This window comes from Ottowia beijingensis, from assembly GCF_013423955.1.
GTDB classification, from domain to species: domain Bacteria; phylum Pseudomonadota; class Gammaproteobacteria; order Burkholderiales; family Burkholderiaceae_C; genus Ottowia; species Ottowia beijingensis.
Genome location: NZ_JACCKX010000001.1, coordinates 452,600 through 510,270 on the forward strand (window position 1 = coordinate 452,600; position 57,671 = coordinate 510,270).

A 57,671-nucleotide genomic window follows, 5' to 3' on the forward strand; every position below is an offset into this window, starting at 1 on the left:
TGCCGTGGTACAGCTTCTTCACCTGGGGCTACAAGGCGCCGCGCGAATGGTGGCGCGCTTTCCGGGAAGACAGCAAGGACTACGTGGCCGCCACGCCGCTGGTGGACTTGAGCAAGCCTGCCTTCCGCCTCGGCATGGCCGAGATCCGCATCGCCAGCCAGGCGCACGCGCTGGCGGTGGATGTGAAGGCCGACAAGGAGAGCTACCCGGTGCGTGGCAAGGCGCAGGTCACCATCGCCGTCAAGCGCCCCGACGGCCAGCCCGCCGCCAATGCCGAGGTGGCGCTGGCCGCCGTCGACCAGGCGCTGCTGGAGCTGATGCCCAACGGCAGCTGGAAGCTGCTGGACGCCATGCTGCAGCGCCGCGCCTGGGGCGTGGAAACGTCGACCGCGCAGATGGAGATCGTCGGCCGCCGCCACTACGGCCGCAAGGCCGTGCCCACCGGCGGCGACGGCGGCCGTGGCAGCCCCACGCGCGAGCTGCTCGACACGCTGCTGCTGTGGAATCCGCGCGTGCAGCTGGATGCGCAGGGCCAGGCCAGGATCGAGGTGCCGCTGAACGACGCGCTCACCACCTTCCAGATCGTGGGCGTGGCCGACATGGGCACGGGCCTGTTCGGCACCGGGCAGACGGCCATCCGCGCCACGCAGGATTTGCAGATCATCAGCGGCCTGCCGCCGCTGGTGCGCGAGGGCGACCAGTTCCGCGCCATGCTCACGCTGCGCAACACCACCCAGAAGCCGATGAAGGTGGCACTGACGCCGCGCGCCACCCTGCTGGAACTGAAGCCCCAGACGCTCGACATTCCCGCCGGCGAGGCGCGCGAGGCGCACTGGGACGTCACTGCCCCGCCGCAGCTGGCGCACACCCGCGCCGAGGCGCTGATGTGGGAGATCGAGGCGCATGACACCGCCAGCGGCGCGCGCGATGCGCTGAAGGTGAGCCAGCGCATCATCCCGGCCGTGCCGCTGAAGGTGCAGCAGGCCACGCTGGTGCAGCTGGACCAGCCCTACACGCTGGCCGTGGCGCCCCGGCCGATGCCCTGCCCGCCTCGGGCGACAAGCGCGGCGGCCTGCAGATTGCGCTGCAGCCCCGGCTGGCCGAGGGCCTGCCCGGCGTGCGCGACTGGTTCGCGCGCTACCCCTACAGCTGCCTGGAGCAGACGGTGAGCAAGTCCATCGGCCTGCGCGACGAGCAGCTGTGGCAACAGACCGTGGCGCGCCTGCCGGCCTATCTGGACAGCGACGGCCTGGCCTACTACTTCCCGCCGCAGGGCGCCGACGCCGCGCGCGGCAGCGACAGCCTGACGGCCTGGCTGCTGGCCGCCACGCACGAGGCCGGCCAGCTGCGCAAGGCCTTCACCCTGCCCGATGCCATGCGCGCGCAGATGATTGCCGGCCTGACGGCCTTTGTCGAAGGCCGCATCGAGCGCCGCCACTGGTCGCCGCGCGAAGACCTGGACGTGCGCAAGCTCGCCGCCATCGAGGCGCTGTCGCGCCACGGCGCAGCCCGGCCAGCCATGCTGAGCAGCCTGACCATCGCCCCCAACCAGTGGCCGACCAGCGCGGTGATCGACTGGATCAACGTGCTGAAACGGCTGCAGGGCATACCCAATCAGCGCGAGCAGCTATCACAAGCAGAGCAAATCCTGCGCGCACGGCTGTCCGCGCAGGGCACGCGCCTGGCCTTCAGCACCGAGGCCGACGACCACTGGTGGTGGCTGATGGCCGGCGGCGACGTGAACGCCGCACGCCTGCTGCTGACGGTGATGAACGACCCGGCCTGGAAGGACGACCTGGGCCGCCTGGTGGCCGGCTTCATCGGCCGCCAGCAGCACGGCGCCTGGGCCACCACCACCGCCAACCTGTGGGGCGGGCTGGCGCTGGAGCAGTTCTCGAAGGCGCACGAAAGCACGCCCGTGGCCGGCTTCACCCTGGCCCGGCTGGGCGCGGCCAGCAACGCGGTGGACTGGGCCAAGGTCACGCGCCTGAAGGCCAGCGACCCGCAGGGCGCCACGCACGCCGCCAGCGCCTTCGGTGCGCCGGCCGCACCGGGCATGCTGACCAACAACACGCTGCTGCTGCCCTGGGGTGCCGGCCCGGCGACGCTGAGCGTGACCCACGAAGGCAGCGGCAAGCCCTGGCTGACGGTGCAGTCGCTGGCCGCCGTCGAGCTGAAGGCGCCCTTCGCCGCCGGCTACCAGATCAAAAAGACCATCACCCCCGTCGAGCAGGCCGACAGGAAGCTGCCCGCCGGCCAGTACAGCCGCGGCGACATCCTGCGCGTGACGCTCGACATCACCGCCGCCAGCGACATGACCTGGGTGGCCGTGACCGATCCCGTGCCCACCGGCGCCACCATCCTCGGCAGCGGCCTGGGGCGCGATTCGGCCATCGCCACGTTGGGCGAGAAGCTGGGCCGCACCACCCTGCCGATCTTCGAGGAGCGCAGCTTCGAGGCCTTCCGCGCCTATTACGAACACCTGCCCAAGGGCACGGTCAAGGTCGAATACACGCTGCGGCTGAACAACGCCGGCAGCTTCCAACTGCCGCCGAGCCGGGTGGAGGCGCTGTACGCGCCGGAGATGTTTGGCGAGGCACCGAATGCGCGGGTGACCGTGCGCTGATGCCGGCCGCCTGCGCCACGGGCTTCATACTCCCCACCATGCAAGCCTGTAGCGCCCGACAGACAAGCGCTGGAGACCTATACTCCCATGATTTACTGAAAGCGTGCACTGACGGCAGCGCCCGCTGCGATGACGAAACGACCTCGCTGCGCTTCGATGACGGCGGCTGCACCGCCATGACGCCAGCCAGGTGCGAGGCATTCCGCACATCACTGACGTCATTTCGTCATTTCGTCATCACGCCGCGCAGCGGCGAAGTCATGGCGTCATCCGTCAGAAGCCAACGCTTGGCACGCGAAACGGTATCAACGGTGGCGCGCCCGCGCCTCCAGCAGCAGCGCGGTCTGCCGCGCCAGCAGCTCCAGCGTGCGCAGCTGCACCGGCGACAGCTCGCGCGGTTCGTAATCGGCCACGCTCACCGTGCCCACCGCCACCCCTTGCGATGTGATCAGCGGCGCGCCGGCGTAGAACCGCAGGCCCGGCAGCGCCGCGAACACCGGGTAGCCCGCAAAGCGCGCGTCGCTGCCCACCTCGTCCAGCACCGTGACCTCCGGGCCCTGGTCGATCACCAGCCGGCACGGCGAGCGCGCCGCGGGCGTGGTCTCGACATTGAAGCCGGCGCAGGCCTTGAACCACAGGGTGTCGCCGTCCAGCAGCGCAATGGCCGCCAGCGGCACCTGGCAGATGCGCGTGGCGGTGTCGACCACGTACTGGTAGGCGGCATCGCCGCGCGCCTGCAGCGCGGCCAGGCGGCGCAGCTCGGAGGCGCGCAGGCTGGCCACCTCGTCGCGCAGCGGCGGCGCGGGCATGGGCGCGGTGGGCGCCCACACCAGCGGCTCGGCCAGGGTGTCGAAGCCGGTTTCGGCCTCGGCGGCGGTCTCGCCAACCCGTGGCGCGCCCGGTGCCACCACCTGTTTTCTGCTGAACCAGCGCCACATCGTGTTCGCCCGCCCTGTCTGTAACCGTTTGTTTTGTGGATTATTGCCCAGAAGTCCGCGCGGCGTCAGCCCCGGGTTGCGGCGGTGCGGTGCGCGCTGCCACCGGCGGGCCCACGGCCGCTGTCACAATGCGGGGCATGGTGTGGAAGGGCTTGCGCTGGCTGTGCGGCACGCTGCTGCTGGCGGCGGCCGCGCAGGCGCAAGCCATCCCCGGCTTCGACGCGGTGCGGGCCGACTTCCACCCGTCCGAGACCGTGCTGCTCGACCGCGCCGGCCAGCCCATCCACCGCCTGCGCACCGATGCCCGCGTGCGCCGCGGCCAGTGGGTGGCGCTGCAGGGCATCTCGCCCGCGCTGCGCCAGGCGCTGGTGCTGTCAGAGGACAAGCGCTTTTACGAACACAGCGGCGTCGACTGGCGCGCCGTCAGCAGCGCCGCCTGGGCCAACCTGTGGAACCAGCGCACGCGCGGCGCCAGCACGCTGACCATGCAGCTGGCCGGCCTGCTGGACGACGACCTGGCGCTGGGCACCGGCGGGCGCACCCTGCGCCAGAAGATCGGCCAGGCGGTGATGGCCACGCGGCTCGAGGCCGGTTGGCAGAAAAGCCAGATCCTCGAGGCCTACCTGAACCTGGTGCCCTTCCGCGGCGAGCTGGTGGGCATCGACGCGCTGTCGCGCACCCTGTTCGCCAAGGCGCCGCACGGCCTGCAGGACACCGAGGCCGCCATTGCCGCCGCCCTGGTGCGCGCGCCCAACGCCCGCCCCGCGCTGGTGGCGCAGCGCGCCTGCGGCGTGCTGAAGGCCATGCGCGGCCCCGGGCTGCCACCGACTGCGTGGCGCTCGACATGCAGACCGCCGTGGCGCTGGCGCGCCGCGCCTTCGCCGCCAGCGAGGGCATCGCGCCCCACGTGGCGCGCCGGATGGCCGCGGCGCAGGGGGCGACGCGCCCGCCACCCTGCCCAGCACGCTGGACGCCGGCCTGCAGCGCCTGGCGCAGCAGACGCTGCAGCAGCACATCCGCGAGCTGCACGGCCGCAACGTCGAGGACGGTGCCGTCGTCGTGCTCGACAACGCCAGCGGCGAGGTGCTGGCCTGGGTCGGCTCCACGGGCGAGTTGAGCCGCGCCGCCGAGGTCGACGGCGTGACCGCGCCGCGCCAGCCCGGCAGCACGCTCAAGCCCTTCCTGTACGCGCAGGCCATCGCCGAGCGGCGCCTGACGGCCGCCTCGCTGCTGCACGATTCGCCCGCGCACCTGCAGACGGCCAGCGGCCTGTACATCCCGCAGAACTACGACCGCCAGTTCAAGGGCTGGGTGTCGGCGCGCACCGCGCTGGCCGCCTCGCTCAACGTGCCGGCGGTGCGCACGCTGGTCATGGTCTCGCCCGAGCCGTTCGCGCGCCAGCTGGGCGCGCTGGGCATCGTGCTGAAGGAAGGCGGCGGCTACTACGGCTACAGCCTGGCGCTGGGCAGCGCCGAGGTGAACCTGCTGCAGTTGACCAACGCCTACCGCGCGCTGGCGAACCGGGGACAGTGGTGCGAGGCGCGTCTTCAACCCCGGCCCTGCTCCCTCGCCCCTCTGGGGAGAGGGCTGGGGTGAGGGGCGGGGCGGTGGCCAGGAAGCCGCGCCACCCTCTCCCGCCAGCGGGAGAGGGCGTGAAAGCGGCTGCCGCCCTGCCCTCGACCCCGCCGCCGCCTTCATCGTCACCGACATACTGGCCGACCCCAACGCCCGCGCCCGCACCTTCGGCACCGATTCCATCCTGTCCACCCGCTTCTGGACGGCGGTGAAGACCGGCACCAGCAAGGACATGCGCGACAACTGGGCCGTGGGTTTTTCCGAGCGCTACACCATTGGCGTGTGGCTCGGCAACGCCAGCGGCGCCGCGATGTGGGACGTCAGCGGCACCAGCGGCGCCGCGCCGGTGTGGGCCGCGCTGATGCGCCACCTGCACGCGCGCACCCCATCGCGCCCGCCCGCGCCGCCGCCCGGCGTGCTGCGCCAGCGCGTGCGATTTGGCGACCAGCTTGAAGCAGCGCGCGACGAGTGGTTCCTGCCCGGCACCCAGCACGCCCTGTTCGCTATCGATTCAGAAGCTGCCAGCGCCCGCCCAGCAAGCGCTGGCGGCCAAAAGGCTTGAAATCCGAAGATGATCCCGCCGTGCCCCCGCATCACCGCCCCGCAGGACGGCATCATCCTCGCCCTCGACCCCGACATCCCGCCCGCCCGCCAGCGCCTGACCCTGCTGGCCGACGCCGGCGACGCCGCGCCGGCCAGCCTGCGCTGGTGGATCGGCGCGCGCGAAGTCGGCCGCGGCCCGCAGTCCCAGTGGCTGCCCTGGCCCGGCCGCCACGTGGTGCAGCTGCGCGACGCCGCCGGCCGCGTGCAGGACGAGCGCCGCATCGAGGTGCGCGGCGCGGCGGTGCGCCAAGGCACCGCCCGGTCGGTGCGCTGAAGCCCAGGTTGTCGTCGCGGGCCGGCCCGGCCACCGAACACGGCGCGCGCGCCATGCGATCACCCCTTGGCGTGATCGCGGCGCGCGGCAGCACGCCGAAGGCACGGGGCTCGCACCACAGTTCCATTCCGCTGCCCTCCAGCCCTTGAGCGTTTGCCCGAATCGCCCAGATTTCATCTGGATTTGATGAAGTTATGTTATTTCATTACATTCTTGGGTTCCGAGTTTTGAACACCATTCCCAGGAGCCTCCCCATGGACCGATTCGCCTTTCATCGCCGCGCCCTGCACCCCATTGCGCTGACCGCCCTGCTGGCCCTGGCGGCCTGCGGCGGCGGCGATGACGGCGGCGGTGGCCACACCCCGAGCGCATCGATTCCGCCGGTCTTCTGGCACTGACCGAAGCGGGCCAGCCCACGGTGCGCCTGCTCGACCTGGACAAGGCGGCGGTGACGCACAGCCTGAAAGTGGCCAACGCGCCCTCTGACATCGTCGCCAGCCCGGGCGGGCGCTATGCGCTGGCCGTGCAGCGTCTGCAGGACCAGGCCCAGGTCATCGATGGCGGCCTGTGGCAGGAAGACCACGGCGACCACCTGCACGATTACCGCGCAGAGCCCCGGCTGCTGACGGGCGCCTTGAGCGGCCCGCGCCCCACGCATTACGAGGTCAAGGACGGCACGGCCGCCCTGTTCATGGATGGCGTGGCCGACGCTCAGCGCCCGGCCGCCGTGCAGGTGCTGACCGAGGCCAGCCTGGCCAGGGTCGTGCCCGACAGCAGCTTCACCCTGCCCGCCGCCGTGCACGGCACGGCCGAACCGCGCGGCAGCGGCTTCATGCTGGTCAGCGCGCGCACCGACGACGCACCGGGCACGCTGCCCAACGCGGTCGATCTGTACCAGCGCGGCGCCGGTGGCTGGACGATGACCCAGCGCTTCGACGTACCGTGCCCCGATCTGCACGGCAGCTACTCCAACGCCAGCTACAGCGCGTTCGGCTGCTCGGACGGCGTGCTCGTCATCCAGCAGAACGGCAGCGCCTTCACGGCCAGCAAGATCGCCAACCCGCCGGCGCTGCCGGCTGGCGTGCGCATCGGCACCATAGCCGGCCACCCGAAAGAGGTGCGCTTCATCGGGCTGGCCGCGCCGGGCCATGTGTTCGAGATCGACCCCGCGCGCAGCGCCATCACGCCCATCACCTGGGCGGAAGGCCGCACGCGGCGCGCGCACGCGTTCGACCGCACCGGCCGCCACTTCGTGCTGCTCGACGACACCGGCGTCACCCACTGGCTCGACGCGCAGGCGCAGTGGCGCGTTGCCAAGACCTTGCCGGTGGTCGCCCAGATGCCGACCGCGGCACCCTTCCCGACGCTTCTCAGCAGCCGCGCGCGCGATACGCTGTTCGTCACCGACGTCACCGACGTCACCGACGTCGCCGCCAAGCAGATCGCCGTGATCGACAGCCAGAACATCGCCGTCACGCAGCGCATCGGTCTCGACTTCAGCCCCAACGGCCAGGCCTGGCTGGGCATTGCCGCACCATGAACCACGCTCCCCGCTTCGCCCTGCGCGCCGCCGCCACGCTGGCGGCCTTGACCGCCCTCGGCCCGCTGCCTGTCCATGCCCAGACGGCGGAGGCACCCGCCCGCCGCGTCCGCGCCGCCGCCCGCGAAGACCGCGGACGCTGCGGCCATACCCGCGGCCACAACCTCCTCCAGTTGGTTCGCACCTTCGCTCGGCGTCGTGCTCGACGTCGGCTACGGCAGCCAGGAACTGGCCCTGGGCGACCGCGACAAGGGCCTGCACCTGGGTGGCGCCGAGCTGACGCTGTCCTCGCCGCTCGGCCCGTGGCTCGAAGGCCGCATCACCGCCGCCGCGCACAGCCGCGACAAGAAGGTCGAGAAGCACTTCGAGGAAGTCTGGGTCGGCACCACCGCGCTGCCGGCCGGCCTGCAGCTGCGCGGCGGGCGCTTCATGTCGCAAGTGGGCTACCTGAACGAGCAGCACCCGCACGCCGACGACTTCGCCACGCGGCCGCTGCTGTACCGCGGTTTTCTGGGCGGGCACTACTTCGACGACGGCCTGCGCCTGAACTGGACGGCGCCGACCGATTTCTACTGGCGCACCGGCATCGAGGTCTTCAGCGGCAAGCAGCTCACGCGCGAAGTCGAGCGCAAGCCGCGACCCGGCGTGTGGACGCTGTCGACCAAGGTCGGCGGCGACGTCGGGCGCGAGCGCAGCTGGCAGCTGGGCCTGTCGTACCTGGGCAACCGGCGCGCGGCCTACGCGCACCATGACGACGATCACGGGGACGGCATGGCGCCCGGCCACGACCACAGCCACGAGGGCCATGCGCACGGCGCGCAGTTCGCCGGCAAGCACCTGTGGATGATTGATGGCGTGTGGAAATGGGCGCCCGATGGCAACAACCGCGCGCGGCAGCTGCGCCTGGCGTTCGAATTCGCGCGCCAGACCGGGCTGGGCGAGCACGCCGCGCGTGGCGCCCGCAACACGGCGGGTTATCTGGCCGCGGTGTACCGCTTCCACCCCGAGTGGGAAGCCGGCGTGCGCACCGACTGGCTGAGCGCCAACCTGCCGCATGGCGACCACTTTCACGCCGGCCGCCTGCGCGAGCACAGCCTGATGGTGGCCTGGAAGCCCTCGCATCAGCAGGCGCTGCGCCTGCAATACAGCCACCAGAACGGCGCGCGCGGCTTCGAGGCCAAGAAGGCCGTGTACCTGCAATACGTGATCAGTTTTGGAGCCCATGGTGCACATTCGTTCTGAACTTCGCCGCCGCGCGGTGACTTCAAAAAAATAGCTGCCTGCGACCGGCACACGTTATTTTCAGATACTTTCTGCTTGAAAATGGCGTGCACACTGCGCAAGCAGCTATTCAATTGGAAGCGCCTGGCTTTGACCGCATGCGCGGCGCTGCTGCCTTTCGCCGCGTCCGCCCAAGGCCAGGGCCTGCACGTGTTCGCCTGCGAACCCGAATGGGCGGCGCTGGTCAAGGCGCTGGCGCCGCAGGCGCAGGTGACCAGCGCCACCCACGCGCGGCAAGACCCGCACCACATCGAAGCGCGGCCGGCGCTGATCGCCGCGCTGCGGCGCGCGCAGCTGGCGGTGTGCACCGGCGCTTCGCTCGAAGTGGGCTGGCTGCCGATGCTGCAGCAGCGCGCCGGCAATGGCGCGGTGCGCGATGGCGCGCCCGGCATGTTCTACGCTGCCGACCAGGTCGAGCTGATCGACAAGCGCGCCAGCGTGGGCTTCAACGAGGGCGACGTGCACCCCGAGGGCAACCCGCACTTCCAGCTCGACCCCGCGCGCATGGCCGGCGTGGCCCAGGCGCTGGCCCTGCGGCTGGCCCAGATCGACCCACCGCAGGCCGCCGCCTACGCCAGCCGCCATGCCGCCTGGCAAGCCGACTGGCAGCAGAAGACCGCCCAATGGCAGCAGCGCGCCGCGCCCTGAAGGGCCAGCGCGTGGTCTGCCAGCACGCCACCTTTGCCTACCTGTGGCAGTGGCTGGGCATTCAGCAGGTGGCCGACATGGAACCCAAGCCCGGCGTGCCGCCCACGCCTTCGCACCTGCAGGCGGTGTTGACCCGCGTGCAGGCCGCACCGCCGGTGGCCGTAGTCCACACGCTGTACCAGGACCAGCAGCCGGCGCAATGGCTGGTGCGTCAGCTGGGCGAAGGCAAGACCACGCTGCTGGCGCTGCCCAGCACCGTGACCGACGACGGCGCCAGCGCCACGCTGGACGGCTGGATGGACTCGCTGATCGCCGCGCTGCTCAAGACCACGAACCCGCGATGAACGAGCTGGCCCTGCTGCTGCCGCCGCTGGCCGCCGGCCTGCTGGCGCTGGCCAGCCACGTGCCATTGGGCCGTCAGGTGCTGCGGCGCGGCATCGTGTTCATCGACCTGGCCATCGCGCAGGTGGCGGGCCTGGGCGTGCTGGCCGGCCAGCATCTGCTGCACGACGCGCCGGGTGCGCTGCTGCCCGTGGCTGCCGCCGTGGCCGCGCTGCTGGGCGCGGCGCTGGTGGCGTGGCTCGGCCGTGCCTGGCCCGAGCGGCAAGAGGCGCTGATCGGCCTGCTCTACGTCGGCGCGGCGTCGCTGGCGGTGCTGCTGGTCAGCGCCGACCCGCACGGCGCGCAGAAGCTGCACGGCCTGCTGTCGGGCGATGTGCTGTGGGCCAGCTGGCCGCGGCTGCTGCCGCTGGCGCTGGCCACCGCGGTCTTCTTGCTGGCGCTGGCGTGGCGGCCGGCGCTGCTGGCCAGCGGCTGGGCCTTTACGGCAGCTTTGCGCTGCTGGTCAGCCTGAGCCTGCCGCTGCTGGGGCTGTATCTGGTGTTCACCACGCTGATCGTGCCCGCGCTGGTGGCGCAGCGCTGGCCGCGCACGCCCGCACGGGCCGCCTTCGCCGTCGGGCTGGCGGGCTATGTGCTGGGGCTGCTGCTGTCGTGGCACGGCGACTGGCCGAGCGGCCCGGCGGTGGTGCTGGCGCTGATCGGCTGCGGCGCGGCAGCCATCGTCGCGGGCGGACGGGCAACACCGACGAGCGGCCGATAATGAGGCATGTGTCCCGCCGATTCAGCGCCTGCCTCTCCCGCCCGTCGAGCCAAGGCCGCCGTGGAGCAGCGGCTGGCCTCCGCCACCGAGCATTGCGCGGCACGCGGCGCGCAGCTCACGCCCCAGCGCGCCGAAGTGCTGGAGTTGCTGCTGCGCCGCGGCGGCCAGGCCAAGGCCTACGATCTGCAAGGCGACATGCAGGCGCGCCACGGCCGCATCGCGCCCACCACCGTCTACCGCGCGCTTGACTTTCTGCAAGAGCACCATCTGGTGCACAAGGTCGATGCCACCAACACCTTCGTGGTGTGCGACCACGCAGAACACGACCACCCCACCCTGCTGCTGATCTGCACCCGCTGCGGACGCGTCGAGGAGGTGCACGACGCCGACGCCCTGAAGCCGCTGCTGGCCATGGTCACGCAGCGTGACTTCGCGACCCAGGCCGTGGAAGTCAAGTGCATTTGCGCTGCGTGCGCGCCCACCGCAGCCTCGATGGATTGATGCTGCATCGCCCAACCGGATTTGAAAGATGAACCCTTCCTCCCACGACTTCGACCTCTTCGTCATCGGCGGCGGCTCGGGCGGCGTGCGCGCGGCGCGCATGGCGGCCACGCGCGGCGTGCGCGTGGGCATGGCCGAAAGCGGGCGCATGGGCGGCACCTGCGTCAACGTCGGCTGCATCCCCAAGAAGCTCTACAGCTACGGCGCGCACTATGCCGAGGCGTTCGAGGAGGCGCGCGGCTACGGCTGGCAGATGGCGCACGCGCCGGCCCTCGACTGGCAGGTGCTGAAGACCAACCGCGCCAAGGAGATCACGCGCCTGAACGGCATCTACGAAGGCCTGATGGTGAACGCCGGCGTGCAACGCCTGCAGGGGCACGGCCGCATCGTCGATGCGCACACCGTCGAGGTGACGGGCGACGACGGCCAGGCCACGCGCCACACGGCGCGCCACATCCTCATCGCCACCGGCGGCACGCCCTTCGTGCCCGCCATCGAAGGGCGCGAGCTGGCCGTCACCTCCGACGACATGTTCGACCTGCCCGTGTTCCCGCAGCGTCTGGTGGTGGTGGGCGGCGGCTACATCGGCTGCGAGATGGCCAGCATCTTCCACGGCCTGGGCGCGCAGACCACGCTGCTGTACCGCGGCGAGCAGATCCTGCGCGGCTTCGACGACGAGGTGCGTGCCTTTGCGGCCGACGAGCTGCGCAAGGCCGGCGTGGACGTGCGCGTGGGCTGTGACGTGGCGCGCATCGAGGCCGGCACTGGCGACACCCGCCGCGTGGTGCTGGCCAACGGCAGCGTGCTCGACGCCGACGTGGTGCTGTACGCCACTGGCCGCCGCCCCAACGCGGATGGCCTGGGCCTGTCCGACGTGGGCGTGCAGCAGGCCGACAACGGCAGCATCGTGGTGGACGAGCACTTCGCCACCAGCGTGCCCGGCATCTTCGCGCTGGGCGACGTGACCGGTGGCATGGAGCTGACGCCGGTGGCGCTGGCCGAGGCCATGGCGCTGGTCGACCACCTGTTCGGCACCGCGCCCGGCAAAGTCGCGCGCACCATGGATTACGACAACATCCCCACCGCCGTGTTCACGCACCCGCCCATCGGCACCGTGGGCCTTACCGAGGCGCAGGCGCGCGAGCGGTTCAGCGACATCCAGGTGTTCCGCAGCGACTTCAAGCCGCTCAAGCACGCTGTCGGGCCGCGGCGAGCGCACCCTGGTCAAGCTGATCGTCGATACGGCCAGCGACCGCGTGGTGGGCCTGCACATGGTGGGCGCCGACGCGGGCGAGATCGTGCAGGGCTTTGCCGTGGCGCTGAAGTGCGGCGCCACCAAGGCGCAGTTCGACGCCACCATCGGCATCCACCCCACCAGCGCGGAAGAGTTCGTGACGCTGCGCGAGGTCAGCCGCAAGTGAGTGGTTGCACGGGCCGCAGTATTGAATTGATAGCTGCCGGCGCTTGCCCTGCATTGTTTTCAAGCATAAATAGCTTGAAACCCTTTATGGACAAGCGCTGACAGCTATTGTTTTTGCTTGATCAGCAACAAGTCTCAGCCAGTGTCGTGGGAGCGGGCTTGCCCGCGATCAGGCGTGGGTTGCGACGAGGCGCCGCATCGCGGGCAAGCCCGCTCCCACACAGCGGATGCAGTCCGCGCGTCATCTGGGACTTCTTGGCGATCACGTGTTTTCGAGATGCCCGGTCAGGCCCCGGACGACTGCCCTGCACCCGCGCGTGCCCGATCCTGCGCCAGGCGTTGCCGCGCACGCCAGCCGCGCCAGCCGGCAAAGCCCAGCGCCAGCACCACCAGTGCGCCCAGCACCAGCCCTGCACCTCGTGCGCATCCTGCAGCAGGGCCTGCGCCGCGGCGCCGAACATCCAGCCCGCGCCGGCGGCCAGAAAGCCCCACAACGCGGCGCCGATCAGGTTGAACAGCAGAAAGCGCGGCCACGGCATGCTCGACATGCCCACCAGAATCGGCCCGGCCCAGCGCATGCCGTACATGAAGCGCATGCCGATCACCACCAGCATGCCCCAGCGCGCCAGCAGCCGGTTGAAGCGGCGCCGGTAGCGCAGCACCTTCGGCCAGCGCGCCAGCACCTGCTTGCCACGCCAGCGCCCCAGGCTGAACAGCAGGATGTCGCTGAACGCGCCCATGAAGGCTCCACCGCCATCACGGCCGGCAAATCCAGATGGCCCAGGCGCGCCGCAAAGCCGGCCAGGATGAGCAGGGTTTCCCCTCCACCAGGCCGCCGAGCACCACTGCCCAGTAGCCGTACTGCGTCACGAATTGCCAGAGACTGTCCATAAACCGCGCGAAATGCCTGCGGGCTGCATTCTGCCGGCTGTCGGCTACGATTCTCATCTCGAGGAGTTACAAACGATGACCGACCTGAGCAAGATCACCTGCATTGAAGACCTGCGCGTGCTGGCCAAGCGCCGCGTGCCGCGCATGTTCTACGACTACGCCGACAGCGGCAGCTGGACCGAGAGCACCTACCGCGCCAACCAGAGCGACTTCCAGAGCATCCTGTTCAAGCAGCGCGTCGCCATCAACATGGAAGGCCGCAGCACCGCCACCACCATGATCGGCGAGCCGGTGACGATGCCCGTGGCGCTGGCACCCACCGGCCTGACCGGCATGCAGCACGCCGACGGCGAGATTGCCGCCGCCCGCGCGGCCCGCCAGTTCGGCGTGCCCTTCACCCTCTCGACCATGAGCATCTGCTCCATCGAGGACGTGGCCGAGCACGCGGGCAAAGGCTTCTGGTTCCAGCTCTACGTGATGCGCGACCGCGACTTCATCGAGCGCCTGATCGACCGCGCCAAGGCCGCCGGCTGCGGCGCGCTGGTCATCACGCTGGATCTGCAGATCCTGGGACAGCGGCACAAGGACATCAAGAACGGCCTCTCCACCCCGCCCAAACCGACCATCGCCAACCTCATCAACCTGGCCACCAAGCCGCGTTGGGTAGCCGGCATGCTGGCCACGCCGCGCCGCAAGTTCGGCAACATCCACGGCCACGTGAAAGGCGTTACCGACATGAGCAACCTCGGCGCCTGGACGGCCGACCAGTTCGACCCGCGCCTGAACTGGGGCGACGTGGAATGGATCAAGCGGCGCTGGGGCGGCAAGATCATCATCAAGGGCATCATGGAGCCGGAGGACGCGCGCCTGGCCGTGGACAGCGGCGCCGATGCGCTCATCGTCAGCAACCACGGCGGCCGCCAGCTCGACGGCGCGCCGTCGGCCATCGCCGCCCTGCCGGCCATCGTCGATGCCGTGGGCAAGCAGATCGAAGTGCACATGGACAGCGGCATCCGCAGCGGCCAGGACGTGCTCAAGGCCTGGGCGCTGGGCGCACGCGGCACCTACATCGGCCGCGCCTTTCTGTGGGGTCTGGGCGCCGCGGGCGAAGCCGGCGTGACCAAGGCGCTGCAGATCATCCACAAGGAACTCGACACCACCATGGCCTTCTGCGGGCATACGCAGATCGGGAATGTGGACAAGGGGATTTTTCGGGCGGGGACGTATCCGGTGGGGTGACGCTGCCCAACCACTCATCACAGCCGATCGCCCTCAGCAACGACTGAGGCTATTTATCAACTTGGGAAGTTACATGAACCGGATTTTTTATCGCGCTCTCAGCGATCATCTTGACAGGCTGCTCCAGCTACCCATCGTTCCGGGATAAAAATCGATCGAATATTATTCAAATCGAAAGAGGCATGACTCGCCCACAAGTCATGCAGATTATGGGAACCAATTCTGTCAGCGGAATTGATGGCACCATTACCAACCCTTATAAAGAGAACTTATTCGTGATCACAATGGAATAGAGTACGAGGTTTTCTATTACTACACTGAAAAAGTTGGAAATAAGAGCCGGGAACAAGGAATGACCCCTGTCATCCTGAGAGACGGCAGAGTAGTCGGCATTGGCTGGCGATATCTTGGGTCGCCAGAATCTCATTCCAAAGAAGGTGAAACAACCATATCCATACCAAGAGTCAGCGGAAACCCGAGAAAACAACCAACCATCGTACCGAATGCCTACGGCCCTGGAGTCCACATGAATCAATATGGACAAGCAGTCACCTTAACGCCGGAAAGCGGTGGAGTTCAGGAGAACATCTCGAAATTAACCCGAATGCCTACGGACCTGGTATTCACATGGACCAATATGGCCGCCCTGTAAGAGAGAAAAGATGGCCCTAATTCCAATATCCACTGGGAAATTGGGGTCAGATTAACATTTCCATGTCCATCGACCGGCATCCACTCGAGGGGAAATTGAGGTCGGATGCACGACTGTCCGGCAATATTCTCAAATAGAGGGAAAATCGGGGTCAGAGAATAATCTTTGAACGGCGGACAGGAGCGTCTTCATCCCCCAGCTTGCCCAAGGGTAAATCGGGGTCAGAGAACAATTTTTGAACGGCGGACAGGAGCATCTTCAACCCCGGCTTGCCCAAGGGCCTACAAGCCCTGACTAGCCTAGCCATCGCGCCATCCCAGTCGTCTTTTTCTGGGTAGCACCTTGCCACCCTCCCCACCACGGACAAATCATTCATGCTTATTCGCCAACCCGCCCTTGCAGCACTGGCCCTTCTTGCCAGCCTGGCGGTACACGCCCATGTGCCCTTCCTCAAGCCCAGCCAGTTCAACATCGAGAACCCCCGGCTGCAGGTGGAATCGGCGTTCACGGAGTTTCCGTTCCAGGCCGATTTCGCGATGGATTCGCCCAACTTCTCGATCACCCAGCCCGATGGCACCGTCACGCCACTGAAGGCAAGCGCCCGCACCAAGGCCGCCGTGTACCTGGAGCCGGTAATCGGCGCGGCCGGCACCTACCGGGTGAGCACTGGCGTGCGCGTCGGCCCCAGGTACAAAGCGGTGGAGACGGCCGCCGGCAAGCTCTATTTCGCAGGCGACATGCAGCGCGTGAGCGGCGCGCCCACGTCCATGCAGTACTACAGCAGCGCCGATGTGTACCTGGCCAAGGGCGAACCCGCCTACGCGCCTCGCCCGAGCGAGCGCGGGGTCGAGATCATTCCCCTGTCGTCACCCAACCGCCTGGCCGTGGGCGCGCCCTTGCAACTGAAGGTGCTGCAAGACGGCAAGCCCGCCGCGCAGGCCCGCGTCGTGGTGGCGTATGACAACGAGCACTACAAGAAGCACCGCGTCGAGGACTTGTACGACGTGGAGAACGTGCGCACCAGCAGCCTGCGGACGAACGACGGCGGCCAGTTCTCCGTCACGCCGACGCAGGGCGGGCTGATGTACCTCTTCGTGACCCTGCACAGAAAGGTGCAGCCCGATCTGTGGGAGAGCCACAACGCCGGGCTGACGCTGGAGGTTGCGCCACCCGCGCCATGACGCGCTAGACCCAGCGCCGCACCCGCGCCGCGTAGCGGGCGTAGGCTTCGCCGAAGCGCTGGCGCAGCACGCGTTCCTCGGGCTTGATCTGCAGGGTGTCGAGCAGCACCACGAACAGCGGCAGGCCCAGCAGCGCGGCGGCGTTGCCCAGCCAGACGGCCCAGCCGACCAGCACCAGCCCCATGCCCAGGTACATGGGGTTGCGCGTGATGCGATAGATGCCGCCGGTGACCAGGGCGCTGGCCTTGTGGGGCGACAAAGGGTTGACGGTGGTGCGGGCGCGGTGGAACTGCCAGGCGCCGGCCAGCGCGATCAGGCCGCCGGCCAGCGCGATGCCGAGCGCGGCGCCCAGGCCGAAGGGCCAGGCGCCCTGCGGCCACAGCTGCGCGACGGGAAAGGCGCGGGCCAGCGCCCACATGAGCACGCCGATGGCCAGGTCGATGACCGGGGCGGGATCTTGTGCTCGTACCAGCGGGACATGGCGGGGATGGGTGCGGGTCAGCTCAGATGCTTCTGCATTGATAGCTGCTGGCGCTTGCTGGACAAGCGCTGGCGGTCTTTTTCATGCTGATTGGCGACCCGTTCCAGACTCCTTCCCCCGCTGGGGAAGGCCGGGATGGGGGCCTGGCTCGTTCGCCCGACAGGCTGTGGGGTGTGCATACGGGGCTGGCCCCGCCCTGCCCTCCCCCAGAGGGGAGGGAGCGAAATCAAAGTGCCACGCTCCCACAGGACACGGCACGCGCCTACTTGCGCATCAGCACCTTGAGCGCGTTCTGCAGGCGGCGCGCGGTGGCGTCGTCGTGGGCGGTGGCCAGCACCTTGCCGGCGTCCTGCGCCCAGGTTTCGGCGGGGGCGGGGTCGTTGCGGCGCGTGAGCAGTTGCAGTTGCAGCGCACGGCGGGCGTCGAGGTGCTCGGCGGGGGTGGGCACTTCGGCGGCCATTTCCAGGCGCAGCAGGGGCTCGGCGGCGCTGCCTTGCGGGGCGGACTGCAGGGCCTGAGCCCAGGCGCTGCGGGTGCCGCCAGTGACGCCGCGGCCCAGCTCCTGCGCGCTGGGCAACTGATCCGGCTGGCGCTGCTGCCAGGCACTGAGCAGTTGGGTGACGGTTTCGCCGTGCGCCTGCGCGGCCAGTTTCTTGAGCTGGGCCTGCGCGGCTTCGACGGCGTCGCGCTGGGCGCGGAAGGCGGCGTCGCCCAGGCGCGGGCCGCGGTCTTCGCGCGGCGGGCGGCCTTCGAAGCGGCCACCGCCGTCGCGGCGGTCACCGCGATCACCGAAGCGGCCGCCACGGTCGCCACCGGGGCCACCGCGGGCGTCGCGGCCACCGGGGCGGCCATCGCGGCGGTCGCCGAACTTGCCGCCACGGCCGGCGGGCGCGGCCTCGGCACGCCTGGCGCCAGGGCGGTCGTCGCCGCGCATGGCGATGAGGGGCTTGGCGGGCTTGGGCGCGGGGGCCGGTGCGGCGGCTTCGGGTGCGGCGCCCTCGCCTTCGGCCGGCGGCGCATCGGCAGCCGCTTCCGCAGGCGCAGGCGCTTCACTTTCAGAAGCTGCCGGCGCCCCATCGGCGGGCGCTGCAGCCACTTTTTCTTCAGAAGCGGCTGCAGGGGCTGCAGCCAGCTGGCCGCGCGTGGCGGCTTCGAGCTGGGCCATGGCGGCACGAATCTTCTGCGCATCGCCGCTGGCGTTGGCGGCTTCCAGCGCCTTGGCGGCCTCAAGCACGGCGCGGTCGTGCGCGCTCATGGCGGCCTGCTGGCGCTCGCGCTCGGCGCCCTTGCGGTTGAAGGCCTCGTCGATGGGCTTGCGGAAGGCGTCCCACAGGCGCTGCTCGTGCTTGCGGTCCAGCGGCACGGCCTGCGCCTCGGCCTGCCAGCGCTGCTGCAGGGCCTTGACGGCGTCGATGCGCAGTTGCGGCGCGGCGCCCAGCTGCTCGGCCTCGGCGATCAGGGCCTGGCGGCGCGCGGTGCTTTGCTTTGCGCGGCTTCCAGCGGCTGCGCGGCGGCATGGATGGCGGCCTTCCACTGCGGCTGCAGTTCGGCGAACTGCTTTTCAGACAGGTGGCCGGCGTTGCGCCAGCGGTCGCTGAACTGGTGGATCTGGCGGTTGAAGGCTTTCCAGTCGGCGCCCTCGCCGGCGCTGGCATGGGCTTCGCCCCAGGCCTTGACCTCTTCGATCAGCGCGCTGCGCTGGGCCTTGTGCTCGGCGGCTTCGGCGCGCACCTTGGTGAGCCACTCGTCCACGAACTTGTGGGCGGCGTTGCAGGCGCGGTCGAAGCGCTTCCACAGCGCGTGGTTGGGCGCGCCGCCCTGGTCGGCGGTTTTCCACTCGTCGCGCAGCTTGCGGATGGCGTCCTGCAGCTTGCGGCCGCCCATGGCGGGCACCAGCTCGTAGCCTTCTTCCAGCGCGGCGGTTTCAGTGCCTTTTGGCCTTCAGCGCCCGCCTGGTCTGCGCTGGCAGCTTCGGTTTCAGGAGCAGCCGGTGCTTCGGCGGCATCGACGGCCGCAGTCTCTGCGGGCTGGGACGGCTCGACCGCGGCCTCGGTACCGGCGGGCGCAGCGTCGGTCGATGGGGCATCGTTCTGGCCCTCAACGCCGGCCGGCTCTGCGCGGGCAGCTTCGGTTTCAGGAGCAACGGGCGCAACTTCAACCGCCTCGGCAGGTTCCGCCGCTTCGGCCTGGCGCGGCGCCGCGGCGCCCTTGATCTTGCGCTTGACCAGCAGCGCCTCGGCCTTGGCGACGAGTTGCTCGCGCAGCTTGTCGGCGCTCCAGCGCTGCCAGCCTTCCAGCTCGCCGGCGCTGACCAGCGCGGCGTGCACGCGCGCCTCCAGCGCGTCGTCGATCAGGCGGCCGTGGGTCTTGAGCGAGGCGCGCAGCGCGTTGGTGGCGCTGTGCATGTTCTTGGTGTGGCCGGCGGTGACGGCCTGCTCCAGCAGCATCACGCCGGCTTCGACGGCCTTCTGCGCGGCGGCGCGCTGCTCGGGGTCGACCTTGGGCTTGGCCGGCTTGTCGGCCGCCGGGGCGGCGGCGGGGGCTTCGCCACGGGCGGCGCGGATCTCGTCGGCCCACACGGGCACGGGCGGCAGCGGCGCGGCAGCGTCGGCGGCGGCGGCCACGGTTTGCGCCAGCGCGGCGCCGAAGGCGTCCCACACGGCCGTGAGCTGGCTTTGCGCGGCTTCGAGCTGCGGCGGGTAGCGCACGTCCACGCTCAGCCACTGCGGGTCGGCCAGCAGCAGGCGGGCCTGGGCGCGCCATTGCTCGACATCGGCCTGCAGGCCCGGCTGCTGCGCCTGCGCGTCCTGCCAGGGCTTGGTGGACAGCAGCTCGATGCGCTGCGCCAGCAGGGCGGCGGCCTCGCGCTGCACCATCACGCGCTGCTGCACGTCTTCCACCTTCTTGATGCGGTCGACCAGCTCGGCGCGCAGGCTGGACAGCGGCTCGCGCGACAGCGGCGCGCCGGCCTTGGCAGCGTCGCGCTGCCAAGCCAGGGCGTCGGCGATGTTCAGACGCGCGGCCTGCAGCAGCGCCAGCGCCTTGCTCTCCCATTCGGCGGCCACGGCCTCCTGGCCCTTGGCGCGGCGCAGTTCGTCGAGCTTTTCGCGCAGCGCCTGGCGGCGCCCTTGTCCTGGACGAGAGTTCCTTGAACACCTCCTGCATCTGCTCGGGCGCCGGCTCGGTGGCCAGCCACTCGCGCACGCGCTGGGCGCGCTCGCCCGAGGTGGCGGCCGAGAACACGCCGCCCGTGAGGGCATCGAGCGGGTGCGCCTCAGGCGCCTTGGGGGCGGCGGCCTCGGGCTCGGGCTGCTGGTCTTTGTTGTCGCGGGAGAAAGGGAACATGCTGTGGATTGGAAAACGTCGGTGCAGGCACCATGCCCGCGGGAACTGTGTATTTTCGCCTCTAAATGGGCGCGGGGCTGGCGGCGCGCGCCCTGAGCGGCTTTCGGGTGCGGCGCGCTCAGCGCGTGGCCAGGGTCAGCTCGGCCCGCGGCGACCAGGCCTTGGCCGCGCCCGCCGCATCGCTGGCGGCACTGGCCGGGGCGCTGGCCGCCGTGGCAGCGGTCGTGGCACCGGCGCGCGGCGCACCCAGAAACAGGCGCTCGGCCGGCAGTTGCTTGCTGGCCAGATAGTCCTTCACGGCCGCGCCGCGCTGCCGCCAGCTGGCGCATGGCGTCTTCGCTGACCTCGATGTGCGACAGCAGCAGCGCCTCCATCTCGGGCACCGGCACGTCCTTGAGCAGGCCGATGGCATTGCGCGGCTTGCCGGGCAGATCGGCACGGCGGTAGAGCTGGCGCAGCAGCACGGGGTATTCGGCATCGGTCACCGCGGCTGCGGCGGATTGAGTGCCAAACTGGCCCGCAGCGCCCGCCCCATCTGCGCCAGAAGCTTCCTTATTGATAGCATTTTCAGCCGGCGACGCGGCGCTGGCCGGCGCGGCGGGCGTGGGTGCACCGGCCCGCTTTTCCGCCGCCACCATGGCCTTCAGGCGTTCGCGCCGGTAGCCTTCGCGCTCCTGCGCCAGGCTGGCGGTGCCCACCACCGTGAGCTTGAGCTGCGGCCGGTCGGTCAGCGCCTTGGCGATCTGGTCGAGTTGCTCGCGCGCCTTGGGCTGCAGTTGCGCGCTGCCGGGGGCGAAGGCCACGTTGGCCATGTCCTCGCCGCCCGCGCCGCCCAGCGCGCGCGCCAGCAGCGTGAACGGTGCGGTGATGGCGCGGCCGATCAGGTTGACCACGGCCTTGAAGATGATCGGGCCGATGGAGAACTGCGGATCGTTCAGCGAGCCGCTGATGGGCAGGTCGAGGTCGATCACGCCCTTGCTGTCGGCCAGCAGCGCGGTGGCCAGCTTCACGGGCAGGCTGGCGGGCGCGCCCTGCACCGGCTCGCCGAAGGTGAGCTGGTTGAGCACCAGCTTGTTGCTGGCCGTGAGGCGGCCATCCGGCTCGACCTTGTAAGCCACGTCCATGCTGAGCTTGCCGCGCTCGATGCCGTGGCCGGCGTACTTGACCGAATAGGGCGACAGCGGCGGCAGCTCCAGGTCGGTCACCTGGCCGTGGATGTCCAGCGCCAGCGGCTTGGCCAGGGGTTGAGCTTGCCCGTCACCTGCAGTGCGGCGCTGCCCTCGGCGCGGCCGGTGAGGTTCAGGTCGGCCATCTGCGGCGCGCCCGCCGGGGCGACGGAGCTGAAGGCGCTCAAGGCCCCGTTCAGCTCGGTCAGGTCGGCCGAATAGTTGGGGCGGATGAAGCGGTCGGAGAACAGCACGCGGCCGCTGGCCATGCGGATGGGGCCGAAGCGAATGACCGGCGCCATCGGGTCGACCTGCTGCACCGATGGGGCTGCAGCGGCCGCCGGTGGCGCGCCGGCAGCTACTGAATCGGTAGCTTCGCCACTGTTCTCGCCGGCCGCGGGCATGCCGGATGGCGCGGGCCGCACAGCCACGGACGTGGCCGGTGCGGCGATGTCGGCAGCGCCGTCCTTCGACTTCACCACGTCCTGCAGATTGATGCGGCCGTTGGGGTGGATGATGAGGCGCGCGTAGAAATCCGACAGCAGCGTGTCCTTGACCTCCACCTGCGGCGGCTTGCCGGGCTCCAGCTGCACGTCCAGCCCGGCCAGCCTGAGCTGCTTCCAGCTCAGCAGCTCCTCGCCCAGGCCGCCGCCGCGCCACGGCGGTCGATGGCGCCAGCGCGGCCTGCGAGGTGCCGGCCTTCGCTGCCGGCGGCGCCTTGGCGGCATCGGCCGGCACCTGCGCATCCGGCGCGGCCGCCGTGCCCGGCCGGCTGTGGGTGCGCAGCTCTTCCACACTGGCATCGCCGCTCACACGCAGGCGCGGCCCCTGCGTGAGGTGCGCGAAGTTCACGTTGCCCTTGAAGCTGGTGTCGGCGCGCAGGATGTCGACGTTCAGCGCATCGCCGAAGTACGGCTCGAAGCTGTGCAGCGGCAGGCGCTGCGCATCGACCGCGCCCTGCGCCGTCAGCGGCGTCAGGCCCACTTGGCCGCGCCACGACAGGCGGCCCGGCTCGGCCCGGCCGCCGCCCGGCCCGCCGGCCAGGCGGGCGCTCAGGTTGACGGGGATGGGCGACTTGCCGTTCAGGTCGACTTGCTTGGCGTCGATCTGCAACTGCGTCAGCTCGGCCTCCACCGTGCCGGGCACGGCGGCATCGCGCCAGCCCACGGTGCCGCCGGCCAGCGCCAGTTCGTTCACCAGCACTTTCCACGGGAAGTCGGTGGCCGGGCCGCCGCGCGGTTTCGGCTTGGCCGGCTCAGCCGGCTGGGCGCCAGCGGGCTGGCGCAGCCAGGCTTGGTACATCAGGGCCTGGTCCGCGCCGCGCTCCACCGTCACGCGCGGCGCCTGCACGCCCAGCTTGCCCACGGTGACGGCGCGCGTGCGCAGATCGACCAGCACCTGGCTCAGGTCGACCTGGGCGATGCTGGCCAGCGGGCCGCTTCGGTCAACGCCCCGCGCGGCGCCGATCGCTTGGCTTGGGCGGGTGCCGCGCTGGCGGCGGGGGTCGGGGCTTCGGCCAGCATCAGCTGGCGCAGCGTCAGCTGCTCGGCGGCGATCTTCAGCTCGGGCGGCAGGTCGCGCGCCTGCGGCGGCGCCCATTGCAGGCCCACGTGGGCGTCCAGCTCGCCCGTCAGGCGCGGCACCAGGTGCGGCGCCAGGTAAGGCGCGGCCAGCCCCAGCGGCAGGTGGGCGATGCGGGCGTTGACCTCGGCACCGCGCTCGGCCGCCGTGCCCTGGAATTCGATGGAGGGCACGGAACCGCGCGCGGCCGAACCGCTGAAAGTGAGCGGCTGCGCGAACGGCAGGCCGATGGTGGTGGCCGCCAGCTCGAATTCGTTCAGGCGCACCGCGGCGGCCGGCACACCGTCGGCGGCCGTGGTGTCGTCGGTGAAGTCCAGCGTGCCGCCGTGTACGGCCAGCTTGTCGATGGCCACCTGCCACGCAGGCGCCGCGGCGGCGGCTGCACCGGCACCGGCACCGCTGGCGCGCGATGCGGGCGGCTGCGACGATTCAGAGTCAAATCGGGCTTCAGCGCTTGCTGCACCTGCGCCGACAGCTCCTGATTCAGGAGCATTGGCGCCGCCCGGCGTGACCAGCAGGTTGAACTGTCCGTCCGCCTGGCGCCGCAGCGCCAGGTGCGGGCCGTTCAGCTCGACCGCCGCCAGGTGCACCTTGCGTTCCAGCGGGCGCACTTCACCCAGCTGCACTTTCAGCGCATCGAAGGCCAGCGCATCGGCGCCCTGCCCGTCCACCGATTTCAGGCCGCTCACCGTCAGCGTGCCGCCCACGCGCAGCGACGGCTGGGGCGTCTGCTCGAAGCCCAGGCGCAGGTCCGCGTCCACCGTGGCGGCCTGCAGCTTGATGGGCAGGCCGGGCGGGATGTAGCCCAGGTAGGGCTGCAGATCGAGCCCGCTCAGGCGGAAGGCGGCGTCGGCGTGGCGCGAGGCGTCGAACGGCAGCGCCTCGGCGCGCGAGTCGAAGGCGCTGCCGTTGGCCACGAAGGCCAGTTGCGGCTGCACCTTGATCTGGCGCTGCGACGGCAGGTTGCTGATGAAAGGCAGCGCCAGGCGCAGGTCGCGCACCTCGTGCTGGGGCCCGACCGCGCGGTCGTCGAAATCGATGCGCCCGCCGCTCAGGTCGATGTTGTAGAGCGCGAAGCGCGCCGGCTCGCCCGGCTCGGCGGGCTGGGGGCGCGCGGCCAGCCGGGCCAGGATGTCGTCGATGTCGTAGCGGCCGTCGCCCAGGTGCGTCAGGCGCACGGCGGGCGCCTCGATCTGGAGGGCGTCGATCACCGGCGCCAGGCGGAAGATGGATTGCAGCTCGGCATCGGCATACACGCGCTTGACGCTGAACTGGTCGGGCGCGCCATCGGCACCGGCCACCGCCACGTCGTTCAGCGTCAGCTCCAGCGTCCAGGGCTTGAAATCGACGGCTCCGATGCGCACCGCGCGCCCAAGCTGCGCGCTGGCGATCTTCTCGCCCTGCCACTTCAGCAGCGGCGGCAGCCCCAGCCAGCCCAGCGCCCAGAGCCCGAGCAGGCCCGCGCCGGCGTACAGACCGCGCCGCACCCAGCGGTTGGCAGGCAGCCGGCGCCTGGGCCGAGGTGGCGGCACGGCGGGGTCGGATTCGGAAATGGCTGGACTGGAAGACTGCGGCTGGCCGGACATGACGGACGGGATTGTCGCTTCTGCCCATCAACGCGGCCGCCGCGGCGGCGACGACAAGGCAACGAATCGCAAGCGACACCCGCTGCTGCAGCCAGAAACGAGAAAGCCCGGCGTTTCGGCCTGCAGCCTGCCCGCCGGGCTTTCAGGCAGCGTGACAAAAGCGTCGTGGTCTGCCTGGGTCCGCATCGGAAAGCTTGCTGTTTCCGGCTGCGGCGAAGGCAAAGGATTGCCTTCAAGGTGGGGCTGATGGGTTTCCATGTCGCTGTATCGACTACAGCGGACCGGCTCCTGTCAGCCAATGCCCGAGTACCTCGGACGCCTTCACTGTAGGCCAGCATGGCACCGTGAACCAGTGATGAATTTCAATCCGCCGTCTCCCATCATTGCCGCGCTCAATCAGCGCGGCAGTGCGGGTCGGTGTCACTGTCAGCGCCCTGCGTCCGCGCTCCGAAGGCGGGAGCAGCAACGCTTTGCAAGCGGTTTCTTATACGGAAAATAGAATCTAACCTCCATTTTTAGTATTGACCCGGCATTTAGGCAACTCCTAGAATCGCCTGTTCCCGACAAAATTAGTGGGAAACCCTGAGAGAGATTCGTTGCCGACCCCGGCAAACCGCACTGCCACGACAGACAACACAGGAGACAGGCGCCAGCTGTCACAGGCGCCCGCAGCGCGGCGATGAACCCAGGATGCAGGATCACGGTCGCCAGGCCGCAGGCATCGCCCCCAAGGGCAGATGGACCTGAGATGGCCAGCACCGCCCTTGCGTCCCGACAAGGAGAGCTATGACATTGTCAGCATCTGTGGCCGCCGTGGGGCGCGGCTTCAAGACCTTCGCCGGTGACGTGGCCGAAGGATTTTTCGAGATCACGCACAACGGCCTGGCCCTGGTGGGCATCGTGGTGGTGGTGCTGGCGGCCCTGCTCGGCGCACGGCCTGATCTGCGCCATCAGGGCGAGCAGCAGCTGACCGAATGGCTGACGGCGCGCAAGATCGCCGCCATGGGCATCACCCCGAACTGGGCGCCATCGAGCGCGCCACCGCCGCCAACCCCGCGACCTGCCGCGCGAGCAGGCCAACGTGGCCCTGTGGATCAGCAAGAAGTACCGCGTGGCGCCCGGCCCGTGGCCGCGCTGGTGGCCGAGGCCTACGAGGTCGGCCGCGACACCAAGCTCGACCCGACGCTGATCCTGGCCGTGATGGCCATCGAATCCAGCTTCAACCCGTTCGCGCAGAGCCCGGTGGGCGCGCAGGGGCTGATGCAGGTGATGACGCAGATCCACTCCGACAAATACCAGCACTTCGGCGGCCTGTACGCGGCCTTCGACCCCAAGAGCAACCTGCGCGTGGGCGTGAAGATCCTGCAGGAATACATCGGCCGCACCGGTTCGGTCGAAGGCGGCCTGAAGTGGTACGTGGGCGCCGCCAACCTGCCGTCGGACGGCGGCTACGCCAGCAAGGTGCTGGCCGAACACGCGCGCCTGTCGCAGGTCGCCAAGGGCAAGGCGATTCCGCTGAACGACAACACCCCCGCCCTGCGCGCGGCCACCACGCCGGAACCCGCCGCGCCCGCCAGCCCGGCGCCGATCAAGGTCGCCGCTCTGTCCTGACGCGGCTTGGCGCGTCCTGCTCCAGGCGCGCCCGCTTTCCATCCCATCCCCAGCGGCGCCGCATGGGCGTCGGCTAAACTCCCTGCCGTGCGCGACTGGCGATAGGTGCCGTGCTTTCAGAGGCGGTGCTGACGTGGACATGCGGCGGACTGCCGCCCACCACCACGGGGAAGCGCACCGCCCTTGCGCGTGTGGCGCTCGCGGCGTGTTCCGCCGTTCGCCTGGGCAGCCCTTGCACCGCCGAGGGAGGACCTTTTCGAAGGACTGCCGTGTTCAACCGTTCCACGCACACCATCGCCAACACCGACGCCGACGTCTGGGCCGCCATCCAGGCCGAGCACCAGCGCCAGGAAGACCACATCGAGCTGATCGCCAGCGAGAACTACGCCTCGCCCGCCGTGCTGGCCGCCGCCGGCACGCAGCTGACCAACAAGTACGCCGAGGGCTACCCCGCCCGCCGCTATTACGGCGGCTGCGAGCACGTCGACGTGGTCGAGCAGCTGGCCATCGACCGCGTGAAGGAGTTGTTCGGCGCCGAGGCCGCCAACGTGCAGCCGCACTGCGGCGCCAGCGCCAACATCGCGGCCTTCATGGCCTTCCTGAAGCCCGGCGACACCATCATGGGCATGAGCTGGCCGAAGGCGGCCACCTGACGCACGGCATGCCGCTGAACATGTCGGGCAAGTGGTTCAACGTGGTCAGCTACGGGCTGAACGCGCAGGAAGCCATCGACTACGAGGCGATGGAGCAGAAAGCGCACGAAACCAGGCCCAAGCTCATCATCGCCGGCGCCTCGGCCTATTCACTCGAGATCGACTTCGCCCGCTTTGCCAAGGTGGCCAAGGACGTGGGCGCCATCTTCATGGTCGACATGGCGCACTACGCGGGCCTGATCGCCGGCGGCGTCTACCCCAACCCCGTGCCGCACGCCGACGTGGTGACCAGCACCACGCACAAGAGCCTGCGTGGCCCGCGCGCCGGCTTCATCCTGATGAAGGCCGAGCACGAGAAGGCCATCAACAGCGCTGTGTTCCCCGGCCTGCAGGGCGGCCCGCTGATGCACATCATCGCGGCCAAGGCCATCGCCTTCAAGGAGGCACTGCAGCCTGAGTTCAAGCAGTACGCGCAGCAGGTGAAGCAGAACGCCCAGGTGGTGGCCGAGACGCTGACCGAGCGCGGCCTGCGCATCGTCAGCGGCGGCACGCAAAGCCACGTGATGCTGGTCGACCTGCGGCCCAAGGGCATCACCGGCAAGGATGCCGAGGCTGTGCTGGGCAGCGCGCACATGACGATCAACAAGAACGCCATCCCCAACGACCCCGAGAAGCCCATGGTGACCAGCGGCGTGCGCATCGGCACCCCGGCCATGACCACGCGCGGCTTCAAGGAAGCCGAAGCCCGCGCCACCGCCCACCTGGTGGCCGACGTGCTGGACAACCCGCGTGACGAGGCCAACTTGGCCGCGGTGCGTGAGAAGGTGGCCAAGCTGACCAAGGCCTTCCCTGTCTACGGCTGAGTCGTCTGGCCGCTAGAGCGTGCCGGTGCGGCTGAGGCGCCCTTGGACGGGCGCCCGCCGTAGCAGACTGCCCCGCTCCTGTAATAAGAGCTGCTCGCGCTTATTTGACGGTGCCTGAGACCCGATAAGACCCTGAATCGATGCGCTGCCCTTTCTGCGCCCATACCGAGACCCAGGTGGTCGACACCCGCACGTCGGACGATGGCGACTTCGTGCGCCGGCGGCGCCAGTGCGGGCATTGCGCCAAGCGCTTCACCACCTACGAGCGGCCCGACGTCAGTTTTCCCAGCATCGTCAAGAAGGATGGCCGGCGCGTGCCTTATGCGCGGGCCAAGCTGCAAGGCTCGCTCGATCTGGCGCTGCGCAAGCGCCCCGTGAGCACCGAGCAGATCGACGCCGCCATCGAGCGCATCGAGGAAAAGCTGCTGGGCAGCGCCGCGCGAGAGGTCGCCTCCAGCCGCATCGGCGAACTGGTGATGCGCGAGCTGAAGAAGCTCGACAAGGTGGCCTACGTGCGCTTTGCCAGCGTCTACCGCAGCTTCGAGGACATCGACGAGTTCCGCGCGCTGGTGGATGAAGTGCGGCGCTGATCGCCGCTGGGCAAGACATGGCAGACGGCGGATGGCGTGGGTGGTGGCTGGCGCTGGCCGCGGCGCTGGCGCTGCACCTGGCGGCACTGTGGCTGGTGCAGCCAGCGCGCTACGGCGTGAGCGCCGCCGCACAGCCTATGACCTGGCGCGTGCAGGTGCACACGCGCACTCAGCCTGTCACGCCACCTCCAGCAATACCGGCAGCCCCGCCCGCGACGCCGCAGCCCGCCAAGCGCCCGGTGACGCCCAGACCGACCCGTGCAACCGCACGTGCGCCCGCGCCTGCGCCGGCCGTCGAAGAGATTATCCCCACCCCCGCCTCCGGTGGAACCGCCGCCCGTGGCGCACGCTGACCCGGCGCCGCGCGCCGACAGCGCGCGGCTGTGGCTGGACGCCAACCTGGCCGATCGGGCGCCGACGCCGATCGACAACGAATGGCGCCTGGCCGAGATGCCCTGGCCCGACGCGTATCCCACGATCGAGGTGCAGTTGTGGATCGATTCGGACGGCCGCATAGAGCGCTTCGAGCTGCAGGGCGAGGCGGCCAGCGACCCGGTGGTGCAGCAGCTGTTTGCGTCGTTCAGCGAGACGCCCATGCGCCCCGCCTACTTCCGCAGCGTGCCGGTGCCCAGCACCATGCGCATCCAGCTCTGGCAAGGCGACGGGCCGGAGCCCGACTTCGTAGCGCCGCTGGCGCCGCCTCGCGCTGAGCGGGCGCCGAGAGCGCATCGAGAAGGCCGGCCTCAGCGCGGCAGGTTGGCCATGGCCCACTGCACGACGTGGGCCGGATTCGTCATGGCGCCGGGCTGGCGCGCCACCTCGCGCCCGCCGACGAACAGTGCCAGCGTGGGAATACTGCGGATGTTGTAGCGCGTGCCCAGCGCCTGGGCGGCCTCAGTGTTGACCTTGGCGACGCGCACACGCGGCTCCAGGTCGGCGGCGGCCTTCTCGTAGGCGGGCGCCATCATGCGGCAGGGCCCGCACCAGGGCGCCCAGAAGTCGACCAGCACCGGGATCTGGCTGCGCAGAACGTGCTTGTCGAACGCCGCCTCGTCGTCCAGCGCCACCGGGTGGCCAGTGAACAGCGGCTGCTTGCACTGGCCACAGTCGGGCGCGCTGCCCAGCTGGTCGGCCTTGACGCGGTTGGTGGTGTGGCAGTGCGGGCAGACGACGTGCAGGGGCTCGCTCATCACAAGGCTCCGGATTCAGGCGGCGGGTGCGGCGTCGGGCGCTGCGGTGTCGGGCGCGGGCTTGGCGCGTGCGGCGGCAATGGCGTCGCAGGCGGCCATTTCGGCGCGCATGGCGGCATCCAGCGGCGAGCGGCACAGGCCGGCATCACCGTAGTGCAGGTTCTCGTAAAGCGCGGTGGCGGCCGGGCTTTGCTCCAGCAGGGGCTGCCAGTCGATGTCGGTATTGGCCAGCATGGCCGACAGGCGCGCGGCCACGGTGCGGTACTGGTGGGCGTCGACGGCCTGGCGGCTGGCATCCAGCCGCTCCAGCAACTGCGCCAGGATGGCAGCGGTTCGGGTGGGGGCTTGCAATGTCTTCATGCCTTACCAATTGGGGTCCTGCTGAGTAAATGCAAGACCAGCGGCCAGCATCCGGACGTGCTTCGATTACTACATAATCGATAGCTTATTGCGCTTGATAGGCGGGCGCTAGCGGCAAAAATGGCTTGAAATTTCAGCGCGACCTCAGCGGATCGAGCAGACGCCGCAGACCGGCCTGGTCGATCTCGTGCATCAGCGCCAGCAGGCGCCCCACCTCGCCCTTGGGGAAACCCTTCTGAGCAAACCAGTTCAGATAAGCGCCCGGCAGATCGGCGATCAACTGGCCCTTGTACTTGCCGAAGGGCATGGCCAGCGTGACCAGCCGCTGTAGCTGCTCGGCGTCGTGCGGCGTCGGCGCGCCCACGTCCACCGCTTCAGCCCAGCGCCTTGCCCAGCCGCGCGATGCCTTCGCGGATCCTCGCCTCGTCCGCCGTGGCGAACGACAGGCGCAACGTGCTCACGTCCGGGTTGGCGCAATAGAACGGTGCGCCGGGCACGAAGGCCACGCCCTGCTCGATGGCCTTCTTGGCAAACGCGTTGCCGTCACTGACCTTGCCGCCCGCGCCGGTGAGCCGCGCCCACACGAACAGGCCGCCCTGCGGTTGCACGAACTCGATGGCGTCGCCCAGGTCGCTGCGCAGCGCATCGCCCATGGTCTGGGCGCGCGCGCCATACACCTGCCGCACGCGCGCCAGCGTGGCCGGCATGCGCCCGGCGGCCAGGTACTGCGCGGCCGTGGCCTGCGCGAAGGTGCTGGTGTGCGCGTCGCTGAACTGCTTGCACATCACCGCCGTGGCCAGCAGTTCGGGCGGCGCCACCATCCAGCCCACGCGCAGGCCGGGCGACAGCACCTTGCTCAAGCTGCCGCAGTGCACCAGCCAGTCGCGGCTGCCGGGCACTTCGCTCGACAGCGCCAGCAGGCTGGGCGGCGGCGGCTGGTCGAAATACAGGTCGCCATACGGATCGTCCTCGACGATCAGCGTCTGGTACTTCACCGCCAGCTCCAGCACGCGCTTGCGGCGCTCCAGGCTCAGCATCGCGCCGCTGGGGTTGCCGAAGGTGGGGATCAGATAGACGAACTTCGGCTTGTGCTGCGCGATCAGGCGCTCCAGCTCATCCACTTGCACGCCGTTGCCGTCGATCGGCGCGCTGACCAGATCAGCACCGTACAGGCGGAAGCACTGGATGGTGGCCAGGAAGGTCGGCCCTTCCACGATGGCCTTGCTGCCCGGATCGACCAGGCACTTGCCCAGCAGATCGAGTGCCTGCTGGCTGCCGGTGGTCACGATGAGTTGATCGGCCGCCACGTCCTTCGCACCCTTGGCCTGCGTGAACGCCGCCAGTTGTTCGCGCAGCGGCTGGTAGCCCTCGGTCGCACCGTACTGCAGCGCGGCGCCGGGCTCGTTGGCCAGCGCCTGGTTGGCGGCCTCGCGGATGCCGTCCACGTCGAACATCGCGCTGTCCGGAAAGCCCCCGCAAAACTGATGATGCCGGGCTTGCCCAGCAGCTTGAACAGCTCGCGGATGGCGGAGGTTTCGACGTTTTGCAGGCGTTGGGCGAGATGGAGAGGCATGGGTGAAGAAGCGATAGCGGTTCGATCTGCAACATTGTGGCGCACATCGCCTGCTCCCCAAGGGGCCGTGCGACCGAACTTGGCCAAGAGGACCGGCCACATATTGACACAAATTTTCGACATCCGTAACATGCGCACGGTCGATGTCGGCAGGGAGGAATAAATGAAAGACATGCACCTGCGGCGCCGTCTTGCGCCGCGCTGGCTGACGGCCACTGCGAGCCTGCTGGCCTTATGGAGTCCGGCGGCTTTCGCCGACTTGGTCGTCCCGGCGGGCGCCAACGTCACACTTGGCGGCTCCATGGATATGGGCTGCACCGACGTCGTGGCCGACGGCACGCTCGACCTCGCGGGCGGCACGCTGAGCAACGTGCGCAACGTCCTCATAGGCGACGGCGGCCAGGTCAACCTGGGCAACGGCACGATTTCACTGGCCGGCAACTGGACCAACGGCGGCGGCACGCTGGGATTGCCCGGCACCGTAGCCATCGTCGACGAAGTGGCCTGCACGACCAGTTCGATCATCAGCGGCAACACCACCTTCGGCACGCTCAGCATCACCAGCAGCAGCGGCAAGCTGGTGCAGTTCGCGGTCGGCAGTACGCAGACGGTGCAGCAGTCGTTGGTGCTCACCGGCACCGGCACGCCCTTGCGCATCGAATCGACGACACCGGCCACGCCATCGGCCGACCTCCATCTGGCCGCTGGCGCCACGCAGAGCGTCTCGAACGTGGCCGTGCAGGGCATGAGCGCGAGCGGCCAGATGGTCGCGCCCGGGCAGACCAATCAGGCGCCGCCGGGCGCCGCCGTCAGCAACTGGTTCGCGGCACCTGTACCGCCCACGCCGGCCAACATCGCCCCGGTGCCGACCAACTCGCCTATCACCCTGCTGGGCATGGCCCTGGCAGTCGCCGCACTCGCCGCGCGCCAGCGTTTCGGCCGCAAGAACAAGCCATCAGGAAGGAGCCCCCAATGAACCCGCGTTTCAACCTCTCGCGCGTGGCCGCAGCCACCGCCACCATCACCCTCGTCGCAGCACCTGCGTGGGCGGCCGACCTCACCATGACAGCGCCGCCGGGCGGCAGCGTGGTCATCAACAGCCCCGTAGGTGGTGCCGGCGGCACGCTGCTCGGCGTGCGGCCGGATGGCGGCGTCGCCGTGCCCAAGCTGCCTGCCACCACCGGCTCGCAGGTCGGCGTGGTGTGCTACGACGCGACTGGCCTGCTGGTCACTTGCCCGGCGACCTATGGCGCACAAGGTCCGGCGGGACCAAAAGGTGACACGGGAGCGGAGGGTCCGGCGGGTCCCGCTGGGCCGAAGGGTGACATCGGCGCTGCTGGCCCCGCTGGGCCCACGGGCCCCAAGGGTGATGCGGGTGCTGCTGGCCCCGCCGGACCCGCGGGCCCCAAGGGCGATGCGGGTGCTGCTGGCCCCGCCGGACCCGCGGGCCCCAAGGGTGATGTGGGCGCTGCTGGCCCCGCGGGCCCCAAGGGTGACGCGGGTGCCACTGGCCCGGCCGGACCCGCGGGCCCCATCGGCCTCACCGGCCTCACCGGCGCCACCGGCCCGCAAGGGCCTCAGGGGTTGCAAGGCCCACAGGGATTACAAGGCGTCCCGGGCGCTGCGGGGCCCACCATGTTCTCGTCGCGATTGAACGTGACGAATAACGGCGCCGCCTTCGGACCAATTATCGGGGTTTCGGCACAAGCCAGTTCAGCCGCTAATGTGGGACTTGCATGGCGCCAAGCTTGCCAGGCCGGTGGGCTGGTCGTGGTGGGCTCTGGATTTGGTAACGGCAGCCCCAAAACTGTGCGCATCCTCAGTGGAGCCAGCCTCACAAACATGACGTCGAAGATGTCTTGCGCTGTGAGCAGCGCAACACCTGTTTGTTCTTCAGGAGAATCCGCCTCCATCGCTGTGGGTGACTTCTTGGCGGTGCAGGTTGGTGACAGCGGCAACAATACGGGCAGCTATAACGTCAACTTCAGTTGCACGCCGAACTGAGCTCGTTCATCGGGCGCGATCACATAGGACGCTAGCAGCCGCAAAGAATTCGCTCGAAAGGTCTGACTTGAGGCTGCGCGTGCAGCCCATTGAGCGCTTTGACGTCGGCCGGGAGCCGATTCGGGCCGATCCGCTCGGTGTCGCGCGGCTACGGTCAGAATCGGGCACATGACTCCCGCCCAGATCGAAACCTTCTTCGCCACCCTGCAGGCCGCCAACCCGCTGCCTGCCAGCGAATGGAATACACCAGCGTGTTCGAGTTGCTCACCGCCGTGCTGCTGTCGGCGCAGGCCACGGACGTGGGGGTGAACAAGGCCACGCGCCGGCTGTTTCCGGTGGCGAACACGCCGCAGGCGATCCTCGACCTCGGTATCGAACGGCTCGAGGGTTACATCAAGACCATCGGCCTGTACCGCAGCAAGGCGAAGCACCTGATGCAGACCTGCCGCATCCTGGTGGAGCGCCACGGCGGCGAGGTGCCGCGCACGCGGGCCGAGCTGGAGGCCCTGCCCGGCGTGGGCCGCAAGACGGCCAACGTGGTGCTGAACGTGGCCTATGGGGAGCCGACGATGGCGGTGGACACGCACATCTTCCGCGTCAGCAACCGCACCGGCCTGGCGCCGGGCAAGACGCCGCTGGCGGTGGAGATGAAGCTGCTGCAACGCGTGCCGGCGAAGTACATGAACCACGCGCACCACTGGCTGATCCTGCACGGGCGCTACGTGTGCCTGGCGCGCACGCCGCGCTGCTGGGAATGCGCGGTGGCGCATTGCTGCGATTACCAGCCCAAGACGAAGGCGCCTTGAAAGCCGCCATGCCGGCCTGGAAGTCGGCATGAATACTACTTTATTCATAGCTGCCAGCGGCCGCCCATCAAGCGCTGAAGGCCGATTTGGCTCTCAATCGGCGTAGATCCCCGCCTTCTTGATCACCGGCCCCCACTTGGCGATCTCGGCCTGCAGGTGGCTGCGCAAACCTTCGGGCGTCATTTTGTCGGCGCTGGGGATGTCGGAGCTGAGCTCGGCCAGGCGCCTGGTCACCATCGGGTCGGCCATGGCGGTCTTCAGCGCGGCGTTCAGCTTGTCGATCACCTCCCTGGGCGTGCCCTTGGGTGCGTACATGCCGTGCCACACCTTCACCTCGAAGCCCTTCAGGCCCTGCTCGTCCAGCGTCGGCACGTCGGGCAGCGATGCCAGGCGGTTGTGCGTGGTCACGCCGTAGACCTTGATGCGGCCGTCCTTGATGAAGGGCACGGTCTGCGTGGTCTGGTCGCACAGCAGGTCCACCTGGCCGCCCAGCAGATCGTTCATGGCCGGGCCGGTGCCCTTGTACGGCACCGTGGTCAGTTCCACGCCGATCTGGCTCATGAAGAGCAGGCCGCACAGGTGCGACACCGCGCCCAGGCCGGCGTTGGCCAGCGTCACCTTGTTGCCGTTGGCCTTCAGGTAGGCCTGCAGCTCCTTGAAGTTGCTGGCCGGGAAGTCCTTGCGCGCCAGCAGCGTCATCGGCACGTCGACCACCTGGCCGATGTACTCGAAGTCCTTCAGCGGATCGAAGGCCAGCTTGCGGTACAGCGCCGGCGCAGTGGACATGCCCATGTGGTGCAGGAAGATCGTGTGGCCGTCGTGCGGCGCACGCGCCGTCTTGGCGGCGGCGATGGTGCCGCCGGCGCCCACGGCGTTGTCGACGATCACCGTCTGCCCCAGCGCCTTGCCCATGGGCACGGCGATCAGGCGCGCCACCACGTCGGTCGGCCCGCCAGCGGCGAAGGGCACGATGATGCTGACGGGCTTGCTCGGAAAGCCCTGCGCCGTGGCGGCGCTGGCCGCAGCCAGTGCGGTGGCGGCCAGCGCCAGCTGGATCGTGCGTTTGATTCGAAAGGCCATTTGCTGTCTCCTGATGATGTGAAGCCAAGGCGCCTGTCTGATCGGTTTGGCGGGGCGCGCCTGCAACCATGAAACCCCGAAAACCGTGGAAAGCTGGTGCGGCCTATCCGAGGCCGCTCGCACCCTGTGGCACGCGGATGCGCGCGGCACGCGCCAGCACCTGCCGCGCCAGCGCCACCACCGGCGCATCGACCATGCGGCCATCGATGCTGAACACGCCGCCCTGCGCCGCCGCGAAGCCATCGACCACGCGGCGCGCCCAGTCGGCCTGCTCCGGCGCGGGCGCAAAGGCCGCGTGCACCGCCGCCAGCTGCGCCGGGTGAATGCACAGCTTGCCGCCGAAGCCGCCGCGCAGCGCACGCGCCGCGTGCGACTGCACCAACGCCGTGTCCTGCGTGTCGGTCGTCACGCCGTCCACCGGCGGCACCACCCCGCCAGGCGCGAGGCCAGCACGATCTGCAGGCGCACCGGCACCAGTTCGGCCTCGTCCGGCCCGCAGGCCAGGCCAAGATCGGCCTGGAAGTCGAGGTGACCGAACAGCAGGCGCGCCACCTGCGGCGCAGCGGCGATGGCACGCACGGCCTCCAGCCCGGCGGCGGATTCGATCAGCGGCAGCAGTGCGCCCTGCCCGCCCAGCGCGGCGGCCACGGGCTGCAGCGCGGCGGCACTCTCGGCCTTGGGCACCACCACCGCGCCCAGACCCTGCGTCGCGAGCGTGGGCAGAGCGGCCACGTCGTCGGCGTGCCACGGCGTGCCGGCGGCATTGATGCGCAGCGCCAGGCGCGCGCGATCAGCGGCGGGCAGCGTGGGCAGCAGCTGGGTCAGACCAAGGCGCGCACCGGCCTTGGCGGCGGGCGCCACGGCGTCTTCCCAATCGACGATCACGGCGTGCGCGCCGCTGGCCAGCGCCTTGGGCACGCGCTCGGGCCGGTCACCGGGCACGAAGAGGAAGCTGCAGGCCGAGGCCATGGGCGATGGCCCACTCATCCGGCGACCCCTGCCTCTGCGCCCTCCCCGCTGGCGGAGGGTTGGGGTGGGGGCCGCACCGCCCCTTTGGGCACGGGCACGCCCCCATCCCTGCCTTCCCCAGCGGGGAAGGAGAAAACCGAACCACATGCACCGGCGTCATGCCGCCTGCCCCAGCAAACGCCCCACGCGCGGCCAGCTCGCCACGTTCCACAGCGCATCGATGGCGGCCTGCATCTCGGCCGGCTGCGCGCCGCCGCTCCAGGCCGCCAGGCGCAGCGCCTTGGCGGTGAGCTCGTCGCGCGTCAGCGTGTTGCCAGGGTCGCCCTTGGGTTCGTCCACACGGCCGTGCAGCGTGCGGCCGTCGGTGGTGGTCACCGTGACCTTGCCGATCCAGCGGCGCGGGTAGACGGCGTCGACTTCCTCGTCCAGCACCATGCTCACCTTGTCGCGCAGCGCCTGCGTGGCCGCGCTCAGGTAGTCGCGGTCGAACTCGGTCAGGCCCGCATGGCCGTGCTGCGCGGCCAGCGCCAGCACGGTGCCCATGCTGAACTTGGCTTGATGCACGGTGGCCGGCTGCACCACCGGGCCGAGCACGTCGATGGCGCCCTGGTGCACGTGGGTGACGACTTGGGCGATGTCGCCGGCCTTCACGCCGTGCGCGGCCATCACCGTCAGCAGCGCGTCGGCCGCCGGGTGCGTGTGGCGGCAGCTGGCGTGCCATTTGAACGAGGTCTCGGCCGTGGCCCAGCGTGTGCCCAGGCCGTCGGTCAGGCGCGCTGGGTCGCTGTCGCTGCTCATGCCCGCTGCCAGGCCCTGCGGGCCGGTGAAGATGTCGGCCGCGCCGGTGAAGCCGTCGCGCGCCAGATACGCCGCCATCAAGCCCGCGCCGGCCGCGTGCGCGGTGTGCAGCTGCTTGCTGTCGGCCGCGGTGCGCAGAAATTCCCACAGCCCGGCCGACTGCGTGCCGGCGGAGCCGAAGGCATGCAGCATCTGCGCCGCATCGAGCTTGAGCAGGTGCCCCACCGCCGCGGCCGCCGCCAGCGTGCCGGCGGTGCCGGTAGTGTGGAACACCTTGTAGTGCGAGCGCCCCAGGAACTCGCCCACGCGGATGCCGACCTCGTAGCCGGCCACGCTGGCCGTGATCAGATCGCGCCCGCTCGCTTGAAGAGCCTGCGCCACCGCCACGGCGGGCGGAAACACCACCGTCGCCGGGTGGAACACCGAGCCGTTGTGCACGTCGTCCTGCTCGGCCACGTGCGATGCCGCCCCGTTGGCCAGCGCCGCCAGGTAAGGCGTGGTGCCGGCGCGGCTGACGAGGACCTCGCTCGGCCCCTCGGCCGGGCCCATGCTCTGCGCGAAGTGCGCAATGGTCTCGACCGGGCGCGAGCCATGGCCGGCCACCGCCGAGCCGAACCAGTCGACCAGCAGGTTCTCGGCGAAGCGCACCACCGGCTCGGGGATCGCGTCGAAGCGCAGGCCGGCGGCGAACGTCGCCAGTTGGGCAGCAGAAGAGGTTTTCATGGTCATTTCAGGCTCCAGCGCTTATCTGGCAAGCGCAAGCAGCTATGGTTACAGGAGCAACCTCGACCCCGATGCAAGGGCTCGTGATGGCTCGCGCTTGATCGGGGGCACGCCCGCTCCCACAGGTTCTTTCGCATTTCAGCCGTCGTCATTCGGCGCGAACCGCTGTGCATTTCAAAGTAGCGATCAGATCGCCTTGGCCTCGCGCAGCCGCGCCACGCTGGCGTCGTCGCGCCCCAGTTCGCGCAGGATCGCCTCGGTGTGTTCGCCCACGCGCGGCACGGCGTCCATGCGGTAGTCGAACGCGCTGTTGCGGCCGGGCGGCAGCAGCGCGGGCACTGCGCCGGCGGGCGAGCCGACATCGCGCCAGCGCTCGCGCGCCTTCAACTGCGGGTGTGCCCACAGGCCGGCCATGTCGTTCATGCGCGCGTTGGCGATCTGCGCGGCGTCCAGCCGCGCCTCGACCTCCGCGGTGCTCAGCTTGGCGAAGGCTTCGACGATCAGCGCACGCAGCGCCTCGCGGTTGGCGTTGCGCTGGGCGTTGGCGTTGAAACGCTCGTCGGTGGCCAGCGCCGGGTTCTGCAGTACCACGTCGCAGAAGCTCTTCCACTCGCGCTCGTTCTGCAGGCCCAGCATCACCGTGCCGCCATCGCCGGCTGGGAACGGCCCATAGGGGTAGATGCTGGCGTGCGACGCGCCCGTGCGCGGCGGCGGCGTGGCGCCTTCGAAGGCGTAGTACATCGGGTAGCCCATCCACTCGCCCAGCGCCTCCAGCATCGACACGTCGATGTGGCTGCCCTCGCTCGTCTTCTGACGCAGCAGCAGTGCCGACAGGATGCTGGTGAAGGCGTACATGCCGGCGGCGATGTCAGCCATCGAGTTGCCCGCTTTCGACGGCGTATCGGGCGTGCCGGTGATGGACAGGAAGCCCGCCTCGCTCTGGATCAGTAGGTCGTAGGCCTTCTTGTCGCGGTACGGACCGTTGTCGCCATAGCCGGAGATGTCGCAGACGATGAGCTGGGGTGCTTTTCGCGCAGTGCCTCCCATGAGAGGCCCATGCGCGCGGCAGCGCCCGGGGCCAGGTTCTGCAGCAGCACATCGGCGTTCTTCAACAGATCCCTCAGCACGGCGAGCGCGTCGGGGTGCTTCAGGTCGAGCGTCAGGCTTTCCTTGCTGCGGTTGGTCCAGACGAAGTGCGAGGCCTCGCCCTTCACGCGGGTGTCGTAGGCACGGGCGAAGTCGCCTACGCCGGGGCGCTCGACCTTGATGACCCGGGCGCCCAGGTCGGCCAGCTGGCGGCTGGCAAAGGGCGCGGCGATGGCGTGTTCGAGCGAGATGACGGTGATGCCGTCGAGGGGTCTGGGGTTTGTCATGTCTCAAGCACTGGATGAATACCGAATACCGGACGCAGAGGACGCAAAGATTTCGCAGAGGACGCAAAAGAACAGCCAAAAGAAGTTGGGTATTTCCTTTTGCGTCCTCTGCGAATCCTTGCGTCCTCTGCGTTCGGCTGTTGGTTCTTTTCAAAATGATCGCGGCAGGCCCAGCACGTGCTCCGCCACATAGCTGAAGATCATGTTGGTCGAGATCGGCGCCACCTGGTACAGGCGCGTCTCGCGAAACTTGCGCTCCACGTCGTACTCGCATGCAAAGCCGAAGCCGCCGTGCGTCTGCAGGCACACGTTGGCCGCTTTCCACGACGCCATCGCCGCCAGGTGCTTGGCCATGTTGGCCTCGGCGCCCGCGTTCTGGTGCGCGTCGATCTTCTCGCACGCCTTCCAGCGCATCAGGTTGGCCGCCTCCACTTCGATGAAGGCCTCGGCGATCGGGAACTGCACGCCCTGGTTCTGCCCGATGGGGCGGCCGAACACCACGCGCTCACTGGCGTATTGGCGGGCGCGGTCGATGAACCAGTAGCCGTCGCCGATGCACTCGGCCGCGATCAGCGTGCGCTCGGCGTTCAGGCCATCGAGCAAGGTCTTGAAGCCACGCCCCTCAGGGCCCAGCAGGTTCTCCTCGGGAATCTCCAGGTTGTCGAAGAACAGCTCGTTGGTCTCGTGGTTGACCATGTTCAGGATCGGCTGCACCGTCAGGCCGTTGCCGATGGCGCTCTTCAGGTCGATCAGGAAGCAGGACAGCCCTTCCGAGCGCTTCTGCACCTCGGCCAGCGGCGTGGTGCGCGCCAGCAGGATCATCATGTCGCTGTGCTGGATGCGGCTGATCCACACCTTCTGGCCGTTGATGACCCAGCGGCCGTCCTTCTTCACGGCGCTGGTCTTGAGCTGGTGGTGTCGCTGCCGGTGGTCGGCTCGGTCACGCCCATCGACTGGATGCGCATCTCGCCGCTGGCGATCTTCGGCAGGTACTTCTGCTTCTGCGCCTCGCTGCCTGAGCGCACGATGGCGTTCATCACGTACATCTGGCCGTGGCAGGCGCCGCTGTTGCCGCCGCTGCGGTTGATCTCTTCCATGATCACCGAGGCCTCGGCCATCGACAGGCCGGCACCACCGTACTCCTCGGGAATCAGCGCCGCCATCCAGCCGGCCTTGGTCAGCGCGTCGACGAATTCCTTGGGGTAGCCGCGCACTTCGTCGACCTTGCGGAAGTACTCGTCGGGAAACTGCGCACACAGGTCGCGCACGGCGTCGCGGATGTCGGGGAACTGGTCGTCGCTGATGGCTTTCATGATGCAATTTTGCTATTGAATAGTGAGCTGTCACCGCCCAATCCGCAGCGACTCGGGGCTGATTCGGCTTACAACACGAAGGCCAGATCCACCTCGCCCTGCATGGTCAGCCAGCCTTCGTGGTCGTGCGCCCACAGCTTGACGTGGCGGCCATCGGCTGAAGGCTCGCCGCTGACGAAGAAGGGATGCCCATCGAACGTCGGCCGCACGGCGCGGAAGCTGAAGCGCTCGATCACCGCACGCGACTCGTGCCGCCGCACCAGGTCGGTCAGCAGCGTGGCGATCAGCGGGCCGTGCACGATCAGGCCGGGATAGCCCTCCTCCTGCGTCACGTACTGGCGGTCATAGTGGATGCGGTGGCCGTTGAAGGTGAGCGCGCTGTAGCGGAACAGCAGCACGTCGTCGGGCACGATCCGGCGCTGCCAGGTTGCCGCGGTCTGGGCGGCGATGGGCGACGCCGGCTTGGCGCCAGGCTGCGCCGCGGCGACATAGACGATGTCGTGCTCCTCGGTCAGGCACAGGCCCTGCGCGTTGTGCACCTCGTGCTTCACCAGCACGAACACCATCTCGCCCGTCCGCCCGCTCTTGTGCGTCACCGATTCGATGCGCGAGACCTTGCGCGCCGCATCGCCCACGCGCAGCGGGTTGCCCGGCACCCACGTCAGGCGCCCGCCGGCCACATGCGGCGTGGCAGCGGCACGGGGGCAGAAAGCCGCCACGCCTGGGGTGCCCATCCGGCCCCAGCTGGCTCTGCGGCGCCTGCGGCAGAAAGTACAGCCAGTGGCCCAGCGGCGGCACGGGCGTGCCCTTGGCCGGCTGCGCGTCGTCACGGTCCAGCGTGGCGGAGAGGCCGCGCAGCGGCGCGGCGGTGATGTCGTCGTGCAGTTCCTCGCTCTTGCCCACCCACTGCTGCAAGTGGGCGATGGCGGCGGCGTCCAGGGTGTTGGCGGTGTCTTGACTCATGCCCGCATGGTGCACCCATGCAGGCTGCGCCACAATCGGCGAATTCGGAACCAAGCCTTCGGTTTTCACGAAACCTCATGCGGGTTTACCCAAGGAGCGCCGCTTGCAATTCGACCTGACCGACCTGCGCCTGTTCGTGCGCACCGCCGAGGAAGGCGCCCTGACCCGCGCCGCCGCACGCCAGCACCTGTCGCTGGCGTCGGCCAGCGCGCGCATCAAGGCGCTGGAGGAGCAGGCCGGCCTGCCGCTGCTGTACCGCGAGGCACGCGGCGTGCGCCTGACGCCGGCGGGCGACGCCTTCTTGCACCACGCGCGCGGCGTGCTGCGCCAGACCGAGCAGCTGCGCGCCGAGCTGCAGGAATACGGCGGCGGCCTGCGTGGCCACCTGCGCGTGTTCGCCAACACCACAGCGGTGATGGATTTTCTGCCCGAGCTGCTGCCGGCGTTCCTGCGCGAGCACCCGCGCGTCAACATCGACCTTCAGGAAAAACCGAACGCTGACATCGCCCGCGGCGTGCGCGACGGCCGCGCCGACTTGGGGATAATTGCCGGCGACGTCGACACAGCCGGCCTGCACGCCACGCACTTTTCCACCGACCGGCTGGTGCTGGTGGTGGCGCGCGGCCACCCGCTGGCGCGCCGCCGGCGCATCGCCTTCGCCGAGACACTGGAACACGACTACATCGGCATGCACACCGGCAGCACGCTGCAGGCCTACCTGAACCGCATCACCGAGCAGATGGGCCGCACGCTCAAACTGCGCATCCAGCTCACGAGCTTCGACGCCATGTGCCGCATGGTCAGCGGCGGCGTGGGCATCGGCGTGGTGCCCGAGAGCGCGGCCCGGCGCAACCTGCAGGCCATGAAGCTGGCGCAGATCGAGCTGACCGACGAATGGAAGTGGCGCGAGCGCCGCGTGCTGGTGCGTGAGGGCGATACGCTGCCGGGCTATGCCCAGGACCTGATCGAGATGCTGTGCCGGCACTTCGACCACCCACCGGGTTTGCGTGAAAAACCGCACACCGACCAGCGAAAACCCTGAGCGGCACAGGCGTCGGCTCCGCTCCAATGCGCCTCGATTTCCAGAGGTTCCTTTCATCATGACCCGACCGCACGCCACCGCCCTGCTCGCCGCCGCACTCGCATCATTCGTGCTGGCCCCAACCGCCGCGGCCCAGGCCGACAGCCAGATCAAGATCGGCCTCATCGGCCCGTTCACCGGTGGCTCGGCCGACTTCGGCAATTCGATGCGCAACGGCGTCGAGCTGGCGGTCAGCGAGATCAACGCCCTGGGTGGCTACGTCGGTCGCAAGTTCGAGCTGGTGGTGCGCGACGACAAGGCCAACCCCGAACTCGCGCGCCAGATGTCGGAAGAACTGGTCAAGGAAGGCGTGCTGGCCACCATCGGCTTCTGCAACTCGGGCAACGCCGTCAAGTCGCTCGACATCTACCAGAAGGCCCGCGTGCCGCTGATCGTGCCCTGCGCCACCAGCACGCCCATCACCAGCACCATCCCGGCGGCCGAGAGCTATATCTTCCGCACCTCCGCACGCGACAGCCTTCAGGTGCCCTTCGTGGTCAACGAGGTAGTGCGCCGCGGCTGGACCCGGGTGGCCGTGCTGGCAGACAGCACCGGCTATGGCAATGCGGGCCTGGAGGATTTCACCAAGGCCCTGGCCGCGCACAAGCTCAAGCCCGCGCATGTCGGTCGCTTTGATATCGGCGTCAAGGACATGACCGACGCCGTGAAGGCGGCGCGCGATTCGAACGCGCAGGTGCTGTTCACCATCACCGTCGGCCCCGAGAACGCGGTGATCGCACGCGCCCGCGAGGCCCTCGGCTGGAAGGTGGCCCAGGTCGGCCCGTGGGGCCTCACCTTCCCGACCTACATCGACGCCGCCAAGAGCGCTGCTGAAGGCACGCTGATGGCCATGACCTTCGTGGCCGAACCCAGCAACGAACGCCGCGCCACCTTCCTGTCGAACTACCGGCGCCACCACAAGACCGACCGCATCGCGGTGCCGATTGCCGCAGCCCAGGCCTACGACAGCACCTACCTGCTGGCCCACGCCCTGATGTCCATCAAGGACCGCAGCAAGCTCGACGGCCCGGCCATCAAGCATGCGCTGGAGAACAACGACCGCCCCTACTACGGCGTGGTGGCCACCTACAAGAACGCCTTCTCCTCGACCGACCATGACGCGATGACCGAGAACATGCTGTACCTCGGCACCGTGCGCAACGGCGTCGTCACCTTCGCCAACCCCGACGACGCCAAGCGCAACCTGATCGTGCAGCGCAAGGTCAGCGCGGCGCCGCCGGCGACAACGGTGCGATAGGCCTCTCGACCACCCACGGCACCTGCCAGCCGCCGCCCAGCGCCTGGATCAAGCCCACCGCCGCCTGCTGGCGCTGCAATTGCAGCTGCAGCAGGCTGCGCCGCGCGCTTAAAGCGCTGGCCTGGGCCTGCACCACTTCGGTGTACGAGGTCAGGCCCGCCTGGTAGCGGTTCATCTGCTGCTGCTCGATGCGCTCGGCCGCATCGGCCGCAGCGCGCACGTGCTCCGTCTGCGCGGCCAGCGTGGCCAGGGCGCTGAGCTGGTCTTCCACCTCCTTCATGCTGGTCAGCGCCGCCTGGCGGTAGCGCGCCACGGCGGCGTCGCGCGCGGCCAGCGTCTGCTCCACCCGCGCCTCGCGCGCGCCGCCGTCGAAGATGTTCTGCGCCAGCGCCAGCCCAATCGACCACAGCAGGCTGGGGGCCGACACCAGATCGGCCAGGTGCACGCCGCCCGCGCCGAGGCTGGCACTCAGGTTGAGGTTGGGGAAGTACGCACTACGCGCCACGCCGATCTGCGCGTTGGCGGCGGTCACGGCGCGCTCGGCGCTGGCCACATCGGGGCGGCGCAGCAGCAACAGCGACGGCAATTCAGCCGGCACGCGCGGCACGGTGTGGACCCACGGCGCCGGCGCCACGGCAAAGCCGGCCGGCGCCTCGCCCACCAGCAGCGCAACGGCGTGTTCGTAGGCAGTGCGGCTGCGCTGCAGCGCCACGCGCGTGGCCTGGGCGTTGCGCAGCGTGCTCTGTGCCTGGAAGGTGTCGGTGCGCGGCACCACGCCGACGTCGTAGCGGTTCTGCGTGATGCGGGCGTTGCGCTGGTAGCCGGCGATGATGTCATCCATCAGCGCGATCTCGGCATCGGTGGCGCGCAGGGCCAGATAGGCCTCGGCCAGGCTGGCCTGCGCATTCAGGCGCGCGCCCGCCAGGTCGGCCTCGCTGGCCTGCACGCTGGCCGACTGCGCGTTCACCGCCTCGCGGATGCGGCCCCACAAGTCGGGCGCCCAGCTCGCGTTCAGGTTGATGCTGGCAGCGCCGCTGGTGGCGCGGTCGTCGCCGCCGCTGCGCTGCTGGCTGGCCTGCGCGCCCAGTTGCGGCATGAACTCGGCCTGCTGCTGGCGCAGCAGCGCCTGCGCCTGCGCCACGTTGGCGGCGGCGACTTTCAGGTTCTGGTTGTTCAGATCGACCCGCGCGATCAGCCCCTGCAGCACCGGGTCGTCGAACAGCAGCCACCACTGGCCCTGTGACCAGGCACGCGCCTCGTCGGTGCTGACCCAGCCTTCGGCCGGCGCGGCGTTCTTCCAGTGCAGGGGCACCGGCATCGGCTCCATGGCCGTCTTGGGTGCCAGCGAGCAGGCGCTGAGCAGGCAGGCCACAACCACAGCGCCTACCAACGTTTTGGGGCGTTGGCGCCCAACTGAAAAGCGCGAGCAGCTATCTTTTTGGTAGTTATTCATGACAATTCAGCGCCCCTCATCAGGCCGAGCGCAGCGATGGCCTGTGTGGTTTTCCCATTCCCCTCTGGATGCGCCGAGGAGCGCAGCGGGCGGGGTGAGCGGGTGCACCGAAGGATGCACACGCTTCGTGATCTGACTCGCTGGCGATGTTTGAGCGGCGTGAACGCAGTGAACAAAGCGAGTTCGACAGCGCACCCCGCCCGCGAGCACCGCAGGTTGCCCGCAGCGAAGCGGAGGGACGCAGCCAGTGGGGTCGCCTTTTCTTTGGTTACTTTCTTTTGGCGAGACAAAAGAAAGTGACTGCGCCGCCGGGCGCACATCCCGGCCAGCAACGCATCCAACGCCCCAGCCCCTCACCTCAACCCTCTCCCCAAAAGGGCGAGGGAGTATCCGGGCCGCTCGACAGGTGCATGGAAAGAACAGACCGCGCTCATATCAACATCCTCAAGCCACCCCTCTTGCCAACATCGCCTCATTCGCCGGCCGTCGCCGCAGCTTGTCGAGCAGCACATAGACCACCGGCGTGGTCAGCAGCGTCAGCAACTGGCTGGCCAGCAGGCCGCCGATGATGGTCACGCCCAGCGGCTGGCGCAGCTCGGCCCCCACGCCGAAGCCGATGGCCAGCGGCAGCGCGCCAGCGCGGCGGCCAGCGTGGTCATCATGATGGGCCGAAAGCGCATCAGCGCCGCCTCGCGCGCGGCCTGCGCGGCCGTCAACCCACGCGAGCGCTGCGCATCGAGCGCAAAGTCGATGATCAGGATGCCGTTCTTCTTCACGATGCCGATCAGCAGAAACACGCCGATCAGCGCCATGATGGAAAACTCCATCTTCATCGCCATCAGCGAGAACACCGCGCCAAAACCCGCCGAGGGCAGCGTGGTCAGCACCGTCACCGGGTGGATCAGGCTTTCGTACAGGATGCCGAGCACGATGTAGATCACCACGATGGCGGCGGCGATCAGGATCACCTGTTCGGACTGCTGCTTCTGCGCCTCGCCCGCCGCGCCGCTGAACTGCCCGCGCACATTGTTGGGCATGCCGATGGCGCTTTCTGCCTCGCGCACGGCCTGGCGCGCCTGGTCCAGCGACACCCCATCGGCCAGGTTGAACGACAGCGTGGACGACAGCTCGCCGCCGTCGTGCATCACCGAGGTGGGCACCGCCCGCTCGCGCACCGTGGCAAAGGCCGACAGCGGCACCATGCGGCTTTCCTGCGCCGACAGCGGCTGCCCGGTGGAGGCACTGCGCAGCGCGGGGTTGGCCGAGGCAGCGGCGGTGGCGCTTGAGGTGGCGGCCGCATCGCCGCTGGCCGCCGCGCTCACCCGCCCCGCCGGCACGAACACGTCGCGCAGCACCACGGGCGACTGCGCGAACTCGGGCGCCCACTCCATCACCACCGAATACTGGTTCATGTCGGCATACATCGTCGCCACGCTGCGCTGGCCGAAGGCGTTGTACAGCGCGCTGTTGATGGCGCTGGTGGTCACGCCCAGTTGCGCGGCGCGGTCGCGGTCGATATCGATGAAGGTCTCCACGCCGTTCTCGGTCTGGTCGTCGTCCACGTCGGTCAGGCGCGCGTCCAGCTTCATCTGGTCCGACAGGCGCTGCACCCAGGTCTTCAGGTCGGCCTGGTTGTCGGCCTTCAGCGTGAACTGGTAGGTGCTGTTGCTGCTGCGCCCGCCCATGCGCAGCTCCTGCACCGGGTTGAGGAACACGCGCAGGCCGGTGATCTGGTTCAGTGGCGCGCGCAGGCGGTTGATGACCTCGCGCGTGCTTTCGGTGCGCTCGCTAGGGGCTTGAGCGCGGCCGACAGAAAGCCGCCGCCCGCGCCGCCACCGCCTGAAAAGCCCACCACCGTGGCCACGGCCGGATCGCGCCGCACGATGTCCACGGCCTGCTGCAGCTTCTCAGCCAGGGCGCTGGACGAGATGCTCTGGTCGGCGCGCAGGCCGCCCTGCAGCTGCCCGTTGTCCTGCTCGGGGAAGAAGCCCTTGGGGATGGCCATGAACAGGTAGACGTTGAGCGCCACCACCACGGCCAGCACCGTCACCACCGTCCACGGCGCGGCCAGCGACCAGTCGAGCGCGTGGCCGTAGGCGCGCTCCAGCGCACCCTGCGCCCGCGCCAGGCCGCGCGCCACGGCACCGCGGCTGCGCTGCGCCACGCTTTGCCGCTCGCCCGCATCGCGCTGCGGTTTCAGGAGCATGGCGCACATCATCGGCGTGGTGGTGAGCGAGATGACGAGCGAGATCATCACCGCGATCGACAGCGTCATGGCGAACTCGCGGAACATGCGCCCCACCGCGCCGCCCATGAACAGCAGCGGAATGAACACCGCCACCAGCGACAGGCTGATGGTGAGCACCGTGAACCCCACCTCGCGCGCGCCGCGCAGCGCCGCCTCCAGCCGCGGCGCGCCTTTCTCGAGGTGGCGCGAGATGTTCTCGAGCACCACGATGGCGTCGTCCACCACGAAGCCGGTGGCCACCGTCAGCGCCATCAGCGTCAGGTTGTTGAGCGAATAGCCCAGCGCGTACGTCACCGCGAAGGTGCCCAGCAGCGACACCACCGTGGCCACGCCCGGAATCAGCGCCGAGCGCAGGTTGCGCAGGAACAGGCCGACCACGACGACGACCAGAACGATCGAGATCAGCAGCGTGAGCTGCACCTCGTGCACCGACGCGCGGATCATGCCAGTGCGGTCGATGGCGACGTCGAGCGTGATGTCCTGCGGCAGCTGCGCGCGCAGCGCCGGCAGCATGGCGTTGATGGCGTCGGCGGTTTCGATCAGGTTGGCGCCGGGCTGCTGCGTGACGTTGACCACGATGGCCGGCTTGCCGTTGAACATGCCGCGGCGGCGGGTGTCTTCCACGCTGTCGATCACGCGCGCCACGTCGCCCAGCCGCACCTGCGCGCTGCCGCGCGAGGCGATGATGAGGTCGCGGTAATACGCCGCGCGCAGCCCCGGCGGCGGCGTGTTGACCTGCAGCGCGCGGCCGGATTCGGTGCCGCCCACTTCGACGATGCCCTTGGGCCGGTTGGCGTTGTTGGCCTGGATGGCGGCGCGAACGTCCTCGCTGGAAAGGCCCAGGTCGTTGAGCGCGAACGGGTTCAGCTCCACCCGCACGGCGGGCAACGAGCCGCCGCCCAGTTCCACATCGCCCACGCCCGGCACCTGCGCCAGCCGCTGGCTGACGATGTTGCTCACGGCGTCGTACACCTGCCCCGGCGTGCGCGTGTCGGAGGTGAGCGCGAGGATCAGGAAGGGTTGCGCAGCGGGGTTGCGCTTGCGGTAGGTGGGGTTGCTGCGCAGCGTGGCGGGCAGATCGACGCGGGCGGCGTTGATGGCGGCCTGCACCTCGCGCGCGGCGTCATCAATGTTGCGGTTCAGGTCGAACTGCAGCATCACGCGGGTCTGGCCGGTGCTGCTCCACGACGTCATCTCGTTGACGCCCGGGATGGTGCCCAGGTAGCGCTCCAGCGGCGTGGCGACGCTGCGCGCCATGTCGGACGGGCTGGCGCCGCTGAGGCTGGCGTTGACGCTGATGAAGGGGAAGTCGACGGCGGGCAGGCGGGCGACGGGGAGCAGGAAGAAGGCGACGATGCCCGCGAGCGCGATTCCGAGCGTGAGGAGGACGGTGGCGACGGGGCGGTGGATGAAGGGGCGGGAGAGGTTCACTTGGCCTCCCCTGGGGTGTTACTCCCTCGCCCCGCTGGGAGAGAGCCTGCCCCGGACTTGATCCGGGGGTGGGGGTGAGGGGCTGCTCGGCTTCTTTGCTGGCTGTCGTTGTTTGGATGCGCTGCTGGCCGGGATGTGCGCCCGGCGGCGCAGTCACTTTCTTTGTTTCGCCAAAAGAAAGTAACCAAAGAAAAAGCGACCCCGCTGGCCGTGTCCCCTGCGCTTCGCTTCGGGGCAACCTGCGATGCTCGGGCATGAGGCGGCGCTGCGGAACTCGCTTTGTTCGCTGCGCTCACGCCGCTCGAACATCCGCAGCAAGTCAGAGCACGAAGCGCGGCATGCTGCGCTGCCGCGCCCGCCCCACGCCCTGCGCTTCTCGGCACGGCCATAGGGGCTTTCAACAAGCCCCTTCGGGCCATCGCTGCGCTCAGCCTGGGTGACTGGGTGTGGGAGCGGGCTTGCCCGCGATGAACGCATCGGAAGAACATAGGCCCCATCGCGGGCAAGCCCGCTCCCACAAAGAGAAAAACCCAGGGCCGAGCGCAGCGATGGCCCGTGTGGTTGTCCCCTTCCCCTCTGGATGCGCCGAGGAGCGCAGCGGGCGGGGTGAGCGCGTGCAGCGCAGCATGCACGCGCATCGTGATCTGACTCGCTGCGGCTGTCTGAGCGAAGCGCGTAAGCGCGAAGCGAGTTCCGCAGCGCACCCCGCCCGCGAGCACCGCAGGTTGCCCGCAGCGAAGCGGAGGGACGCAGCCAGTGGGGCCGCCTTTTCTTTGCCTACTTTCTTTTGGCGGAGCAAAGAAAGTAGGTTCGCCGCCGGGCGCACATCCCGGCCAACAGCGCTCCCAACGCCCAGGCCCCTCACCCCAGCCCTCTCCCCAAAGGGGCGAGGGAGCAATACCCCACACCGCCAGAATTCAAGTCAAAACAACCCCCAGCGCCCACCCCACCTGCGCAAGCAGCTATCTTTTCAAAAGCACCCAGACATGCCTTCTCACGCATGCCCCACCCCTCAACCACACCCCCGCGCCCCCGAACCCGCGCCGCCACCCGGTCAAACCACAAATAAATCACCGGCGTCGTGAACAGCGTCAACAACTGCGACAACACCAAGCCACCGAAGATCGCCAACCCCAGCGGCCGCCGCAACTCCGCCCCATCCCCAAACGCCAGCATCATCGGCAGCGCCGCAGCCAGCGCCGCCAGCGTCGTCATCAGAATGGGCCGAAAGCGCAGCAGCGCCGCCTGATGAATCGCCTCCTGCGGCGCCATCCCCTGGTGCCGCTCGGCATCCAGCGCAAAGTCGATCATCATGATCGCGTTCTTCTTCACGATGCCGATCAGCAGGATCAGGCCGATGATCCCCACGATGTCCAGCGGGTGCCCCGTCACCCACAGCGCCAGCAGCGCGCCCACGCCCGCCGATGGCAGCGTGGACAGGATCGTCAGCGGGTGGATGTAGCTCTCGTACAGCACGCCCAGCACGATGTACACGCACACCAGCGCCGCCAGAATCAGCCACAGCTGGTTCGACAGCGAACCCTCGTAGGCGCCGGCAGAGCCGGTCATGCGCAGCGTGATGCCCTGCGGCAGCCCCTCGGCCTGCGCCGCCGCCTTGATGGCCCGCACCGCCGCGCCCAGCGACACACCGGGCGCCAGGTCGAACCCCACGGTGGCGGCAGGGTACTGCGCCACGCGCGTCACTTGCAGCGGCGCGGGTTGCTCCACGATGGCGGCGATGCTCGACAGCGGCGCGGTCGCGCCGCCCGCCGTGCGCAGCGGCAGGTTCATCAGCGCATGCAGGCTGGCCGCATCGTCGCGCTGTGCTTCCAGTATCACGCGGTAGTGGTTGGTCTCGGTGAAGATGGTCGAGACGATGCGCTGGCCGAAGGCGTTGTACAGCGCGTCGTCGATGCTGCTGGCCGTGATGCCGAGGCGCGAGGCGCTGTCGCGGTCCACCTGCACGAAGGCTGCCTTGCCCTGCGCGCCGGCGTCGGTGGCGGTGCCGCGCAGCTCGGGCAGGTCGCGCAGGCGCACGGCCAGCCGCTGCGCCCAGGCATCCACCTCGGCGGTGTTCACGCCCTCCAGCGCAAAGCGGTATTCGGTGGCGCCGCTTTCGCTGTCCACCGTCAGGTCCTGCGTGGGCTGCACCAGCACCGTCGTGCCCGGCGCGGCGCGCTCGGCGCTGGTGCGCAGGCGCTCCATGATGGCGGGCTGCGATTCGCCGAACAGGCCGCGCGGCCGCAGGTTGACCACCAGCCGCCCGTTGCTCAGCATGGTGTTGTTGGCCGCGTCCACGCCGACCACCGAGCTGACCGACTGCACCGCCCCATCGCCCAGCACCGCCTCGGCCGCGGCGCCCTGCAGCGCCGCCATGCGGTCGAACGACACATCGGCCGGCGCCTGCACGCGCAGCTGCAGCTGGCCGGTGCTCTGCGTCGGGAACAGGCCCTTGGGAATCGCCCAGTACATCAGCACCGTCAGCAGCAGCGTGCCCAGCGCGATCAGCAGCGTCAGCGGCTGGTGCGCCAGCACCCAGTGCAGGCCGCGGTCGTACTGCGCGATCACGCGGTCCATGCCGCGCTGCATGGCACCGCCGATGCGGCCCTGGGCGTGATCCAGCGGCTCCAACCAGCGCGCAGACATCATGGGCACCAGCGTCAGCGACACCACGGCGGAGATCAGGATCGTCAGCGCGAGCGTCACCGCGAACTCGCGGAAAAGGCGGCCGATCACCTCCTGCATGAACAGCAGCGGAATCAGCACCGCCACCAGCGACACCGTGAGCGAGATGATGGTGAAGCCGATCTCGCCCGCGCCGTCGATGGCGGCCTGCCAGGGCGACTTGCCCATCTCGCGGTGTCTGGAGATGTTTTCTATGACCACGATCGCGTCATCGACGACAAACCCCGTCGCAATCGTCAGCGCCATCAGGCTCAGGTTATTGAGCGAGAAGCCCAGCAGGTACATCACCCCCGCCGAGCCGACCAGCGAGATCGGCACCGCAATGCTGGCGATCAGCGTGGCGCGCAGGCTGTGCAGGAAGAAGAAGATCACCAGCACCACCATCACCACCGCCAGCAGCAGCTCGATCTGCACGTGCTGCACCGAGGCGCGGATGCCCTGCGTGCGGTCGGTCAGCACCGCCACGCGCACGCTCTCGGGCAGCCCTTGAGTCAGCTCGGGCAATTGCTGCTTGATGGCGTCCACCGTGGCGATCACGTTGGCGCCGGGCTGGCGCTGCACGTTCAGGATGATGGCGTGCACCAGCTCGCCGCTGGTCTGCCCCGCCGTCGGCGCATCGGCGGCACCCGTGGCGCGCACGGTGGCGCCCTCTTTGATGCCAGCCCAGGCGCCCAGGCGGCTGTTCTCCGAGCCCCGAATCACCTCGGCCACGTCCTTCAGCCGCACCGGCGCGCCGCCGCGGTAGCTCACGATCAGCTCGCGGTATTGCTCGGCCGTCAGCAGCTGGTCGTTGCTGTTGATGGTGTAGGCGCGGCGCGGGCCGTCGAAGCTGCCCTTGGCGCTGCTCACGTTGGCGCCGTTGATGGCCGTGCGCAGGCTGTCCAGCCCCAGGCCCATGCTGGCCAGCGCCTCCAGGTTGCCCTGCACGCGCACGGCGGGCCGCTGCCCGCCCGCCAGCGTGACCAGGCCCACGCCGCTGATTTGGCTGATCTTCTGCGCCAGCCGCGTGTTGACCATGTTCTGCACCTCGGTCAGCGGCAGGCTGTCGGAGGTGATCGCCAGCGTCAGGATCGGCGCGTCCGCCGGGTTCACCTTGGCGTACACTGGCGGCGCCGGAAGGTCGGCCGGCAGCAGCGAGCCACCCGCATTGATGGCCGCCTGCACCTGCTGCTCGGCCGCCGCCATCGACTCCTTCAGGCCGAACTGCAGCGTGACGATCGAGACGCCTGCCGCGCTGGTGCTGCTCATGCGCGCCAGCCCCGCCATTTGGCCGAACTGGCGCTCCAGCGGCGCGGTGACGGTACGGCTCATCACGTCCGGGCTGGCGCCCGGGTACAGCGTCTGCACCTGGATCGTCGGGTAATCCACCTGCGGCAGCGCCGCCAGCGGCAAAAGCGCAGCCCCAGCAACCCCGACAGCACGATGGCCAGCATGAACAGGCCGGTGGCGACGGGGCGGTGGATGAAGAGGCGGGAGGGGTTCATGGATGTGCCACCCACCTACCATCTTGAAAAGACCAGTTTAAAGACCTATATTCAGGTCTCGAAAGGAGTCCTGCCATGCCCCACCCTGTTCTTGCCGATACGGCGGCCAGCATTTCCGAGCTCAAAGCCAACCCCATGAAAGTGGTTGCCAGCGGCAACGGCATGCCAATTGCGGTGCTGAACCGCAACGCACCGGCGTTCTATTGCGTGCCGGCCGCGGCGTACGAGGCGATGATGGAACTGATCGACGACGCCCAGTTGCTGCAACTGGTCGAGCAGCGCCAGCACGAAGCCTCGGTCGCCGTGACGCTCGATGAGCTATAGCCTGCGCTTCAAGGAATCGGCGCTGAAGGAATGGCGCCAGCTCAGCCCCCTGTGCGCGAGCAGTTCAGGAAGAAGCTGGCCGAGCGGCTGGAACAACCCCGCGTGCCCAGCGCCGCGCTGCATGGTGCGCGCGACCTGTACAAGATCAAGCTGCGTGCAGCGGGCTTCCGACTCGTGTACCAGGTCGATGACGGCATCGTCACCGTGACCGTGGTCGCCGTCGGCAAGCGAGAGCGCAACGCGGTCTATGCGGCAGCACTGACGCGCTTGAAGAAGAACTGAGAAGGCTGAGGACGTCATGCGTGCGAACTCGTCAACCGGCCATCACTGCGTCGGGCCCTGACCACCACGCTGCTCGCGCAACTTCTGCAGATACGCTCGCCTTTCCTCCGGCGGCATCGCCATCACCTTCTCGCGCACGTCGGGCGGCAGGCGGTCCATCCAGGCACCGCTGGCGGGTCTGGCCGGCGCGGATGCTCCTGAATCAGGAGCTTCTTGCACTGATCCTACCTGCGCTGAAGGCCGATTTGAATCAGAAGTTGCAGCCGCCGGCGCACTGCCCGCACGCGCCGCGCCGCTGGCGCCACCGCGCGGCTCCCGTGCACCCGAGGCACCGCCCCTCGGCCCGCGCGCCTCGCCCGCCAGCGCGACCCTGCCGCCATCCTTCACCCGGTCGCCGCCTTCGGTGACGACCAGTTCGCCCGCCTGCACGCCCGCCGTGATGAGCACGTCGTCCACCGTGGCGCCACCGCGCTTCACGGGCCGCATGTGCGCCACGCGCTCGGCATCGACCACGTAGACGTAGTCACCCTCCGGCCCGGTGCGCACGGCCGTTACCGGCACCAGCACGCCGGGCGTGGCGCCCAGTTGCAGGCGCACGTTGACGAACTGGTTGGGGAAGAGCTGGCCCTGCGCGTTGTCGAAGCGCGCCTTGGCCTGCAGCGTGCCGGTGGCGGTGTCGATGACGTTGTCGAGCGTCAGAAAGCGCCCCTGCGCCAGCGAATCGTTGCGCGTGCGGTCGAGCGCACCCACCGGCAGGCTGCCGCCGCGCTGCGCCGCCAGCACGTCCTGCACGCGGTCCTGCGGCACGGCGAACTTCACGTCGATAGGTGCCATCTGCGTGATGGTGGCGATGCCTGTGGCGGCGCCCGCCTGCACCATGTTGCCCGGGTCCACCGCGCGCAGGCCGATGCGGCCGCTGATGGGCGCGGTGATGCGCGCATAGCCCAGGTTGATGCGCGCGTTGCCCTCGCTGGCGGTGCTGCTCTGCACCTGGCCTTCGAGCTGCTTGACCAGCGCGGCCTGCGTGTCCACGTCCTGCCGGGCGATGGAATCCTGCTTCCACAGCGTTTCGTAGCGGCCCAGCGTGACGCGCGCGGCCGACAGCTGCGCCTGGATGCGCGCGCGCTCGCCCTGCGCCTGCGCCAGCGCCTGCTCGAACGGGCGCGGGTCGATGCGCGCCAGCAACTGGCCCTTCTGCACCGCCTGGCCTTCGGTGAAAAGCACCTCGGTCAGCACGCCCGACACCTGCGGGCGCAGCACCACCTGGGTGACGGGCGTGACGGTGCCGAGCGCATCGATCACGATGGGCAGATTGCCCTGCCGCGCACGCGCCACGCCCACGGTGGCCGATGCGCCACCACCACCGCCCATCATGCCGGGGCCACCACCGCCGCCCGGCCCGCCACCACCGCGTGCCGCTGGCGCCGCCGGCGCATTGGCGCGCTGCACCAGCCACCACGCGGCGCCGGCCAGCCCCAGCACGAACAGCAGCGCCAGCACACGGCCAAGCCAGCGGTGGCGCGGGCGGGCTGCCGGCGGGGGTGGCGGGAGATGCGGATTCGGTTCTTCGTTCTGGGGCATGGCTGACATCGGACGGCATGCGCTGGCGGGCGCGGTGCGGCGTGATGGGGACTTGGGCGCCATCGTAGCGGGCGCCTTCGGGCGGCCCGGTGACCCGGACTTGAAGAAATGTAAAGTTGCCGCCCGCCGGGCCACGCCCGGGGTCCGGGTTACGGGAAGTTCGGCACCACCGTCAGCCCGGGCAGCGGCGGCACCAGCTCGCGCGGGTCGCGGCCGAACGGCGCGATGACGATGGGCGCATAACCCAGCACGTCGTCCGACAGCTTGCCCACCGTCTGGTAGGTGCCCAGGCTGCCCAGGCCCGCCACCAACACGGCGGAATAGCGCGGATTCAGTGGGTTGTCGCCCGCGGCCAGCACCGCGCTTTCGGGGTGCGTGTAGGTCTGGCCGCGCACGGTGAACGAGCGCGGGCCGAAATCCACCGGCCACTGCGCCGCCAGGCGCTGGCTGACGGCGTTGGTGGTCGGGCGGCCGACCAGCAGCAGGTGGTGGCCGCGCAGCTCGTCCTCGGTCACCTCGCGGTCGGCCCTGATGGGCGGCTGCACGTTGTGCTCGCGCCGGCGCAGCGCGGTCTGCAGCAGCTTGGCGGCCTCGTGGTTGCCCACCGCCTCGTCCTGCGTGCCGTACACGATCAGCGCGTGCTCCAGCTCGTCGTCCATGGTCAGGATGGTGAAGGGCGAACCGTTGCCGCGCGCGGTGGTGCCGTGCTTGTCGACCACCACGCGCAGCGGCTTCGCGCGTGTGGCGATGCGGATCTGCGCGTGCTCGGCGTCGAACACCTGCGCCTGCGTGACGTCGCCCTCGGCCGTTTCCACCGTCACCGGCACCGCCAGCGCGGGGCCGATGCGCGACACGTCCAGCGTCACCACCGCCTCCCAGCTTTTGCCCACGGGGCGTGATTCGGCGCCCGCCACGCCCAGCAGCGGCAGGCCGGGCTGCCGCGTCCACCAGTCGAACAGGGGCCCGAGCGGGCGCTGCGTGTGCCGCTGCAGGAACGTCTGAAAGTCGTGCGTGCCGACGCGCTGGCCGTTGCGCTCGCGTCCCAACCGGCGCATGGCGGCGTCGAACGTGTCGTGCCCCACGATGTCGCGCAGCGTGTGCAGGAACAGCACGCCCTTGCCGGCCACCAGCTGGTAGCCCAGCACGTCGCCCATGTCGGGGCGCGTTTCGGCCAGCGGTTTGTCCAGCCCGCGCGCGCCGCGCGGCCGAACAGGCTGCGGTGATAGCCCAGTTCCACGCCCAGGTCGTCATCAGGGTCGGTGGGCGTGGCGCCGGGCGCGGCGGGTGCGTTCAGTTCGGCCAGCATGCGCTCCAGGCGCGCGAAGCCGGTGGACAGCCAGATGTCGGCATCGCTGGCCGGCAGCAGCGTGCCCTGCCAGTACGGCGGTGGCGGCGCGTAGGCCGCTGGCCTGGGCGATGGCCAGGCCAGGCGCGGGTGCGGCCTGTCGGCCGGCTGCGCGGTGGATACCCGCGGCGGCGCCTGCACATCCAGCAGGGTCCACGGGTTGGGGATCAGCGGACGGATCGCCGCGTGGTCGCGCGCCTCCTGCGCCGTGGGCGGCCACAGCGTGCCGGTGGGCGGGCCGAACGTGCCCCAGCTTTTTAGTTGCGACGCCAGCCGCGCATCGGTGTACTTGGCATCGACCCCGAAGGCCGACACGATCTCGGGCATGGACAGCAGCTTGCGCGCGAAGTCCTGGTCGATGCGGCCCTTGTGCGCGCGGTATTCGCGCAGCCACACCGCATCGCGCTTCGAGGGCTCGTAGGCCGCGCTGCCCGAAGGCCGGCCGTCGCGCCGCGCGGTGGCCGCCAGGCGAGCGCCCTCTTCCTTGATGTTGTTGTCGCTCCAGTAGAAGCCCTCGGCGCCCTCGAACCACTCGGCCCTGCTGCTGCGACGCAGCCGGCTCTGGCCGCCGGCCAGCGTCAGCAGCGCGATCTCGTTGCGCTTCAGGTCGCCCATCACCCATTCGGTGGAGCACAGGCCGTTGTCGTTTCGGGTGAGCAGCGCGGTGGCTTCGTCGATGCTGCCGGCGTACTGCTGCGCCTGGCGGATGCGCGCGGCCAGCGGCGTGCCGCCGGGCACCATGGGGCCCTGGTCGAGCGTGGTCTCGGCCAGCAGCATCCCGGCTTCGTTGATCGCATAGTCCATGCCGCTGTGCATGCCGCCGGGCGTGGTCTGCATGACGAAGCGGTGGCCCTGCGTGGGTTTGACTTCCATCCACACGTTGTAGAAGTTGGCCGGGTACAGGTCGTACATCGTGATGTGGCCGAACACGATCTGCCCGTCCGCCGTGGCCGGGCCGTTGGCGATGAAGGCGTTGCAGCGCTGCGGCGGCTTGCGGGCCT

At 69.4% G+C, this 57,671-nt stretch carries 30 protein-coding genes and 18 pseudogenes (2 of these 48 running past the window's edge); 24 read left to right on the plus strand and 24 right to left on the minus strand.

Annotated elements, in window-relative coordinates; genetic code table 11:
• A pseudogene (locus H0I39_RS02325) lies at window positions 1-2,626 on the plus strand (alpha-2-macroglobulin family protein); it begins 3,355 nt to the left of the window's first position.
• A gap of 305 nt (window positions 2,627-2,931) precedes the next feature.
• Here H0I39_RS02325 and H0I39_RS02330 read toward each other — a convergent pair.
• Window positions 2,932-3,537, minus strand: coding sequence for a GAF domain-containing protein (locus H0I39_RS02330; RefSeq protein WP_180549440.1), 606 nt, complete (start codon window positions 3,535-3,537; stop codon window positions 2,932-2,934).
• A gap of 164 nt (window positions 3,538-3,701) precedes the next feature.
• Between H0I39_RS02330 and pbpC the strand changes: the two are divergent.
• The 9 genes and pseudogenes from pbpC to gorA all read left to right on the plus strand — a co-directional run bounded on the left by pbpC (window position 3,702) and on the right by gorA (window position 12,508).
• Window positions 3,702-6,016: pseudogene (pbpC, locus tag H0I39_RS21405) on the plus strand (penicillin-binding protein 1C).
• A gap of 254 nt (window positions 6,017-6,270) precedes the next feature.
• Entirely contained in the window at window positions 6,271-6,414 is a 144-nt protein-coding gene (locus tag H0I39_RS02345; RefSeq protein WP_180549441.1) for a hypothetical protein, read from the plus strand.
• Between the two features lie 20 nt (window positions 6,415-6,434).
• Window positions 6,435-7,556 (plus strand): hypothetical protein, encoded by a 1,122-nt coding sequence (locus H0I39_RS02350; protein ID WP_180549442.1) that lies wholly within the window; start codon window positions 6,435-6,437, stop codon window positions 7,554-7,556.
• Between the two features lie 198 nt (window positions 7,557-7,754).
• Window positions 7,755-8,798 carry a TonB-dependent receptor gene (locus H0I39_RS02355; RefSeq protein WP_180549443.1) on the plus strand — a complete coding sequence of 348 codons (1,044 nt, stop codon included), beginning with the start codon at window positions 7,755-7,757 and terminating at the stop codon, window positions 8,796-8,798.
• An 81-nt stretch (window positions 8,799-8,879) separates the two neighbouring features.
• A pseudogene (locus tag H0I39_RS23860) lies at window positions 8,880-9,829 on the plus strand (metal ABC transporter substrate-binding protein).
• Window positions 9,826-10,338: a metal ABC transporter permease gene (locus tag H0I39_RS02365; protein ID WP_257645574.1), complete on the plus strand. Its 513-nt coding sequence runs from the start codon at window positions 9,826-9,828 to the stop codon at window positions 10,336-10,338. The pseudogene H0I39_RS23860 and the gene H0I39_RS02365 overlap by 4 nt, the downstream one beginning before the upstream one ends.
• Complete coding sequence (locus tag H0I39_RS21420) at window positions 10,272-10,586, plus strand: metal ABC transporter permease (RefSeq protein ID WP_308645743.1); 315 nt, start codon at window positions 10,272-10,274, stop codon at window positions 10,584-10,586. The genes H0I39_RS02365 and H0I39_RS21420 overlap by 67 nt, the downstream gene beginning before the upstream one ends.
• Window positions 10,587-10,646: 60 nt before the next feature.
• Window positions 10,647-11,087 carry a Fur family transcriptional regulator gene (locus H0I39_RS02370; protein ID WP_180549444.1) on the plus strand — a complete coding sequence of 147 codons (441 nt, stop codon included), beginning with the start codon at window positions 10,647-10,649 and terminating at the stop codon, window positions 11,085-11,087.
• Between the two features lie 28 nt (window positions 11,088-11,115).
• Window positions 11,116-12,508 (plus strand): annotated as a pseudogene (gene gorA, locus H0I39_RS02375) (glutathione-disulfide reductase).
• A 121-nt stretch (window positions 12,509-12,629) separates the two neighbouring features.
• Here the strand turns inward: gorA and H0I39_RS02380 are convergent.
• On the minus strand, window positions 12,630-13,247 hold the full coding sequence (locus H0I39_RS02380) for a DedA family protein (protein ID WP_180549445.1): 618 nt from the start codon (window positions 13,245-13,247) through the stop codon (window positions 12,630-12,632).
• A gap of 226 nt (window positions 13,248-13,473) precedes the next feature.
• Between H0I39_RS02380 and H0I39_RS02385 the strand changes: the two genes are divergently transcribed.
• Together H0I39_RS02385 and H0I39_RS02390 are read left to right on the plus strand one after the other, a co-directional pair.
• Entirely contained in the window at window positions 13,474-14,637 is a 1,164-nt protein-coding gene (locus H0I39_RS02385; RefSeq protein WP_180549446.1) for an alpha-hydroxy acid oxidase, read from the plus strand.
• 1,026 nt (window positions 14,638-15,663) lie between these two features.
• Window positions 15,664-16,470, plus strand: a complete 807-nt coding sequence (locus H0I39_RS02390; protein ID WP_257645576.1) for a DUF4198 domain-containing protein — start codon at window positions 15,664-15,666, stop codon at window positions 16,468-16,470.
• 4 nt (window positions 16,471-16,474) lie between these two features.
• Here the strand turns inward: H0I39_RS02390 and H0I39_RS02395 are convergent, their stop codons facing one another.
• The 6 genes and pseudogenes from H0I39_RS02395 to H0I39_RS23025 all read right to left on the minus strand — a co-directional run bounded on the left by H0I39_RS02395 (window position 16,475) and on the right by H0I39_RS23025 (window position 24,629).
• On the minus strand, window positions 16,475-16,888 hold the full coding sequence (locus H0I39_RS02395; RefSeq protein ID WP_180551654.1) for a methyltransferase family protein: 414 nt from the start codon (window positions 16,886-16,888) through the stop codon (window positions 16,475-16,477).
• Between the two features lie 325 nt (window positions 16,889-17,213).
• Window positions 17,214-18,897, minus strand: a pseudogene (locus tag H0I39_RS24555) (DUF349 domain-containing protein); the annotation flags it as partial.
• Between the two features lie 279 nt (window positions 18,898-19,176).
• Window positions 19,177-20,296, minus strand: a pseudogene (locus H0I39_RS24560) (DUF349 domain-containing protein); the annotation flags it as partial.
• Between the two features lie 365 nt (window positions 20,297-20,661).
• A pseudogene (locus H0I39_RS24565) lies at window positions 20,662-22,265 on the minus strand (DUF748 domain-containing protein); the annotation flags it as partial.
• A gap of 28 nt (window positions 22,266-22,293) precedes the next feature.
• Window positions 22,294-22,860, minus strand: a pseudogene (locus H0I39_RS21440) (DUF748 domain-containing protein); the annotation flags it as partial.
• A 5-nt stretch (window positions 22,861-22,865) separates the two neighbouring features.
• Complete coding sequence (locus H0I39_RS23025) at window positions 22,866-24,629, minus strand: DUF748 domain-containing protein (protein WP_180549447.1); 1,764 nt, start codon at window positions 24,627-24,629, stop codon at window positions 22,866-22,868.
• On the opposite strand from H0I39_RS23025, the gene H0I39_RS02415 reads away from it, so the two are divergent.
• From H0I39_RS02415 to H0I39_RS02435, 5 genes and pseudogenes are all read left to right on the plus strand, one after another.
• Entirely contained in the window at window positions 24,628-24,876 is a 249-nt protein-coding gene (locus tag H0I39_RS02415; protein ID WP_180549448.1) for a hypothetical protein, read from the plus strand. The genes H0I39_RS23025 and H0I39_RS02415 overlap by 2 nt on opposite strands.
• A 539-nt stretch (window positions 24,877-25,415) precedes the next feature.
• A pseudogene (locus H0I39_RS02420) lies at window positions 25,416-26,240 on the plus strand (transglycosylase SLT domain-containing protein).
• Window positions 26,241-26,509: 269 nt separating this feature from the next.
• A pseudogene (gene glyA, locus H0I39_RS02425) lies at window positions 26,510-27,756 on the plus strand (serine hydroxymethyltransferase).
• Between the two features lie 140 nt (window positions 27,757-27,896).
• A complete protein-coding gene (gene nrdR / locus H0I39_RS02430) occupies window positions 27,897-28,346 on the plus strand; it encodes a transcriptional regulator NrdR (RefSeq protein WP_180549449.1) in 450 nt (149 codons plus the stop codon).
• A 17-nt stretch (window positions 28,347-28,363) separates the two neighbouring features.
• The gene (locus tag H0I39_RS02435; RefSeq protein ID WP_180549450.1) at window positions 28,364-28,699 is read left to right on the plus strand and encodes a hypothetical protein; all 336 of its coding nucleotides are present in this window, start codon (window positions 28,364-28,366) and stop codon (window positions 28,697-28,699) included.
• Between the two features lie 390 nt (window positions 28,700-29,089).
• On the opposite strand, the gene trxC is transcribed toward H0I39_RS02435, so the two are convergent.
• From trxC to H0I39_RS02455, 4 genes and pseudogenes are all read right to left on the minus strand, one after another.
• Window positions 29,090-29,536 (minus strand): thioredoxin TrxC, encoded by a 447-nt coding sequence (trxC, locus tag H0I39_RS02440; RefSeq protein ID WP_180549451.1) that lies wholly within the window; start codon window positions 29,534-29,536, stop codon window positions 29,090-29,092.
• 15 nt (window positions 29,537-29,551) lie between these two features.
• Complete coding sequence (locus tag H0I39_RS02445) at window positions 29,552-29,887, minus strand: hypothetical protein (protein WP_257645577.1); 336 nt, start codon at window positions 29,885-29,887, stop codon at window positions 29,552-29,554.
• A gap of 142 nt (window positions 29,888-30,029) precedes the next feature.
• Window positions 30,030-30,260: a DUF3820 family protein gene (locus H0I39_RS02450; RefSeq protein ID WP_308645744.1), complete on the minus strand. Its 231-nt coding sequence runs from the start codon at window positions 30,258-30,260 to the stop codon at window positions 30,030-30,032.
• A gap of 10 nt (window positions 30,261-30,270) precedes the next feature.
• Window positions 30,271-31,469 (minus strand): annotated as a pseudogene (locus tag H0I39_RS02455) (aminotransferase-like domain-containing protein).
• Window positions 31,470-31,632: 163 nt separating this feature from the next.
• Between H0I39_RS02455 and H0I39_RS02460 the strand changes: the two are divergent.
• The 3 genes and pseudogenes from H0I39_RS02460 to nth all read left to right on the plus strand — a co-directional run bounded on the left by H0I39_RS02460 (window position 31,633) and on the right by nth (window position 34,279).
• Window positions 31,633-32,445, plus strand: coding sequence for a hypothetical protein (locus H0I39_RS02460; protein ID WP_180549453.1), 813 nt, complete (start codon window positions 31,633-31,635; stop codon window positions 32,443-32,445).
• A gap of 659 nt (window positions 32,446-33,104) precedes the next feature.
• Window positions 33,105-33,473 (plus strand): hypothetical protein, encoded by a 369-nt coding sequence (locus H0I39_RS02470; RefSeq protein ID WP_180549126.1) that lies wholly within the window; start codon window positions 33,105-33,107, stop codon window positions 33,471-33,473.
• Between the two features lie 168 nt (window positions 33,474-33,641).
• A pseudogene (gene nth / locus H0I39_RS02475) lies at window positions 33,642-34,279 on the plus strand (endonuclease III).
• A 93-nt stretch (window positions 34,280-34,372) separates the two neighbouring features.
• Here the strand turns inward: nth and H0I39_RS02480 are convergent.
• The 6 genes and pseudogenes from H0I39_RS02480 to H0I39_RS02505 form a co-directional block, all read right to left on the minus strand.
• The gene (locus H0I39_RS02480; RefSeq protein ID WP_180549454.1) at window positions 34,373-35,359 is read right to left on the minus strand and encodes a tripartite tricarboxylate transporter substrate binding protein BugD; all 987 of its coding nucleotides are present in this window, start codon (window positions 35,357-35,359) and stop codon (window positions 34,373-34,375) included.
• A 103-nt stretch (window positions 35,360-35,462) separates the two neighbouring features.
• Window positions 35,463-36,346: pseudogene (locus tag H0I39_RS02485) on the minus strand (HpcH/HpaI aldolase/citrate lyase family protein).
• A 138-nt stretch (window positions 36,347-36,484) separates the two neighbouring features.
• Window positions 36,485-37,855, minus strand: a complete 1,371-nt coding sequence (locus H0I39_RS02490; RefSeq protein ID WP_180549455.1) for an MmgE/PrpD family protein — start codon at window positions 37,853-37,855, stop codon at window positions 36,485-36,487.
• A 180-nt stretch (window positions 37,856-38,035) separates the two neighbouring features.
• A pseudogene (locus H0I39_RS02495) lies at window positions 38,036-39,222 on the minus strand (CaiB/BaiF CoA transferase family protein).
• Window positions 39,223-39,372: 150 nt separating this feature from the next.
• Window positions 39,373-40,535: pseudogene (locus H0I39_RS02500) on the minus strand (acyl-CoA dehydrogenase family protein).
• Window positions 40,536-40,603: 68 nt separating this feature from the next.
• Window positions 40,604-41,498: pseudogene (locus tag H0I39_RS02505) on the minus strand (HTD2 family dehydratase).
• Window positions 41,499-41,601: 103 nt separating this feature from the next.
• Here H0I39_RS02505 and H0I39_RS02510 point away from each other — a divergent pair.
• Window positions 41,602-42,540, plus strand: coding sequence for a LysR family transcriptional regulator (locus H0I39_RS02510; RefSeq protein WP_257645578.1), 939 nt, complete (start codon window positions 41,602-41,604; stop codon window positions 42,538-42,540).
• Window positions 42,541-42,598: 58 nt separating this feature from the next.
• Window positions 42,599-43,837 (plus strand): ABC transporter substrate-binding protein, encoded by a 1,239-nt coding sequence (locus H0I39_RS02515; RefSeq protein ID WP_180549457.1) that lies wholly within the window; start codon window positions 42,599-42,601, stop codon window positions 43,835-43,837.
• Here H0I39_RS02515 and H0I39_RS02520 read toward each other — a convergent pair.
• The 3 genes and pseudogenes from H0I39_RS02520 to H0I39_RS02530 form a co-directional block, all read right to left on the minus strand.
• Window positions 43,803-45,209 (minus strand): efflux transporter outer membrane subunit, encoded by a 1,407-nt coding sequence (locus H0I39_RS02520; protein ID WP_308645745.1) that lies wholly within the window; start codon window positions 45,207-45,209, stop codon window positions 43,803-43,805. The genes H0I39_RS02515 and H0I39_RS02520 overlap by 35 nt on opposite strands.
• A 525-nt stretch (window positions 45,210-45,734) precedes the next feature.
• Window positions 45,735-48,969 (minus strand): annotated as a pseudogene (locus H0I39_RS02525) (efflux RND transporter permease subunit).
• Window positions 48,970-49,830: 861 nt separating this feature from the next.
• A pseudogene (locus H0I39_RS02530) lies at window positions 49,831-53,138 on the minus strand (efflux RND transporter permease subunit).
• Window positions 53,139-53,213: 75 nt separating this feature from the next.
• Between H0I39_RS02530 and H0I39_RS02535 the strand changes: the two are divergent.
• Window positions 53,214-53,462: a type II toxin-antitoxin system Phd/YefM family antitoxin gene (locus tag H0I39_RS02535; RefSeq protein ID WP_180549459.1), complete on the plus strand. Its 249-nt coding sequence runs from the start codon at window positions 53,214-53,216 to the stop codon at window positions 53,460-53,462.
• Window positions 53,463-53,513: 51 nt separating this feature from the next.
• Window positions 53,514-53,744: a type II toxin-antitoxin system RelE family toxin gene (locus H0I39_RS02540; protein WP_373368247.1), complete on the plus strand. Its 231-nt coding sequence runs from the start codon at window positions 53,514-53,516 to the stop codon at window positions 53,742-53,744.
• A gap of 42 nt (window positions 53,745-53,786) precedes the next feature.
• On the opposite strand, the gene H0I39_RS02545 is transcribed toward H0I39_RS02540, so the two are convergent.
• The 3 genes from H0I39_RS02545 to H0I39_RS02555 all read right to left on the minus strand — a co-directional run.
• Window positions 53,787-55,325, minus strand: coding sequence for an efflux RND transporter periplasmic adaptor subunit (locus H0I39_RS02545; protein ID WP_180549460.1), 1,539 nt, complete (start codon window positions 55,323-55,325; stop codon window positions 53,787-53,789).
• 149 nt (window positions 55,326-55,474) lie between these two features.
• On the minus strand, window positions 55,475-56,215 hold the full coding sequence (locus H0I39_RS02550) for a hypothetical protein (protein WP_180549461.1): 741 nt from the start codon (window positions 56,213-56,215) through the stop codon (window positions 55,475-55,477).
• Window positions 56,188-57,671, minus strand: the 3' portion of a protein-coding gene (locus tag H0I39_RS02555; RefSeq protein ID WP_180549462.1) for a C45 family autoproteolytic acyltransferase/hydrolase. 529 nt of this gene lie beyond the right edge of the window; 1,484 of the gene's 2,013 nt are visible here — the last part of the coding sequence; its start codon lies beyond the right edge, outside the window — the gene reads right to left on this strand; its stop codon occupies window positions 56,188-56,190. Before H0I39_RS02555 ends, H0I39_RS02550 begins: the two co-directional genes overlap by 28 nt.

Coding starts and splice junctions, on each gene's coding strand:
- H0I39_RS02345 (WP_180549441.1), top strand. CDS start 6,271: ATGGACCGATTCGCCTTTCATCGCCGCGCCCTGCACCCCATTGCGCTG.
- H0I39_RS02390 (WP_257645576.1), top strand. CDS start 15,664: ATGCTTATTCGCCAACCCGCCCTTGCAGCACTGGCCCTTCTTGCCAGC.
- H0I39_RS02535 (WP_180549459.1), top strand. CDS start 53,214: ATGCCCCACCCTGTTCTTGCCGATACGGCGGCCAGCATTTCCGAGCTC.
- H0I39_RS02460 (WP_180549453.1), top strand. CDS start 31,633: ATGAAAGACATGCACCTGCGGCGCCGTCTTGCGCCGCGCTGGCTGACG.
- trxC (WP_180549451.1), bottom strand. CDS start 29,536: ATGAGCGAGCCCCTGCACGTCGTCTGCCCGCACTGCCACACCACCAAC.
- H0I39_RS02515 (WP_180549457.1), top strand. CDS start 42,599: ATGACCCGACCGCACGCCACCGCCCTGCTCGCCGCCGCACTCGCATCA.
- H0I39_RS02545 (WP_180549460.1), bottom strand. CDS start 55,325: ATGCCCCAGAACGAAGAACCGAATCCGCATCTCCCGCCACCCCCGCCG.
- H0I39_RS02435 (WP_180549450.1), top strand. CDS start 28,364: ATGGCAGACGGCGGATGGCGTGGGTGGTGGCTGGCGCTGGCCGCGGCG.
- H0I39_RS23025 (WP_180549447.1), bottom strand. CDS start 24,629: ATGTCCGGCCAGCCGCAGTCTTCCAGTCCAGCCATTTCCGAATCCGAC.
- H0I39_RS02415 (WP_180549448.1), top strand. CDS start 24,628: ATGACGGACGGGATTGTCGCTTCTGCCCATCAACGCGGCCGCCGCGGC.
- H0I39_RS02380 (WP_180549445.1), bottom strand. CDS start 13,247: ATGGGCGCGTTCAGCGACATCCTGCTGTTCAGCCTGGGGCGCTGGCGT.
- H0I39_RS02385 (WP_180549446.1), top strand. CDS start 13,474: ATGACCGACCTGAGCAAGATCACCTGCATTGAAGACCTGCGCGTGCTG.
- H0I39_RS02470 (WP_180549126.1), top strand. CDS start 33,105: ATGTTCTCGTCGCGATTGAACGTGACGAATAACGGCGCCGCCTTCGGA.
- H0I39_RS02395 (WP_180551654.1), bottom strand. CDS start 16,888: ATGTGGGCGCTGGCCCGCGCCTTTCCCGTCGCGCAGCTGTGGCCGCAG.
- H0I39_RS02490 (WP_180549455.1), bottom strand. CDS start 37,855: ATGACCATGAAAACCTCTTCTGCTGCCCAACTGGCGACGTTCGCCGCC.
- H0I39_RS02365 (WP_257645574.1), top strand. CDS start 9,826: ATGAACGAGCTGGCCCTGCTGCTGCCGCCGCTGGCCGCCGGCCTGCTG.
- nrdR (WP_180549449.1), top strand. CDS start 27,897: ATGCGCTGCCCTTTCTGCGCCCATACCGAGACCCAGGTGGTCGACACC.
- H0I39_RS02480 (WP_180549454.1), bottom strand. CDS start 35,359: ATGGCCTTTCGAATCAAACGCACGATCCAGCTGGCGCTGGCCGCCACC.